The sequence below is a fragment of the Arthrobacter glacialis genome, assembly GCF_002909415.1.
Lineage (GTDB): Bacteria > Actinomycetota > Actinomycetes > Actinomycetales > Micrococcaceae > Specibacter > Specibacter glacialis.
On the sequence record NZ_PPXB01000008.1, the window covers coordinates 1 to 55,291 of the forward strand.

The window sequence follows — 55,291 nt, forward strand, 5'->3', positions numbered from 1 at the left end:
CAATCCCTCACGATTCACCCGCCGACCCATGGCACCCCAGATCGACGCCTACGTCGCCATCAACGACCCCAAACAACGAACTCAACAAAACGTCAATCTCTCTCAAACAGGTTGACAGATACCGCTTACGGGGCACTTTTCCCAAACGCTCGCTCACTTGGTGAGCGAGCGTTTGCGCTTAACGCCCCGCAAATGAGCGAGCGTTTGCGTTGCCGGGGCTAGGAACGCGGGGTGACGCCCAGGTTCATCCCGGCCAAGCCCCGGGGACGCACGGACAGCCCGTGGGCAATGCCCAGCAAAACCTGCGCTGCCGGAGATTCGGGATCGGCCAGCACAATGGGCATTCCCGCATCGCCGCCCTCGCGCAGCGCCACATCCAAGGGGATCTGGCCCAACAACTCCACGCTGGTGTTCACGCTCTGGCTCAGGCGCTTGGCGAGGATCTCCCCGCCGCCGGAACCAAACAATTCCATGGTGCTGCCGTCGGGCAGCGTCAAAAATGACATGTTCTCAATAACCCCGGCGACTTTCTGGCCTGTCTGCACGGCGATGGCTCCGGCCCGCTCGGCCACATCCGCCGCGGCCGCCTGGGGTGTTGTCACCACGAGGATCTCCGCCTTGGGCAGCAGCTGGGCCACCGAAATGGCCACATCTCCTGTACCCGGTGGCAGATCCAGCAGCAAAACATCCAGGTCGCCAAAGTAAACGTCGCCCAGGAACTGCTCCAGGGCCCGGTGCAGCATGGGCCCGCGCCAGGCAACGGGCTGATTTCCGGCCACAAACATACCAATGGAAATGACCTTCACGCCATAGGCAACGGGCGGCAGAATCATCTCATCCACGCGCGTGGGACTCTGGGTGATGCCCATCAAGCCGGGCACGGAGAAGCCGTAAATGTCAGCATCAACGATGCCCACGCGCAGCCCTTTGGCCGCAAGAGCACACGCCAAGTTCACCGTGACCGAGGATTTGCCCACCCCGCCCTTGCCGCTGGCCACCGCATAAATGCGCGTCAGCGACGTTTCGGAGTTGAAGGGAATGCCGCGCTCGGGATTGCTGCCCTTGAGCTTTTCCTTGAGTTCGGCACGCTGTTCTGCCGTCATGACAGTCAGCTCCACGGACACGTGTGTGACGCCGTCGAGGGTCTTCAACGCCTCCGTGGCGTCATGGGTGATGGTTTCGCGCAGTGGACAACCAGCCACCGTGAGCCGGACGACGGCGCGCACCTGGCCGCCGTCGAACGCCTCCACCGACTCGACCATGCCCAGCTCCGTGATGGGGCGGCGCAGCTCCGGGTCGATGACCGTGGCGAGCGCGGCTAGAAGGTCAGGGTGGGACGGGGTGTTCATGCTGGGGTGGCCTTAGGAGTTGGTGGTGGGCTTGGGGGCGGCTGTTTTGGCGGTTTTCGCAGCCTTGGGTGTCTTGACGGTTTTGATGGCGTTGGTGGCAGGATTGCGCTGGCTGTTGCGGGAATCCTTGACGTCATCGTCCTCATCCTGGAGGGCAATGAGTTCCTCCAGAAGGCTGCGCAGCTCGGAGCGGACAAAGTCGCGGGTGGCCACTTCACGCAGGGAAATGCGCAGGGCCGCAACTTCCCGGGTCAGGTACTCGGTGTCGGCAAGGTTGCGCTCGTTGCGGGAACGGTCCTGCTCAATCTGGACCCGGTCCCTGTCATCCTGCCGGTTCTGCGCCAACAGGATCAGGGGTGCGGCGTAGGACGCCTGGGTGGAGAAGAACAGGTTGAGCAAGATGAACGGGTACGGGTCCCACTGCAGCCCGAACAAGCCAATCACATTGAGCGCAATCCAGCAGATGACAAAAACGGTCATGTACAGCAGAAAGTTGGCCGTGCCCATGTAGCGGGCAAAACGCTCGGCGAAACGGCCAAAGAAGTCCGGATCGCTGGTCAGATTGGGCAGAAGCCGGGATTTGAGCTCCATGGGGGTGTCGAGGCCGCCACCCTTGGCATGATGCCGTTCAGCCAATGCGGCCTCCTAATTTCCGGGCGGGAACGCCGTCGTCGTGGTTGCGCCAGTCTTCCGGCAGGAGGTGGTCAAGAAGGTCATCCACCGTCACAGCACCCACCAGGCGGCCCTCCTTGCTGACCACCGGGAGTGAGTTCAAGTTGTAGGAGGCCATGATGTGGCTGACCACACTGATGTCATCCTGGTCGGAGACCGGCTCCAAATTCTTGTCAACGATGGTGCCCAGCTGCTCCGGTGGTGCACTGCGGAGCAGTTGCTGGATGTGAACAACACCCAGGAAGCGGCCCGTGGGGGTCTCCAACGGAGGCCGGCAAATAAAGATCGCCGAGGCCAACGCGGGGGACAAGTCTTCGCTGCGGACATGGGCCAGTGCCTCCGCCACCGTGGCTTCCGGGGGCAGGATCACGGGCACCGGGGTCATGAGAGCGCCCGCTGTGCCTTCGGCGTACTGGAGCAGGCGGCGCACGTCCTTGGCCTCCTCAGGTTCCATCAGGAGCAGCAGCTCTTCGGCTTTAGCCTGGGGGAGATCTGCCAGGAGGTCGGCGGCGTCGTCGGGATCCATTTCCTCCAGCACGTCGGCGGCGCGCTCATTGTCCAAGGCGGAGAGCAGAGTGACCTGGTCGTCCTCGGGGAGCTCTGACATGATGTCGGCCAAGCGCTCATCCTGGAGCTCGCTGGCCACCTCCACGCGACGTTTGTCGCTCATCTCCTGAAGGGCGTCGGCAAAGTCGGAGGGCTTGAGGTCCTCATGGGTGGCCACAAAGAAGGTGGCGCTTTGCGGTTCGGCGACGTCGTCCGTGTGGGCCTCGGACCAGTCGATCAGCATGGTGTGCCCGCGGCGAAGCCCACGCAGCCGTGACGTGGAGGAGCCCCTGCGCACAAAGAGCTTGGTCACGAGCCAGTCACCATTGCGTTGCTTGTCCATGGCGATGTCTTCAATGACGGCGAACCCGGATCCATCGGTCAGCGTCACTTTGCGGTCAAATATCCCACCCACCACCAGCTGTTCAGCGCCGCGTTGTTCAAAACGGCGCAGATTGACCAGTCCCGTGCAGATGATTTGTGACTGGTCCATGGACGTTAGGCGGGTCATGGGGACAAAGACGCGCTTCTTGCCCGGCACTTCCACGACGATGCCCACCGCGTGCGGGGCTGTCGTTTGGCTGCCGCCCAGAACCACCACATCACGCAACTTTCCGAGTCTGTCCCCGAGAGGGTCAAAGACGTCCAAGCCCAGGAGTCGGGCGACAAAGATGCGCGTAGGTTGAGTGCTCACAGATACAGGCTACTTCCCCTGCCCAGTATTGACCCAAACTTTGGCGCCGTTGCCCATTGGCTGCGCCGCTGTTTTGGGGCGCTGGAATGCGGCTCTGCCATGAGTTCATCATTTCACTGCCAGCGATACTCCAGCCAACGTGCAGGAACATGGTGAACAATGGGGAGTATGGCAAACCTCTTTGGACGCACCACACCCTTGGACGAGGCCCGTATTGTCCCTACGGGAGAAACAATCGGTTCTTACACTTCCTACTTGGATGCGCAAAAGGCGGTTGATTACCTGGCAGATGAGAAGTTCCCGGTCCGGCACGTGTCCATTGTGGGCAACGACCTGAAAATGGTTGAACGTGTCACTGGCAAGCTCAGCTACCCCCGCGTTGCCCTCTCAGGCGCCATGACTGGTGCCTGGTTCGGCTTGTTCATTGGGGTCATGCTCTCCTTCTTCGATTCCAGCAGCAACGCCGGCGCTCCCTACATCAACGTGTTTACAGCAGTGTTGATGGGTGCCGCATTCTGGATGTTGTTTGCGATCATTGGATACGCAGCCCAGCGCGGCAAGCGCGACTTCACCTCCACCAACCAGGTGCTGGCCTCCAGTTACGACGTTATTGTCACCTCGGATGTCGCCCAGGATGCGCGCCGCCTCCTGGCCCAGCTGCCCATGAACTCCAACGCCCCGCGTCCGGTCCAAGGACAGGGCTTCCAGGATAAGGGGCAGGGGTACCGCCCGCCGGTGCAGCCGCCCAGCTCTGCCGGACCCGCACCCACGCGCCCCGAGGGCTGGCATGACCCCTATGGTGCATCTGCTTCCCCAGACGATGCAGCGCAGGGCGAAGAAAGCCACGACCGCCCCGGTCAGGCACCCTTGGACGGGCCCCGCCGCGGAGAGTTCCCCGATCTTCCCGATGGCCGCCCGCAGTACGGGATCCGTGTGAACACCCCGGCTCCCGCGCCGGCGGAACCAAACACGCCGACTGCCCCGGAGAACCCGGAAAAGTAGTTCACGGGACAGAAATGCCGCCGTTCCCGCAAATTGCCGCCGATACACCTGCGGCAATTTGCGGGAACGGCGGCATTTTCCGTCTGGCGGGGCGGTGTTGACTTTCCGGTGTGGAAAATGATTGACTTTCCACTATGGAAAACCAATCGACATACGATGCCCGGAATGCTTTGGCCGCCATTGACGATGCACGCTCACATGCTGCCGACCGGCTGGTGACTCCGTGGTGGTACCACCCGGTGCTAGGCCTGCTTGCCGCCGTATTTGTCGTTGCCTACACGATCGGCGGCCCCGTGGCCATGATCAGTGTGGCCGTCGTGTATTTCCTTGGTCTTGGCGTCCTCATGGGGGCCTACAAGGAGAAGACTGGTGTGTGGATCAACGGTCTCAAGGCGGGAAAGGCCAGCTGGTGGACGGTTCCCCTGGTGCTGATCATGATTCTGTGCGCGGGCGGGGCATACTATTTTCATGCTGAGAAGGGGATTGATTGGCCCGCATGGGTGGCCGGGGCAATCGTCTTTGTTGCCGTCAATTTTTTCGGCCGGCGATTCGATGCGGCACTGCGTGCGCAACTGCGGAGCAGGCCGTGACGCCAGGGCTGAACGAGGTCATCCACGCGCCGAACAGGCTGCGCATCTGCGCCTTTCTCAGCACGCTTGACCAGGCAGAATTTGCCACGCTGAGGGACATGTTGGGCGTGGCCGATTCCGTGGCCAGCAAGCAGCTCAAGGTTCTGGAAGACGCGGGCTACGTGAAGTTGAGCAAGCCGACAGGGAAGGGCCGCGTCAAAACGTGGGCTTCCCTCACCCCCGATGGAAAACGAGCCTATGAGGAACACGTGGCGGCGCTCAAGGCGCTGATCGCCGGCTGAGCCAAGTGCCGTCGTCGTCCACTTAAACAACTAGCCCGCAGAAAACGACGAAAAACACCTCCAAAAAGTGTATTCTCGTCGTTTTCTGCGGGCTAGTTGCAGTACGCGGAGGGTTAGCCGGAGAGGCGGGCCATCCAGGCTTCGACGTCATCGGGTGTGCGCGGGAGTGCTGCACTCAAGTTGACGGGGCCGTTGGCGGTGATCAGGATGTCGTCCTCGATGCGCACGCCGTTGCCGCGGTACTCGGCCGGGATGGCCAGGTCCTCGTCCTTGAAATACAGGCCCGGCTCAATGGTGAAGACCATGCCCTCGGTGATGACGCCATCCAGGTAGAGTTCGGCGCGTGCCTGGGCGCAGTCGTGCACATCCAGGCCCAGGTGGTGGCTGGTGCCGTGCGGCATCCACCGGCGGTGCTGCTGGCCCTCGGCGGACAGCGCAACTTCGGCGGTGACCGGCAATAGGCCCCACGCTGCGAGGCGGTCCGCCAAAACCTCCATGGCGGCGTTGTGGACATCGCGGAACTTGCGACCCGGGACGGCGACGGCGAAGGCGGCGTCGGCTGCATCCAACACGGCCTGGTAGATCTTGCGCTGCATCTCGGAGTACTTCCCGTTGACCGGCAGCGTACGGGTGATGTCGGCCGTGTACAGGGATTCGGCCTCGACGCCGGCATCCACCAGGATCATCTGGCCCTCGTTGACCGTTCCGGTGTTCCGGTTCCAGTGCAGCACTGTGGCGTTGTTTCCGCCGGCAGCGATGGTGTCGTAACCGAGCTCGTTGCCGTCTTCACGGGCACGGGCAAAGAAGGCGCCTTCAACAACGCGTTCGCCGCGCTTGTGGGCAACCGCGCGCGGCAGGGCCTTCACAATGTCCTCGAAGCCGGCAATGGTGGCAGCCACGGCCACCTTCATCTGCTCAATCTCCCAGGCATCCTTGACCAGGCGCAGCTCGGAGGCGGCTTCGGCGAGCTTGGCATCCAGATCATCCAGGGCGCCGAAGTCCATGTTGTCGGGATCCTTGGCCGTGTTGTAACGGGCCGTGTCCACCAGTGCGTCAATGTTCTCATCAACCTTGCGCATCAGGCGGATGGACGTGCCGCCAACAGCAGGCTCGCCCACATTTTTGGTGATGGCCACTTCAAGGTCGGAAATATCCGCCGTGGGCAGGCCCAACTGCGCTTGGAACTGTGCCAGGGAGGGGCGGGTGCCAATCCAGAATTCGCCGCTGCGGGAGTCTGCGTAGAACTCCTTGGTGTCCCGGCCGGCCATGGGACGGAAGTACAACGTGGCGCGGTGGTGTCCGCCGTCGTCTCCCTTGCCCTCGGCAACGGGATCCAGCACCAGGACGGCGTCGGGCTCGTGGTCAACGCCCAAGCCGGTCAAGTGTGCGAAGGCGGAGTGCGGGCGGAAGCGGTAGTCGCAGTCGTTGGAGCGGACTTTTAGCGGGCCGGCGGGGAGCACCAGGCGCTCGGTCTTGAACTGCTCGGAGATGGCACGACGGCGGCGCGCGGCATGGTCTGCCACGTCAGCACGGGCGGGGGTCTCCGTGGAGACGGGCGCCCAGCTGGAGGCCATGAAGGCGCGGAAAGCTTCTGAATTGGGGCGGTGCGAACGGTTGTTCACACGCTCCTCAAGCGGCTGATCGCTGGAAGGGTCGGGGTGCACGGAGGATTGCTCAGTCTGGTTCACCCCTCAAGTCTCTCACTGGCCGCGCGGGGGGACAAAGAAATGTGGGCAAAATCCGCTCGTGACAGAACCGGCATGCCATGGCCCAGCACCGTAGCAGCGCACAGCAGGGCCGCAACGGACGTACGCTTGGATCGTGAAGATCGACTTGCACGCCCATTCAAATGTTTCCGATGGCACCCAGAGCCCGGCGGATCTCATGGCTGCCGCTGCGCAGGCCGGTCTTGACGTCATGGCCCTGACAGACCACGACTCCACCGACGGCTGGGCCCCGGCGCTGGACGCGGCCCGGCACCATGGTGTGGGCTTGATTCCGGGCATGGAAGTTTCCTGCAAAACTAGCCGGGGTGTGAGCGTGCACCTGCTCAGCTATCTCCACGACCCGAACCATCCGGGACTGCTGGAGGAAATCACCAAGGCCAAGGACGCCCGCCTGACCCGTGCCGAGCGCATGGTGGAACGCTTGGCGGAGGACTACCCGCTGAACTGGGATGATGTGAGCGCCCATGTGGCCCCCGGGGCCACCATTGGCCGCCCACACATTGCCGACGCCCTGGTGGCCGCCGGCATCGTGGCGGACAGGAATGAGGCGTTTGCCAGCATCCTCACCTCCCATTCGCGGTACTTTGTCACCCACTACGCCCCGGACCCGGTCCTGGCCGTGGAACTGGTCCGTGCCGCCGGCGGCGTGCCCGTGTTTGCCCACCCCGTGGCCAGTGCCCGCGGCCGTGTGGTGGCGCCGGAAATATTCCATGACATGATCGACGCCGGACTCCTGGGTTTGGAGGTGGAGCACCGGGACAACCCGCCCGAGGGGCGGGCCTGGCTGCGAAAACTGGCGCAGCAAACGGGGCTCTTCATGACAGGCTCCTCCGACTATCACGGCGCCGGGAAACCGAATCTGCTCGGCGAAAACCTCACTGGCCAGGAAGCGCTGGAGCGCATGCTTGCCGCCGGAACAGGTTCACAACCCTTCCTGCCGTAGCGGCCAATGGATGCGCCATTGTGACCCTTCGGGGGCAGCGGCAACCATGGAGGATCACGACTACCCTGTTACAGTGACATCAGATGACTGGTTCGAAAAGGCAACTAAAGCTGCCTGCGAACCGTTGTATTCCCGTTGCCGGCTGAACGTCAGCCGTTGATTTTCCGGTAGTGACTGTTCGCCTGGTACGCGAATCACTTTGGGCCGCCTGCGCAGAATTGTCTGCTTGCCTTGGCGGCTGGTCCCGGGCGGGTAAGTGCGCTTGATGGCTCCCTCACCGGACTGCTTCATCCACTATGGCCTGTGGGGCGCGTTGATGATCTTGTTCATCTACCCGTTTGGCAAGCGAATCCGTGCCGTTGCACCCAAGGCACACACCCTGGCCGAGGTCATCTACGCCCGGCACGGCAAATCCAGCCAGCTGATGCTCGCCGGTTCCAACATTGTTGGATCAATGGTCAGCATCACCTCCAACTTCATCGCCGGAGGGGCGCTGATTGCGCTGCTGTCCCCGTTCAGCTTTACCCAGGGCATCCTGTTCATCGGCGGCGGCATCCTGCTGTACTCGCTGTGGTCAGGATTCAGGGCATCGGTGCTGACGGACGCTGCGCAGGTGTTTGCCATGCTCGGTGCCGTGGTGATCATCATTCCGGTGGTGTTCTTTGCCGCCGGCGGATCTGACATGTTCGTTTCGGGCGCTGCCAGGCTGACCCCGCAGCAGTCCAACTTCTTTTCCTCAGAGGCGTTCATGAACCAGGGGGCGCCGTACATTGCTGCGGTCCTGGCCTACGCCATCGGCAACCAGACCATTGCTCAGCGGCTCTTCGCCGTGCGTGAAGACTTGATCAAGAAGACCTTCGTGACAGCCACTGTTGGCTACGGAGCCACCATCATCGGCATCGGCATGATGGGTGTCATGGCCCTGTACGCGGGCGTTGTCCCGCTGGATGGGGACACCAACAACCTGATCCCGCAGATGGCCGCGACCTACCTGAGCCCCGTTCTGTTGGGGATCTTCCTCATCATGATCGTGGGCGCATTGTCCTCCACGGCTGACTCTGATCTCTCCGCCATGTCCTCGATCATGATGGCAGATGTGTACGGCCAGAACATTGCCAAGGAGGGGAAAGCGAACCCCAAGACAATGCTGTTCATTGGCCGCATCACCATGATTGTTGCCACCGGTGCCGGCTTGTACTTTGCCAGCGGGCAGCTGAACATCCTTGACCTGCTGGTCTTTGTCGGGGCCCTGTGGGGTGCCTTGGTGTTCCCTGTCATCGCCAGCTTCTACTGGCAAAAGATCACCAACAAGGCCTTCACCATCTCGGTGATTGTTGCCCTGGCCTGCTTCATCCCCGTGCGGTTCGAAAGGATTTCCATGGGCGGACTCACCGGACTCGTGGTGGATCTGCTCTCCATTGTGGGAATTGGTGTTGTCCTGGGTTTGATGGCGTTTGGCTTCTTTGGCCTGAAGACGGCCAAGATCGTTGCGGCTGTCGCCATGCTCGCGGTTGCGCCGTTCGCCATCGGCGTCCTGCACGACTACGCCGTGCTCTCCGGGTCGCTCGTTGCCTACGCAGTCAGCACCCTGGTCTGCTACTTCATGTGCTTCCGCAACCAGGCGACCTTCGACTTCGCCTCCATCAAGGACCGCATCGGCGACTTCGACAACCGGGAGGAAGCCAACCACAGCACCCCCGGAACCCTTCTCGAGAAGAAAGCATAGGAAATATCCATGACAGCATTTTTTCTCACCCTGTATGTGCTGATCTGGCCGGTGATAGTTGCCGGCGTGCTCTACGTGCTGGGCAAGGCATTCATCCAGGAGATCCGCGACGCCAGGCGTGAAGGCCGGCCGTTGATCTAGCCGCACCAACGAAACTGACCCGCAGAAAACGCCGAAAATCACGGTAAAACCGTGAATTTTGGGCGTTTTCTGCGGGTCAGTTGTAAAAGTGGGGTTACTCGCCGGACTCCGGCTTGGCCACTACTTCACCGTTGCGTCGACGTGTGCGGGTGCGCGGACGCGTGGCACCCTCAACGGGGGCAGCGCCGTCGGCCGAAGAGGCGGAGGCAGCAGCTGAGGAGGAGGGACGACGGCGGCTGCGGCCTGACTCGCGCTTCTCGCCTGCGCTGTTGGAAGCCGTGCTGGTGGAAGCCGCACCGTTGGAGTCACGGGCTGAGTCGCGGCCAGCGCCACGGCCGGAGTCGCGCTTCTCACCATGGCGGGCACCTGAGTGGTTTCCGCCGCGGTTGCCACCATGGCTACCGCCTCGAGCAGTGTCAGCCTTGGGGGAGTTGCGCTTGCCCGTCTCGCCAAGGTCTTCCAAAACCTCGGCATCAATGCCGGCGTGCGTGCGCATGTTGCGCGGCAGGCGGCCCTTGGTGCCAACGGGGATGTCAAGATCGCTGTACAGATGAGGGGAGGAGGAGTAGGTCTCGATCGGCTCGGGAACGCTCAGACCCAGTGCCTTGTTGATGAGAGCCCAGCGGGGCATGTCATCCCAGTCAACGAAGGTCACGGCGGTGCCCTTGTTGCCGGCGCGGCCCGTACGGCCAACACGGTGCAGGTAAATCTTCTCGTCCTCAACGCACTGGTAGTTGACCACGTGTGTCACATCATCAACGTCGATGCCGCGAGCGGCAACGTCAGTGGCAACCAGAACATCAACCTTGTTGTTGCGGAAGGCGCGCAGTGCCTGCTCGCGGGCGCCCTGGCCCAAGTCGCCGTGGATGGCCGCTGCGGCGAAGCCGCGGTCAACCAATTCCTCGGCAACCTTGGCAGCGGTGCGCTTGGTCTTGGTGAAGATGATGCTGCGGCCGCGATCCTTGGCCTGCAGGATCCGGGCCAGGACCTCAATCTTGTCCATGCTGTGGGCACGGTAGATGAGCTGGCGAATGTCGCGCTTGGTCAGACCCTCATCATCAGGATCAGCGGCACGGATGTGCGTGGGCTGGGTCATGTAGCGGCGGGCCATGGCAACAACCGGGCCGGGCATGGTGGCTGAGAACAACAGTGTTTGACGAACCGGGGGAGTGCCGGCAATCAGGGTCTCAACGTCGGGCAGGAAGCCCAGATCCAGCATTTCATCGGCCTCATCGAGGATCACCATGCGAACGTGCTTGACGTTCAGGTGAAGCTGCTTGAGCAGGTCGATCAAACGGCCGGGGGTTCCAACAATCAGTTCAACACCCTTTTGCAGGGCTTCAACCTGGGGCTCGTACGCACGGCCGCCATAAATGGTGGCGATGCGGATGCCACGGTGTTTGGAGGCAACGGCAAGGTCGCCGGCAACCTGGACAGCCAGTTCACGGGTGGGCACAATAACCATTGCCTGGGGTGCGCCCGGGGCCGCGAGCTTCTCAAAGCCCTCATCCTTGGGGGCAACAATGCGGTTCAGGGCGGGGATGCCGAAACCGAGCGTTTTGCCCGTTCCGGTCTTGGCCTGGCCAATGATGTCGTGACCTGTCAACGCGATGGGCAGCGTCATGGCCTGGATGGGGAAGGGGTGGAGGATGCCAGCTTCGGTCAACGAAGAAACGATCTCGTGGTGCACGCCAAAGCTGGCGAACGTTTCCTTTTCTTCCTTGTGCGGGGGCTCATGGGTGACCAAGGATCCGTCAATTTCGACGATTTCGTTGCTGTCTTCTGCCTGCAAGAGGGAGTCTGCTTCAATGCTCAAATGCTTACCGTTCAATTCGTCTATACAAGGTGCCGCCTACAGGGCTCAACGCGGGCGCGGAAGGCCTCACGGAACCGCAGAACAGCGGCACAATCTTAGGGAAGCCGATCGCGGGCTAACAAAAACTTAGCCCTCCCGCCGTCGTAAATGACGGGTGCGGGAGGAGCTGAAAAGACGCGCGTAGGGGCGGGTTTGCTGAATCAAAAACTATCAATCAACGACCGGGCATCCATGTCTACCCCTTTAGTCTAGCGGCACACCCTAAATTTGCGAGGATTGCACAAACTTCACACTTCGTTTGGCAATGTCCACGGAAGTCAGCGTCACCCGCACCACAGTTCCGGCCTCCAGATCACCATCGCAGTACCCCGTCACGGCCGGCACAGAAATCTGGATGAAACTGCGCGCAGCGGAGGCCTTGGAATTGTGGCCGTTCCGCTTTGGCCCTGCCAGTACGACGGCGTCAAACTCGCCTCCCACTTGGTGGCTGAGCAGGGCGGCCTCAATGGTGTCGATGGCTGCCTTGTCCACTTTGTTGGCCAGCTGGTTGGAGGCGCTCATGATCTCCGGTAGCAGGTCCAAGGCCTCAATGGCCCAGGTGGGGACCGGTTCCTTGGCACACAGGGCCGCGCAAATGGCAAGCACAAACCTGTCCACCAGGCGGCGCAAGGGTGCGGTGGTGTGGGCGTACGGTGCCGCCACTGCCGCCTGCATGACTTCTGCCGGGACGCTGCCATTAAAAGGGGTGTAGCTGGCGCCCCTGAACAGGGTGCTGGCAGCGTGCATCAACGCCAAATGTTTGGGGTCGGCGGTGTTCAAGGTGCGCAGATAGGCACCATACGCCATCTCCGGGTCCCAAGGATTGCCCAGCGCCTGAGTTTGCAGGCGGTAAGCCGCAATGGCCTCGGCATCGGGGGCGGGCATGGTGCGCAGGATGCCCACTTTCCCATCGATCATCACCTGGGCGGCTGCCATTCCTGTCAGCAGGGAAATCTGGGCGTTCCAGTCCTCAATGGGCAGGTTGGGGCGGAATTCCAGGACGTAGCGGCCGTCCACGAACTCCACCTCTTGTGCCGGCACATTGAGGCTGGCACCGCCGCGGGCGCGCTCCAAGTCGATGCGCTTGGTCCCAATCTCGGCCAACAGCGCCAAGGTTTCGGCAAAAGCGGCCGGTGAGTTCCCGGCGTCGTACATCTTTTGGGCTTCTTCATAACCCAGTTTGGCAATACTGCGGACGGTGGCCCGGCGGACCAGGGCCGAGGTCTGGGTGCCGTCCGCCGCCAAATGAATTTCCCAGACGTAAGCGGAGCGGGGATCGTTGGCAAACAAGCTCGCAGCACCCTCACTCAGGGAGGTGGGGTGGAGGGGAATGCGTTGGCCGGGCGTGTAGATGGTCTGGCCACGGCGGCGGGTCTCGGCATCCAGTGGACCGCCGGCGGGAACAAAGGAGGGGACATCGGCAATGGCGTAGTGCACCACGTAGCCGTCGCCTTCGCGCTCCAAGAACATGGCCTGATCCAGATCCTGGGACGTGGGCGGATCGATGGTGATGAAGGGCAGCGCCGTCAGATCAGGTGCGGGCAGCGAATGGCCGGCAATGACCGCATCCACCTCCGCCAGTACCTCCGGGGAAAACCCGTCGGGCAGCTTGAACTCGGTGCCCAGGGCAGCCAAGGCTTGGGCAAGGGACTGCTGCGCGGCGCTTTGACTGACGCCAATGTGAGAGTACGGCACGGTTTCAGCGTAAACGATTCGCGGCAGGGAACAAGTGTGGCGCGGCACGGACTACCCTAGAGCGTATGAGTATTCCAGCCTCCGACGCCGATGATTCCGTTTCCGCAGGCGAACTGAGCGCCCGCTACGACACCTTTGTTGTTGATTTGCTGGGCAGCATTGCCTATGGGGAACTGTCCGCGTTTGAGCGTTTGGCGATCGACGCGCGGCACTCGCCGTCGCTGGGCGACAGGGCCGTCCTGGGTAAAATGGCGGTGTCCGAGTTTGGCCACTATGAAGCCATCTGTGCCCGGCTCAACGCGATGGGCATGGACCCGGAACTGGCCATGGCGCCGTTTGTGCGCATGGTGGATTCCTTCCACGAGCGCACCCGCCCCGCTGACTGGCACGAATCTCTCATGAAGGCGTACGTGGTGGAGACCATCACGGAAGAGTTTTACGCTGCCATTGCCGAACACCTCGACGACGCCACCCGGGAAGCCATTGCCGGGGTACACACCAGCGATGAACAAATTGAGACGTTGACGTCCCTGCTGAAAACTATGCTGGCCGAGGATCCCCGGCTTTCCTCACGCCTGGCCTTGTGGGGTCGGCGGATGGTGGGGGAGGCCCTGACACAGGTGCAACGCATTGGTGCCAAGCACAGTTTCCTGGTGGGCCTGCGGCCCGATGCCACCCAGGAACAGGCTGCGGCGGAAGTTCAAACCATCCTGAGCGCCCTGACACGCAACCATTCCAAGCGCATGAGCAAGCTGGGGCTCACTGCCTAGCTTGTGCTAGAGGGAATCCGCGGGGGAGCGGACGTCCTGCAGGATTCGGGCAACGGTTTCTTCCAAGGTCTCCTCTGCCGTGATCCGCCGTTCGGTGATGCCGTGGAGCGGATCCCAGCCGTGATACCAGCCGCGCATGGAGTGTTCATCAAAGTCGGCCTGCTTTTGCGGGCGTGTGGTGTGCCTGTGCAGTGTCTCCTCGAGGGTGAGGTCGTAGGCGTAAAACAGGCTTGGTCCGAGATGTCCGGCACCCAGTGCCGCGAATGTCTCACTATAGATGCTTGCGTTAAACACCCCGTCGGCAATAACTGTGCGGCCGTGGCGGAGCGCCAGTGCCGCCGATTGCGCAATCAGCTCCACGGAGAGCGGCGAGTAGTTTCCGCGCTCACCCAGGATCGTTCGGCGGAAATAATCCTGCTCGATCCAAACTCCACCCAGATCCTTTTGCAGCGCACGGGCAACCGTGCTCTTTCCGGAGCCGGAGCTGCCACGCAACACTATAAGAACGGCCATGTCCCCATCCAAGCACTCTTGCTCCCTTTACTTGGCAGGGAACTTAAACAGCGGGGCCCGGAGGCGCAACGCGTGCGCCTCCGGGCCCCGCAATGTAGCTGTGATTTTGTGGCTAGGCCGGAATGACGGCCACCGCGTCAATCTCCACGAGGAAGTCACCCAGGAACGAGCCCACAGTGGTTCGTGCGGGGTAGGGGGCCTTGACGAATTCCTCGTAGACCGCGTTGAACCCGGCAAAGTCCCGGGCTGGCTCCTGCAGGTGGACGGTGGCCTTGACCACGTGGGAGAAATCCAGGCCGTGGGCGGCCAGCACTGCGGCTAGGTTCTCCATGGCCGCCCGGGTCTGCTCACCGATGGTCTCGCCCACAGTGTCCTCGGTGACCCGGTGGTGCGGGGTCGCACCGGCGGTGAAGAGGAAACCGTTGGCGGCAATGGCCTGGGAATACGGGCCGGCCGGGACAGGTGCCAAGGTGGTGCTGATGTGGGTGCGGAGCATGGTGCTTTTCCTTTTCTTCTGGCTGCCTGATAGCGGCCAAGGGGATTGTTGCAAAGAGGTGTTTGGGTCTTAGTCGGCAGTGGATTGTCTTAGCCGACAGTGGATTAGAGGACCTTGGAGAGGAACGCCTTGGTGCGCTCGTGTTTGGGTGCCACAAGCACTTCCGACGGCGGGCCGCTTTCCACCACCACGCCCATGTCCATGAAAACCACCTGGTCGGCGACCTGCTTGGCGAAGGCGAGCTCATGGGTGACCACCACCATGGTCATGCCCTCTGCGGCCAGGTCCTTCATGACCTCGAGCACTTCGCCAACGTTCTCGGGGTCAAGGGCGGAGGTTGGCTCGTCGAACAGCATGAGCTTGGGCTTCATGGCCAGGGCCCGGGCAATGGCAATGCGCTGCTGCTGCCCGCCGGAGAGGTCCTGCGGGTAGGAGTGCCCGCGGTCGCCCAAGCCAACCCGGTCCAACAGGACTTGGGCTTCGGCAATGACTTCCTTCTTGGGCCGGCCCAGCACGTGGACGGGGGCCTCAATCACGTTTTCCATGACTGTCATGTGCGGGAAGAGGTTGAAGCGCTGGAACACCATTCCTGCGGTGAGGCGGGACTTGGCAGTCTGGCTTTCCTTCTTTTCGTACAGGCGTCCGTTGCGTTCGGTGTAGCCCACAAGCTGCTGGTCCACGTACAGGCGTCCGGCGTCGATCTTCTCCAGGTGGTTGATGCAGCGCAGGAACGTTGTCTTGCCGGAACCGGACGGGCCGATCAGGCAGGTCACCGTGCCCTGTTCGATCGTCAGGTCAATGCCCTTGAGAATTTCAATGGCCGCGAAGTTCTTGCGCACCCCTTGGGCTTCCACCATTGTTGTGCTCATGATGCTTTCCTTCTCTTGGGCCGGCGAACCAGGCGGGTTGCAGTGTCAAAGCCGCGACCGTAACGCCGCTCAAGCTTGTTTTGGAAGAAGCTCAGGACAGTGGTCATGAGCAGGTACCAGATGCTGGCCACAATGAGCAGTGGGATGGTCTGATAGTTGAACGAGTAGATGATCTGGGCCGAGTACAGCAGGTCGGAGATCGCCAGCACGCTGACAAGGGAAGTCCCCTTGAGCATGGAGATGACCTGATTGCCCGTGGGCGGCAGCACCACACGCATGGCCTGCGGCAGGATGACACGCATCATCAACTTGCTGCGGTTCATGCCCAGCGCCCGGGCGGCATCGTGCTGGCCCTTGTCCACGGAGCTGATGCCGCTGCGGATGATCTCCGCCATGTAGGCGGCTTCATTCAAGGCCAATCCGAGCAGGGCTGCACCCAGCGGGGAGATGAGTACGTTGGCTGAGCCGATCACTAGGGAGGGTCCGCCGAAGGGCAGTCCCAGCGCAATTACCGGGTATAGGGCCGCAATGTTGTACCAAAAGATCAACTGGACCAGCAGCGGCGTGCCGCGGAAGAACCAAATGTAGGCCCGGCTGACGGTGTGCAGAATCGGATTGGTGGACAGGCGCATGATTGCCAGGACCGTCCCCAAGGCGATGCCGACAGTCATCGAAACAACCGTGAGGACCAGTGTCAGCCCGGCACCTGTCAGGATTTCCGGGGAGAACAGGTACTCGGCCACAACGTCCCAGTGGTAGCGCTCGTTAGTGGCCACGTCCAAGGCTGCGCTCGCAGCGATGAGAATCAGGACCAGTGCCAAGGCGTTGCGGACAGGATGGCGCAGGGGCACCACCGGGACAGAATCACCCGTTGCTGCGGGGGGAACTTGTTGGGACGTGGCTGGTGTTGCTGATTGTTGGTGCTGCATGGTGTTCACCTCCTATTGGGCGAAGTTGACGCGGGGATCGGTGATGGCGCTGCTTTCCAGGCCGTACTTTTTCAAAACCTGTTTGTACGAATCGCTTTTGAGGACCTCCGCCATGGCCGCGGACACGGACGTGAGAAGGCCGGATTCGATGGGCAGCCCCACCCCGACAGGGGTGAAGTCATACTGGGAGGAAATTTCAATGTCCGGATTGGCCTTGGCAGCGAAATTCAGGATGGGCGAGTCGGCCAGCACGGCGTCCAGGCGGCCGCTGGTCAGCCCGGAGATGGCCTGGCGGGTGTCCTGGAATTCGCTGGTCTGGATCGGCGCCTTGCCCTCCGCCTGGCATTTCTCGTCGGCGGCCGGCACATTTGCTGTGAGCTGGTAGGAGCCGATCAACAGGCCCACCTTCTTCCCACACAGGGCTGCCTCCTCCGTGATGCCTTGAGGATTGCCCGTGCCCACGGCAATGGAGTTGCCCATCTGCAGATAATCCACAAAGTCCAGAACCTTCATCCGATTTTCGGTGGGTGTCATGGAGGACACCGTCATGTTGTACCGGCCGCCGGCCATGCCCGGAATGATGGAGTCAAAGTTGGCGACCTTGATGTCAACCTTCACCCCCAGGGCCTGGCCAATCAGCCGGGCGACATCCGGATTGGTCCCCGTCATCTCCCTGGTGCCCTCGCGGTAAAACTGGGTGGGCGGTTCGTTCGTGGGGATGGCCACAGTTAGTACCTTGGAAGCCTTGATGGCGTCCGGCAGTTGCGCCGCTGCAGCCTGGTTGAAGGCCATGGCGGGGATCCCGGCGCCGAGCTCGGCAACGCCGTCGGACGCCGTCGAACTTGCACACGCCGCCAGTGAGAACATCAGCGCTGCCGAGACGGCGACGGCGGCAGCAGCGCGGACACGCCTGCGGGCGGCGGACGGGGCACTCATCAGGGAGTTCCCAACTCTGCCAGCGACCGCTGCGAATCAAGGTCTGATGCGGCAGCGACGCGGACAAATGTTTCGCTGTGGTGGCGGATAAGCTCGCGGCCGCCTTCCTTCAGTTCGGCGATGGTGGTGACACCCAGCAGGGCCATGGTGCGGCACATTTCAGCCTTGAAGAGTTTGAGCACGTGGCTCACGCCAGCTTCACCGGCAGCGGCGAGGCCGTACAGGTAGGGGCGGCCAATGGCGCAGGCATCGGCGCCCAGGGCCAGTGCCTTGATGACGTCGGAGCCGCGGCGGATGCCACCGTCCACAATGATTTCCATGCGACCGGCCGTGGCCTCACCCATCTCCGGGAGTACATCCATGGGGGAGACCATGTGGTCCAGCTGGCGGCCGCCATGGTTGCTGACCTGGATGGCGTCGAATCCCATGCTGGCCGCAATGGCGGCATCCTTCGGGTTCACGCAGCCCTTCAGGATGAGGGGGCCGTTCCAGCGGGTGCGGATGTCTTCAAGATCGCTCCAGTCGGTGGGCTCGTAGGAGCCGGCCAGCAGGGTGCGCCACATGTCAGGAGTGCTGGAGAGGGGTCCCTGCGGGATCTCGGCGTCGAGGTTGGGGAAGGCGATGGCGTCGCTGGCCAGGAAGCCCAGTGCCCAGCGGGGGCGCAACGCACCCTCGAACACCGTCTTGGGCTTGATGGACGGCGGAGCCGTGAAGCCATTGTGGTAGTCGCGTTCACGGTGCCCTACGTCGCGGCAGTCGATGTTGACAATGAGGGCCTCGTAGCCGGCATTGGAAACACGGTCCAGAACAGCCTGCAGCATGACTTTGTCGTTGGTGGGTTCAAGGTTGAACCAGCGACGCAGGCCGGGGGTTGCCTCGGCCACGTGTTCCATGGGCGTGGTGCTCAGATGGGCCAGTCCGTAGGGGACGCCCGCGGCCAGTGCGGCACGGGCTGCGGCGATCTCGCCCTGCGGGTGAAACAGCCGGGTGCCGCCGGTGGGGGAGAGCATCAGGGGCATGGCCGACGGGCCGCCGAGGATGGTGGTGGCCAGGCTCAGGTTTTCCACCGAGCCCCACTTGGGCATGAAGGACCAGTCGTTGAAGGAGGCGATGTTCCGACGCATGGATGCCTCATCTTCGCCGCCGCCTTCAATGTAGTCAAAGATGCTCTTGGGCAGGGCCTTCGCTGCCATTTTCTGCATGTCGCCAATGCTGTAGCAGCGGCGGTCCAAGCGTTCGGCCGTGGATCGTGCCGGGCCCTGAATCGATGCCAGTGCCCTGATGTCCTTGAATTTCATGTGGTGACCTCTAACTCCTGGTGGGAAAAACTATTTACTCCCTCTGCATCAATGGTGACGTGGATCTCATCGGAACTACATGTGAGTTCTTACAAAAATCCTCTAATCGACTTGTGATAACGTCCAGGTCATGGTGCGTGGAATGAAAGACTCCGTGGATGGCCGCGGACAGGGAGATGCTGTACGCCTTGCCGATTGCATTGCGCTGATGCAGGCGGACCTGGTGCACGCAGGTCCTGACGCGCACAAACTCATGCACCGCGTTTCCGACATACTGATGTTTGACCCCATGGACGAATGGGTTCCGGTGGGGGACCGCATCATTTTGGCTGTTGGGCTCAGGTGCGAATCCGCTGATTTTGACCAACTGTTGGAACGGGCATCGGCCGGGAATGCTGCGGCAGTCATCGTCAAGGCGTACGGGGCGCCCATGGAACGGCTGCGTGCGGCGGCCGGCCGCCACGGCGTGGCACTGCTGGTTGCCCCCGATTCCATTGACTGGACACGGCTGGTCACGCTTGCCCGAGCATCAGTGGTTGGTGCGGCGGCAGACTTTGTCTCCGGCATCCGCCTGGGCGACCTGTACGCGTTCGCCAACGCCGCGGCATCCATCACCAACGGGGCTGTGAGCATAGTGGATCCGCTGGGCCGGGTGCTGGGCTATTCCACGCTGCCCGGCCAGCCCATTGACGAGCTCCGCCGCGTCACAACACTGTCGCTGGAGGAAATTCAGGCGCCGGCCTTCGACACTGATTTCAAGGCCGTCTATGACTCGCCCGTGGCGGTGCACATCCCGGCCACGCAGGAGGAAATGGCTAGGCTGGCGCTCGCCGTCAGGGCTGGGGGTGAGCTCCTTGGCTCCATCTGGATCATCGATCCCGGTGAAGAACGGCGCGAAGCGGCGCTTTCGGCATTGGACAAGATGGCGCCCCTGGCCGGCCTGCACCTGCTGCATGCGCGCTCCGCCTTCGATGTTGGCGAGCGCAGGAACGGTGACCTGATCCGCACGCTCATGGGCGACCCCGACCATGCTTCCTTTGCTGCTGCCCAGCTGGGCCTGGACGCGGCGAAAGGTTTGGCGGTGGCGGCCTTTTCCATTGTCCGCCCGCAAACCGGGAGCCTGGAGGCAATCCAAGAGATCCAGAAGCTGCTGTATCTGGTCACCACGGTGTGCAATGTTCAGTTCAAAAGCAGCCACAGTGCGCTGATTGATTCGGTGGTCTATGCGCTCCTGCCATGCGAGGGCAACGACCCCAGGGCTGCGCATCGGCGGGTGGTTGCGGAAATCGGGTCATACGCCCAAACAATCAGCCGGTTCCCGCTCATTGCTGCTGTGGGTGAGGTTGCCTTGGCCGTGGAAGACCTGCCCCGTTCCAGGGGCGAAGCGCTGGAAACCCTCGAGTTCCTGCTCCGTGGACGGGCCGCGGCGGGCGAGGCCGGCGGATCCGCCGTGGCCCTGTACGAGGACTACAGGGTTCCCTTGAACCTGGTGAAGATTGGGGCGTTCATTGAGGAGCAAGGCATGGCACAGCAGGACGACATTGCCATGATCCAGGGCCGTGACGCCGAGCAGCAAAGTGAGTACCTGCAAACATTGCGCGCCTACTTCCAGTGCAACGGCAGCATTTCCGACATGGCCGCGCACCTCCATGTCCACAACAACACCGTCCGATACCGGCTGACGCGCCTGGAGAAGGATTTCGGCATTGACTTCGACGATCCGCAAAAACGCCTGTGGCTGTGGCTGCGCCTGGCCGCCATGGACCTCACTGCCTAGCGCCCGCTGGTCTCACGGGCCGCCCATTTCGCCACTGCTGACCGTGGCCGCGAGATGCTTGGCTGCAGGCGGCGTTCTGCGGCCAAGGTCAGCAGTCGATGCCAGCCACCGCCACCACAAGACGCTCCGCGAATTTCGGGGCCCTGCGGGAAGTACGCTTATCCGGTGGGAATGAGACTTGCAACACCGGCCGGCAGTAGTTCCTTTAGCCGCGCCCTTGCGCTTCTGGTTGCCGGAACCTATTTCATGGAAATCCTGGACGGCACCATCATCTCCACTGCTGCTCCAGCCATCGCCGCGGATCTGCACGTGCGGGCGGTGGACATTAACTTGGCCATGACGGCCTACCTGATCACGCTGGCGGTGGGCATCCCCATCAGTGGTTGGCTGGCCGAACGCTTTGGTGCACGGCGGGTGTTCACGGCCGCGATTGCCGTTTTTACCATCGCGTCGCTGTTGTGTGCGCTCAGCCCCAACCTTGCTTTTCTCTGCGTGGCCCGCATGCTGCAGGGCCTGGGCGGGGCCATGATGGTTCCCGTGGGCCGGCTGGTGGTCCTGCGTGATGCTGACAGGAAAGAGTTTCTGGAGGCCATCGCCTACCTGACCTGGCCGGCACTCATAGCCCCCGTGCTGGCCCCGGTGGTGGGTGGACTGTTGGTCAGCTATGCGAGTTGGCACTGGATCTTCCTCATCAATGTCCCCCTGGGTATTGTTGCGTTCATTGTCGCCACCCGCGTGGTCCCGGATATCCGCGCGCGGAAGGTGCCCCCGCCCGACTGGGTCGGGTTTGGGCTTTGCGGCGTTGCCTTGGCCGCCTTGGTGATTGGCATGGAACTTATCGGTTCGGCACCCACGCCGTGGGCCGCCGTCGTACTCTGCCTGTTGGCGTCCTTGGCTGGCGTGGCGGGGGCGCTGTGGTGGTTCAGGCGGGCCCTGCACCCGCTGCTGGATCTGCGCGCGTTGCGCATCCACACGTTCCGGGTGGGCAACGGCGGAGGGGCCCTGTACCGGATGGTCATCAACGCCGTGCCGTTCCTATTGCCGTTGATGTTCATGCTCGGATTTGGCTGGACTGCTTTTGAGGCGGGCCTGATGACCATGGCGGTGTTTGCCGGCAATGTGCTCATCAAGCCAGCCACCTCGCCGTTGATCCGGCGTTTTGGTTTCCGCAACGTGCTGCTGCTGAGCAACATTGGTGGCGCGTTGGTGTTGGTGGCCTGTGCCCTGATGAATCCGGAGACCCCGCTGGCCGTGATTGCCGTGGTGCTGTTCGCCAGTGGCGTGCTGCGTTCCATCGGGTTCAGCGCATACAACACCTTGCAGTTTGTGGACGTGCCTAAGGCTGGCATGGTGGACGCCAACACCCTATCCTCCACAATTGCCCAGATCGCCACCGGCCTGGGCATTGCCGTGGGGGCACTGTTACTGCGCGGTGCCCAGTCCCTGCTGGCCTCGGACCTGCCAGCCGTGGCCAGCTACCAGGTGACGTTCGCGGCGCTCGCGGTCATCATGCTGGTCCCGGTGGTGGAGGCCCTGTTCATGCACCGGGCCGCGGGTGATCTGGTGCGTGCGAGGTAGCTGCCGGAAGAAGTGCCACGGCAAGCCCGGCGGCCAGGGCGGCCAGGACCCCCAGCGCTCCGGCCATGACGCCCCAGCCAAACCGTTGGAACACCAGGCCTGCACTCCAGCCAATGAGGCTGGAACCAGCGTAGTAGCTGAGGTTGTACAGTGAGGCGGCCTGGGCCCGGCCCGACGTGGCCAACGAGCCCGTCCAGCCCGAGGCGATGCTGTGGGCGCCGAAGAATCCAGCGGTGAACAGTATCAGGCCCGCCAGAATCGCGGTCACCGGTGCGGCCAGCGTCATCGCCAGGCCAGCAACCATGGCGCCGGTGGATGCCAACAGTACGTTCCGCCTGCCCCAGCGGTTGGCTATACCCGCCACCAGCCGTGAGGTCACGGTGCCCGCCAGATAGGCCAGAAAAAGCAGTGCCACTGCTGACGCCGGAAAAAGGTATGGCGGCGCCTCCAGCCGGAAACCGAGAAAGTTGTAGACACTGACAAAGGCGCCCATCAACAGGAATGCCTGGGCGTACAACGCCAGCAGCTGGGCGTTGCGCAGCGGCGGAAGCAGTTTGCCAAGGACCGCCCCGAAGCCATCCGTGCGCGCCGGCACAAAACCCCGTGGGCGCGGGGCCAGCAGGAGGAAGCCCGCGGCCGCGGCGGCGGCGCAAAGGGACACGGCCAGGGTTCCCATGCGCCACCCCGCCATGTCCGCCACAGGCCCGGCAAGCAGCCGCCCGAATAGCCCGCCCAGCGTGGTGCCGGCCACGTAGGCGCCCGCAGCTGCGCTGGCGTGGCGTGGGCTGACCTCCTCCGTGAGGTAGGCGATGGCCAATGCCGGGATGCCGCCCAGCGCAGCCCCTTCCAGAGCCCGCAGGACCAGCAGACCCTCAAAGCTGGGCGCCAGGGGCACCAGTAGGCCCAAGATAGTTGCCAAGATGACGGCCAGTCCCATGATCCGCACCCGCCCCCAGCGGTCTGCTGCAAATGACCAGGGCAATACGGCGACGGCCAGCCCAACAGTGGCGACGGAAACCGTCAGTGAGGCCTGGGCGGCCGTCACCTGCAGATCGCGCGAGACCATTGGCAGTAACCCCTGAAGGGAGTAAAGCTGGGCAAATGTAGCTACCCCGGCGCAGGCCAGGGCGGCCAGCACCCTGCGGTACCCGGCACTGCCCTGCCGGTGGCCTGCCCATGGTGACGCGGCTTCTGGGCTTTGGCAATCCAAGCGGTTGGTGTCAATCACAAGATCAACCGTAGGACGAGGAAATCAATGCGTCTAATGCATGAATATGCCTTCAATAATCCAAATATGGATGACTCAGTGGCTGTATCCGTGGTTCCATGAATCATGGAAAAAGACGATCAGGACCTGGCCCGGCTGCTTCCGGTGCTGCCCATTCTGGTTGAACTGGGTAACAGCGGCCATGTGACAGCAACGGCAGAGGCCCTGGGAATTCCGCAGTCCACCGTGAGCCGGGCGCTTTCTCGTGCCGCTGCCGTGGTTGGCACTGCGCTGGTGCTGCCCAAGGGGCGGGGCGTGGAGCTGACCCCGGCGGCATTGGCGCTCATCCCTGCGGCCGCCGAGGCATTGGATCAGGTGCGCCTGGGCTTGGCGCTGGCCCGGCAGGAATCCGGAAAACAATTTGGCCGGATTCAAGTGGCTTTTCAACACACCTTTGGCGAGGCCACCCTCCCGCTGTTGATCAGGGCATTTGCCCGGGAGAATCCGGCTGTCACTTTTGACCTGCAGCAGGGGAGCCGCTCCTTTTGCCTGGATTTGCTGGCGGGCGGAACTGCTGATCTGGCGCTCGTGGCACCACCTCCGGCTCCGAGCAGCACCATCGGCGCCCAGGCGCTCTATTCGGAGCCACTGAAATTAGTGGTTCCCGCTGGCCACCGCCTTGACGGTTCCACCGGTATTCGGCTCGACGCGGTGCGAGATGAGCCGTTCGTCATGCTGGAACCGGGCTATGGCATGCGGTCCATTGTGGAGACGCTCTGCCGCAGCGCCGGTTTCCGTCCGCGCGTGGCCTTTCAGGGCCAGGACCTGCACACTGTCCGCGGGTTGGTGTCGGCCGGACTGGGTGTGGCGGTGGCGCCGGCCCAGCGCTCCGGCAGTCAGGCTCCGAGTCGGGGGGCCTTGGGCTGGTGTGAAGTGGACATCACGTGGCCTCAGGCGCGCCGGGACATCGGGCTGGTGTGGCGCAATCGCCCCGACGGCTCGCCGCAGGCGGCCCGGTTCAAGGACATGGTCCTGGCGCAGGGCAGCGACTTGCTCGCGGCCGCTCGGCTCTGAGCTGCCCAACTGCCATGCAGCCTGATGCGGTGGTACGCTTGAAGTTCGAATCTTTGTACTAGGCGGTGATGGCGTGTTTGGTATGGATCTGCCTTCCCCCAAGACGCCCAACACCGATCCGACGGGGTTCGCCTCGCCCGCCCGCGACTACTTCCACGGCGGCATCGACCTCAACAAGCACCTGATCAGGGACAGAACCTGCACGTTCATCATGCGCGTTTCCGGGGATTCCATGGCGGGCGCCGGCATCGCCGACGGTGACGAGATTATTGTGGACAGGTCCCTCACCCCGCGCGACGGCTCGGTGGTGGTTGCCGTGGTGGACGGCGAACTGCTGATCCGCCGGCTAGCCATGCATGACGGCGTGACCTCCTTGGCGACGCAACCCGCCGATGCGCAGTCCCCGGCTTCTGGCGCGCTCGCCGCTTTGGTGGGGAAGCTGACGGTCTGGGGTGTCGTCACCCGGTGCCTGCATCATGTCTAAACAGGCACAAGTGCGGCAGATGCAGGGTTACGCAGTGCTGCGGCCAGCCCCTGGAACAAAAAATGCCACACTGAATAACTCCAGTCATCGTCACCACAAGGGGCTCTAAATGAAGCCAAAGAAAAAACACGACGAAAACGCCGAACTGCCCGTCGCCGTTCGAGCCAGTGCCTCCTGGAAGCGGCGGGCCCAGTGGCCCAAGACCCGCTATCGGAGCATCCAGTACGATGCGCGATTCGCTGATGGGCGGGAGGAGCAGGGAGTGAAGATCGACGAGGTACTTCAAGGGTGGCGCTACCCCGCCGACGCGTGGTGCGTGCGTGGCGGCGCCGAGAAGGAGTGTCCGGAGGAAGGGGCCGGGCTATGGGTGGACTATCCCTATGGCAGGCCGCTTTAAGGCCGAAGAGTCGGTGGTCGAAGCGGCCTCTCGGGAGGCCCGCGAGGAACTTGGTGTTGTCCTTGCCGCAAAAGATCTGGTCGCGGTCACCACCATGCGCCGCTCCCAGCAGACTTCCCTGGCCATTTAGACGCCATGCACAAATAGTTTAGAGAATATAAAGCTGTCTAAAACGGTAATCGTGGACATGGAGCCCGGTCAGACACAGCATCGCCTGTATACAGAGAACTGGGAAACTTTAAACTTGCCGGAAGGAGTGCTCGTGAAGAATCCGTTCAAGCCGACGGCCGGCGCCCGCCCGCAACTGCTTCTGGAACGGAACGACATCCGCCAAGACTTCGCCGAGAGCATCGAAAACGGTCCGGGTCGGCACCATCGGCGAACCAAATGACCGTGAACCGCATCGCCCTGGTGGACGTCAACAACTTCTATGTCTCCTGCGAGCGGGTCTTTGACCCGAAGCTGGAAGGCCGCCCCGTCGTCGTACTCTCCAACAACGACGGCTGCGTGGTGGCACGCTCGGCGGAAGCCAAGGCGCTGGGCATCGCCACTGGCGCCCCGTGGTTCCAGCTGCAAGCCCAGGCCAAGGCGTGGGGCTTGGTGGCACGCTCCAGCAACTACGAACTGTATGGGGACCTGAGTGCCAAGGTCATGGAAGTGGTGGGCCGTTTTGGTACCTGGCAAGAGGTGTACTCCATCGACGAATCGTTCATCGGTCTGATGGGGGATTCGGCGCAACTGCACGCCACAGGCGCTGAGGTCCGGGCGGCTGTGATGCGCCACGTGGGTGTACCCGTCTGCGTCGGCGTGGCTGCCACCAAGACGTTGGCGAAGTTTGCCAATAGGATCGCCAAGCAAAACCCGGCACTGGCTGGTGTTTGTGCGCTGGACGCCATGCCGGAGGGGCATGTTGTGCGCATCCAGGAACGGGTGCCCGCATCAGGGCTGTGGGGCGTTGGCGGCAAGACCTCCAGCAAGCTGAAAATGATGGGCATTGAAAGCATCGCCGACCTCAAGGCCGCCGACCCGGCAATGATTCGCAAGAAGTTCTCGGTGGTACTGCAACGCACCGTCATGGAGCTCAACGGCACCGAATGCATTCCCCACACCGAGGAACACGTGGACAAGCAGCAAATCATGTTTTCCCGCAGCTTCTCCACCCCCGTCACCACCGTTGCGGGCATGGAGGAGGTCATGGCCATCTATGCCCAACGCGGTGCCGCCCGCCTGAACCAGGAAGGCCTGCGCGCCTCCACCATGACGGTCACGGCGGGAACCAGCCGTTTTGCCGGCGGGGAAGGCAGCTTCCCGGCCGTCACCAGCCGATTCATGACGCCCACCCAGGACCCCATTGTGCTGATCCGCGCCGCCGTGGCAGCCATTGGCCAAAGCGCGGTCCCCGGGGCGGCATACCTGCGCGCCGGTGTCATGTTCAACGGACTTGAACCGGCCTCCGGGACGGGAATGCTGGATGTTTTTGGCCCTGCGGCGGAGCAAGCCGATGTGGGCGATGTGCTGGGGGAGGTGCGCAACAAATTTGGCAGCATGGCCATTGGCATCGGGGTGGGCGGCTTGGCCCAGGCCCCGGCGTGGTCCATGAAGCGTGAGTATTCCTCGCCCCGGTACACCACCGAGTGGAAGGAACTGCCGGTGGTGCGGGCTTAGCCAAGCTGTTGGGGCACCGCGGTTAGACTCGAGCCCATGGCTTTGCTAAAAACCCCCAAGTCCCGGCGCCTTGCGCTCTTCATTGCCGCAACCGATGTGGCCGTTCTTGGGCTGGCGCTGCACTTCCTGGTGCCAGGAGACCTTGCCTCCCTGATCACCGATGCCCTGTTCACGGTGCTCGTGTACCTGCTGCTGGCGCTCATTCTTCCCACCGCCAAGCGCCACTGGCTGGCATTGAGCGCCTTCGCCATCAGTGCCTTCATTGAGATTGCACAGCTGACGGGTGTTCCCGCGCAACTGGCCGAGAGCTTCCCGCCGTCGCGCCTGGTCTTTGGCACCACCTTCTCCGCGCTGGACCTGGTGGCCTACGCCGTGGGTGCCGGGGCCGTCTACTACGCGGACAAGGTGCTCTCGCAGCGCGGGCGCATATGGCTTAGGACACAAACGGAATAGCTGCGCCACAGACCCGGTTCCACCACTAAAAGGAGGCAAAAATGCTGGACGTGGTGGTTATCGGAGCAGGCCAGGCGGGACTGTCGGCAGCGTATTACTTGGCGCGGCAGGGGCTTTCACCCGAGACAGATTTTGTGGTTCTCGACGCCAACCCCGCGCCCGGCGGTGCCTGGCTGCACCGCTGGCCCTCACTGACGCTTGGCGCAGCCCACGCCGTTCACGACCTCCCCGGCATGAAACTTCCCCCGGCCGATCCCGCCGAACCTGCATCGCAGGTGGTGGGCCGGTATTACGGCAACTATGAAAAGACGTTCTCGCTGCCCATTCGCCGGCCCGTGAAGGTGCATGCGGTGCGTTCGCTGCCCATGGACGACGGCGCACCCTCCGACACTGCCACGGCACCCCTAGTGGTGGAGACTGATGCGGGCGTTTTCACCACCCGGCTGGTCATCAACGCCACCGGCACCTGGGACAAGCCGCACTGGCCGCACTACCCGGGGGTGGAAACATTCGCGGGGCGCCAGCTGCACACCCACGATTTCTCCTCCGTGGCCGAGTTCGCCGGGCAGAAAGTATTGGTGGTGGGCGGCGGAACATCGGCGGTGCAATTCCTGCTCCAACTTGCCGATGCCGGCGTTGACACGGCCTGGTCCACGCGCCGTGCGCCCGAATTCACCACACGCGAGTTCAACCCCGATTGGGGTCGGGATGTGGAAGCCCGCGTCAATGCCCGCACCGCTGCCGGCCTGCCACCGCTAAGCGTGGTGGGCGTAACGGGGCTGCCCATGACCGAGCAATACCAGAACGGCATTTCCGCCGGAACGTTGGTTTCCCGTGGGCCCCTGCAACGGCTCACTCCGGACGGGGCGGTGTTTGAGGATGGCACCACTTTTGCCGCAGACGCCATCTTGTGGGCCACCGGATTCCGCGCAGCCATGGACCATCTGGCGCCGCTGAAGCTGCGCGAACCAGGCGGCGGCATAGTCATGGACGGGGTGAAAGTGTCCCGGGAACCGCGCCTGTTGATGGTGGGCTATGGCGCCTCCGCCTCAACACTGGGCGCCAACCGGGCAGGTCGTGCAGCGGCGGTGGCTGCCCTTGATCGGCTGAACGTTCCCGTGGGAGTGTGAACAGGCAGACGTGAGAGAGGCCACGGGAGGAAATATCCGGGCGGGTTTGGGGGTTGGCGCTAGTGAAACCACTTCGAAAGGCAGCACCCATGACGCTCCCCATTTCCATCCTTGACCTAGCCCATGTTGGCCAGGACGGCATTGCAGCCAGCTTGCGCGCGTCCGTGGACTTGGCGCAGAAGGCGGAGGAGTGGGGGTACAAGCGCATTTGGTACGCCGAGCACCACAACATGCCCTCGATTGCCTCCTCCGCCACGAGCGTTTTGATTGCCCACGTGGCAGCCCACACCAAAACCATCCGGCTCGGCGCCGGCGGCATCATGCTGCCCAACCATTCCCCGCTGCAGATTGCCGAGCAGTTCGGCACCTTGGAAACCCTGCACCCGGGACGCATTGACCTGGGGCTGGGCCGGGCGCCTGGCAGCGACCAAAACACCATGCGTGCCCTTCGCCGCGACCCGCAGGCAGCCGACACCTTCCCCTCCGACGTGCAGGAACTGCAGGCCTACTTTGATGGGGCGAGCCGCATTTCCGGGGTCAACGCCTACCCGGGCAAGGACACTGCTGTGCCGCTGTACATCCTGGGCTCCTCACTGTTTGGGGCGCGATTGGCTGCCGCACTGGGGCTGCCGTACTCCTTTGCGTCGCACTTTGCCCCGCAGGCACTCGAGGACGCCGTGCGGATTTACCGCCGCGAATTCAAGCCCTCTGCCGCGCTGGCCGAGCCCTATGTGATTGCCGGCGTCAACGCCATCGTGGCAGACACCCAGGAGGAAGCAGATGTCCTGTCCCTGAAGGCCAGGCGCCGCATGGTGGGTGCGCTGGTGGGCGGCGGGCGCACCTTCACCGACCCCGAGGCCGACATGCTGCTGGAATCCCCGGCAGGCCAGCAGGTGGTGAACATGTTCCGCTACGCAGCCGTGGGCACGCCGTCCGTGGCGCGCGCCTACCTGGACGAGTTCGCTGTGTTGGCCGACGCCGACGAGCTGATTGTAGCCTCCCAGGTCACCGACAAGGCGGCCTGGATCCGCAGCTTTGAGCTGTTGGCGCAGGCCATGGAACTGCGTCCGGCCCAACTGCCAGTCTAGGCAGGCTGGCTGCTTTGGGCCCTGCGCAGGTCCAGGCATGCCGGGGTGATGGCCGCGATGATGATGCTTGCGTGTTGCTCAAGCACCTCTTTGGGGTGTGTGCCCTCCACACAAATAGCAATCATCCCGGCGGCCGCCACGGCGCCAAGTCCTGGGACCGAGTCCTCAAACGCAGCCACCTTGTCCATGTGCTCCAGTCCCAGGGTGCGTGCTGCGCGCAGGAATCCCTCGGGATTCGGCTTACCCTCCGCAACGTCGTCGTCCGTCACCACCACGCCAAACAATTCCAGCAGGCCCGCCCGCTCCAGCGCGGGGATGACCTGTAGTCGGCTGGCGCCGGTCACCACGCCCAGCTTCAGTCCGGCCGCATGCAAAGCGTGGACAAGTTCGCGGGTGGCTGGCCGGATCAGGCTTTCACGTGCCACCCGGGCCTTGTATTCGGTGTCGATCATGGGCAGAAAGGCCTCCACGCCGCGTGGCTCATCCGGAGCCAGGGCCAGGATGTCCGTCATGATCTCGCGATCGCTGCGGCCGGCCAGCTCTTCTTGATACTGGCGCGCGGTGATGGCCACACCGCATTCAGTGGCGGCCAGGTCGATGAAGAGATCCCGCAAGACTCCCTCGTCGTCGGAGAGGGTGCCGTTGAAATCAAACAACACCCCGTCCAGCTCCAACAGGGTCGAGTTCGACAGGGTCGAGGAGGTGCTCGCGGTGACTGCGCCCATGGAGAAAAATCCGTTCTGTACTCAGTGCAAATCTGTGGGCAAAGGCTTGACGCCCGGCCTGAATCGCCACGGTGTCCCGCCGGAGCCTAGCGCGCCCAAGTGAACGCCCGGAAACGGGCCGGGAAACATCTCAGTGTGGGTTGGGGCGTGACTGGCTGGTCTGTTGCCTGGTGGAGTGTCCCTCTTTTGTCCGCGTTGTCTGGCCCGTTGAATCGGTGGCTTCACTGCTTGTCACGAGTCGCCACTAATGGTCACTGAGTCTCCACTTCGCGCCGGGGAAGAGACCCACGGCGTGGTGCATCGAATAAATCCGCATCCTGGGATGGTGTTGCGGTGCAGTTCACGTCAGACCCACCCGCTGGACCTTCGGGCTTCACTTGAAACAGCAGCTAATGCGGGTGTGCCGGTCCGTCCTGGTTCCAAACAGCAGCTGATGCGGGTGCCGGGCCTTCACACCCGCATCTGCTGCTGTTTGGAATCCGAAAAGCCATCAACGGGCCCGCATGCCGAGAGTTTGGCGGGTGCAGGTGGCATCGCGCGGAACATGGCAAGAATCCACCCCAGGTAGCCCGCGGGTGCAGCGGCCGCGACCCAGTCAACCCATGAAACAAAACTGAGACACACCGCTAGCTGCGACGCGTGGCTCCGGTCGCGGCCGGCAGGTGGTGCGAGTCTGAACGGGAAATACTGACGGCCGCCACGAGAAGGCCGAGAACCACTCCCACCAAGGTGTCAGCCACACGGTTCATGGCGGCGTCCGGGCCCAAATGGGTGCCCAGTCCCGTCATGATCAAGGCCATGGGTGTCACGGCAATGGTGGTGAGCGTGTAGTTCCGCAGCACCAGCAGCTCCGCCGCGAATTGCAGCAGCACCACTATGGCTGCCGAGGGCCAAAAGCCCAGCGACAAGGACAGCAGGGCCACGGCCACCAGTGCACCGAGAACGTTGCCCACCAGCCGTTGGATGCCTCGCTGGACACTGATGCTGTAGTTCAAGCCCTGCAACGTGGCCACCGCACCCATGGATGCCCACAACGGATGACCCAGGCCGAGAGCCACGGCAACCCAGCCGGCCAGGGCAGAGGCCACTGCCATCCGCAACGCCTGGTGCAGGCTGGCCCTTGAAACCAGGCCTGCCCGCCCGACCGCGCGGAGCGTCGTGGCTGGTGTTGCAGCCCTGGGATCCCCAGCGGTGCCCGCCGCGAACTCCGGTGCGCGGCGGAACGTGCGCAGGGCCGCCTCGTGGCGGGCGAGGTTGGCCAGTGCGGCAGCGAAGGCGTCTGTGCCCAAGGCGGCCAGTGCTGCGTCCGCCTCATCCATCAGTGCTGACAGCTGGTTGGCCTGGCGCAGCACGGCGGCTGTCCGCGCGGACTGCCCAGACCGCGCCCGGATACTCAGGGCAATGGTTGTCCGGGCGTTCGCGATGGCGGCCTTGGCGGCGGCACTGTTGCTCCCGTCGTCGTGCATGGCAATCCCGTCCTTGCGAAGGCGCCCGACGGCGGCAATGGCGCGGGCAGTTGCCAACCGGGCAGGCCCCAGCGGAAACACCAGCACGGGAGCCACCGCCACCACCCAACCCACCAGCGAGCCGATGCCCACGGCCGCGATAACGTGGGCTATCTCTGTTGGTGAGTGGGCGTAACCAGCGCCTGCCGAGGCGGCAAAGACTAAAATCACCGGGCCCGGTCCGGTGATGCCCAACGCCGTGAACAGGTGGGCGGCGCCCCCTGCGATGAGGGACAGCACCGCAATTTGAAGCCACAGCGGAGTGCCCACGGTGCCCAGAAGCGCGCCGACACCGGCCGCCATCAAGAGCCCCGCGGCCACCACCGCCAGCTGGCGTCCCAGCCGCCCATAGGACTGATAGCGGCCGAACGCCGACGTCAACGCTCCGAGCGCAGCCATGGCCGCGAGTTGATGATGGCCCAGCAAGCCCCCTGTCACGAGCACCAGCGTGGCCGCAATGCCCACCTTGATGGCCGGGGCAAGCAAGGCATCAGCCGGGCGCAGGCGCATCGAATTACGCCATGCTGACGGCGAAAAGGGGTGTACCAGGGCGGTGCCCAAGTGATGCAGTCGAACTGAAGTGGTCATCCATCAAGACTACAATCTATTTTACTAGTAAAATAGATATGAACTATGTGAGTGTTGTCTCTAGACTGGTGACCATGGAAAATTTCGCGGCACCCGGGGACTTTGTTGATGCTGCCCGGCAGGGTTGGGCGAAGGCCCGGCCCGAGCTTGATGTCTCCAGCATTGAGGTCATGGGCAGGATCACCCGCATCGGGGCGTTGGTGACACAGCGTGTGGAGCATGACCTGGCGCCGGAAGACATTACCCGGGCCGAATTCGACCTGCTGTGCACCCTGGCGCGCAGTGGCAGGCCCCTGCGCGCCAGCGAAGTGACGGTTGCCACCATGCTCAGTGGCGCGTCCACCACCAAGAATGCCGACAGGCTGGCCCGGCGCGGCCTCATCGAGCGCCTGCCCTCCGAGCGGGATGGGCGTGTGGTACTTCTGCAACTGACCGCGGACGGCCATGCCTTGGTGGACAGGACGTTCCCCAATTTTCTGGCGCGGGATCAGGAACTATTGTCCGGATTGACTGCCCGCGAGCAGGCCGCCCTGGCGGAATTGCTGCGCAAGGTGGCCATGAACCTCGAGGTCCGGCACTAGGCCCGATCCCGCCACCACTGGACTGTGGCCCGCGCCGCCGTGCCCAGCGGGGTGGGTTCCAATCCCAGCGCCGCTTGGCTGGCCTTTGAATCCATGACGAAGGGTTCCTGAAACTGGTACAGGGTCTCGGCCAGCTCGCGCATGTCGGTGGAAACGATCCCTGCTGCCCTGATGACCCACCCCGGAACGGCGCTGACCTTGGGGGTGGCTACTTCGGCGGCCGCGGCAAACGCTTCGGCAAGGTCACGTTGGGACAGTGCGGGGTTGCTAGGTGCGTGAAGCACCGTGTTCCAGACCGACGGCGTGGCTGCCGCCCGGATCATGGCGGCAGCCAGGTCCGGAACATAAGTGAACGAGTGGGGCGCGTTGGCGCTGCCCACCACCTGCAGGCGCTTGCCGGACAGTATCCGTGGCACCATGCGGTCGCCGGCGTGGGCCATGAGCACCTGCGGCCCAAAGAAGTCCGACGCCACAACACTGACAGTTGGTGTATCTGAGGCCGCGCGGGCTTGCAGCAGGGCCGTCCTGACACCGCGTTTGCCGCCGGTTGCTTCCTTGGTGCTGCGCTCAGTCATTGGCTCTTTGGGGTGGCTGTAGGAGTACAAGCTCTCCGGGAAAACCACCACGGCGCCCACCTCACCGGCGGTGTTGAGCACCACCCGTTCAGCCTCCGGCAACTCCCGCTCCCACACCCGAGCGTTGTACTTGGAGCCATGGATGCAGTGGAAAACGGTGTCCACCTCCGTCATGGCGGCCCGGAGCTGATGTGCCTGGCCTACGTCTGCGCGTTGCTTTTGGATCAGTGGGTGCTCGGGTCCTGACCCTGAGCGGGTGAGGATGCGAACCCTGTGCCCGGCGTTGGCCAGCTGCGTGGCAATAGTCCAGCCGACCGGGCCGGCGCCGGTGACCAATTTGACGGCCGGGGAGGGTGCCGGGTTGATGAAATCGTGGACTGTATGGCTGGTATTCATGACATGGTCCTTTGTGTGAGAAAAAACGAGAGCGATGCTCTCGCTTTAACTATCTCGCCCCGGGCTTGTCCCTGTCAAGAGCAGTGCTCACTTAAGTTGACGGTGGTCTCCATAGTGCGCAGTATGGTGTCATGACACAAACACCCCGGGAACGTGCGCGGCTACAAACCATGTCAGAGATTGTCAGCATTGGACGCCAGCATCTGGCGGTTCATGGTGCGGCGGGGCTGTCGCTGCGGGCCGTGGCGCGGGATCTTGGCGTGGTTTCCTCGGCGGTCTACAGATACGTCAAGAGCCGGGACGAGCTCCTGACCTTGTTGCTTGTGGATGGGTACAACGCCCTGGGTGACGCCGTGGACCACGCCGTGAATCAGGTCCCAGCCGATGATTTTGCGGCGCAATTCCGGGCGCTTGGCGGGGCCGTCAGGGAGTGGGCGGTGGCCGAACCTGCACGCTATGGACTGCTTTTTGGCTCACCCGTGCCAGGATATGAGGCCCCCTCCGAGCAGACCACTGGGCCCGGCACACGCGTCATTGTCCAGCTGGTGCGGATCATCGAGGGAGCCCACCGGGCTGGCGCACTGCGGGAGGTGGCGCGGGCCCCTGTGCCGGACCCCCGCCTCGCTGCCGACTTCGCAGCCATCCGCGAAGAGATGGGGTTGAGCGTCCCTGACGACGTCCTGGCCCGGGGGGTCCTGGTGTGGGCTGCTGTGTTCGGCGCCGTCAACTTTGAGGTTTTCGGCCAGTACGGGCACGCAACCTTCAGCGACCCAGCAGCACTTTTTGAGTTGCACCTGGCGGCCTTGGCTGAGACGGCTGGCCTCAGCTAGCTCGACAGCCAGCCAGGGCGTGCCAAACGGGTGTGGGCCCATGAAATTTCATGCGCCGTCACCCGTCTGGCACGCCGCCAGCTTCAGCGTCGCGAAAGCTACCCCAGCGCGGGCAGCCGGGACAGCAACTCCTGCGCGGCCGCCGTCGGATCTTCAGCCTGCGTGATGGCCCGCACCACCACAATCCGTGAGGCTCCAGCCGCCACCACCTGGTCAACGTTGGAAAGATCTACCCCACCAATGGCAAACCACGGCTTGGACGTGCCCAGCGAGGCTGCGTGTTCCAGCATGGACAGGCCGACGGCGGCCCGGCCGGGCTTGGTGGGGGTGGCCCACAGCGGCCCCACACAGAAGTAGTCGGCGTTGGCGTTTGCGGCGGCAGCTGAAATTTGGGCAGGATCGTGACTGGACAACCCCATCGACACGGAGCCGCCCAGCAGGGACCGCGCGGCCGGCAGGGGCAGATCCTTTTGGCCCACATGGAACACCGGCGCACCGCTGAGCATGGCAATGTCTGCCCTGTCATTGACAGCCCATAATTTGCCGCATTCTTCGGCCACAGAGCGCAACACGCTCAACAATTCCAGCTCTTCGCCGGCCTCAATGGATTTGTCGCGGAGCTGAATGATGTCCACCCCGCCGGCATAGGCGGCACGCAAAAAATCGGCAAAATCGCCTTGTTCCTTCCGCGCATCCGTGCACAAATACAGCCGGGCGGTGGCCAATGTGGGGGTGGATGGTGCGGGTGTGGGGTCATAAGTGATGGAAGGGCTGCTCATATCTCATAGACTAATGCAGTACCGCGGGAGCCAGGGATGCTGGCTGAGAGGGCGCCGACTGCGCCGACCGAAATGCGTCCGCAAGGACGTGGAACCTGATCCGGCTCATACCGGCGTAGGGAAGGAGCCTCTAGTGCTGCACACCGTGCCGCAAATTATCACCACCGATGTAGCCATCATTGGCGGCGGAATTGTGGGCCTCGGCATTGCCGCAGAAGCCCAACGCGCAGGCCATGCCGTCACCATCATTGACCCGGCGCCGGCCACGGGTGCCACCTTTGCCGCCGCCGGAATGCTGGCGCCCGTCAGTGAACTTCACTACCAAGAAGAAGACCTGCTGGAGCTGACGCTGGCCGCCTCAGCGCGGTGGCCCGAGTTCCTGGCAGCCCTGCCCGCCGGCAGCAAGACCGGATTCAGTGCAGCCCCAACACTTGTTTTGGGTGCCGACCCGGCAGACCGGAAGTCGCTGTCAGATCTGCGCGATGTCCAGGAACGGCACGGCTTGAGCGTCACTGCCTTGACCATCCGCGAGGCCCGCGCCCAGGAACCCATGGTGGGTCCGCACATATCCTGCGCCTACACGGTGGATGCGGACCACAGCGTTGATCCCCGGGCGCTGGCCGAAACCCTGCGCCGCCAACTCCTGCAGACGGCTGCGGCGCACGGCCGCCCAGCCGCGGAGGACACCTTTGTGGCCCAATCCGCTGTGGGCCTGATGCACCAAGACCCCGGCAACAGCCACTCCGCCGTGACAGGTGTTGCCCTGGCCGATGGCAGGGAGGTGCGCGCAATGGAGGTCATCGTCGCCAACGCCCTCGGCGCCCCAAAACTGGACGGGCTGCCGGAAGGACTGAAGCTTCCTGTGCGCGCAGTCTACGGGGACATTCTTCGGCTGAAGGTTCCACAACATTTGCGGCCGCTGACCACCGCCACCATTCGAGGATTGGTACGCGGGCTGCCCGTGTACATTGTGCCGCGCGAGGACGGCACAGTGGTGATTGGTGCCAGCAGCCGGGAAGACGGCTCGCCCGGAGTTAGTGCCGGGGGAGTGCACCAGCTCCTGCGCGACGCCCAGGTGCTGGTGCCGGCAGTGGCAGAACTGGAATTGCTGGAAACCACTGCACGGGCCAGGCCAGGCACCCCCGACAACGCACCCTTGCTGGGCCGCGTTGCCGGCGCCGACGGGAAGGACATCCAGGGGCTCATCATTGCCACAGGGTTTTTCCGCCACGGTGTGCTGCTCACGCCCATGGCGGCACTCATTGCCCGGCAACTGCTGGGTGGGATCACGGATCTGGCGTGGACACGCTTCCGCCCGGACAGGTTCTCACCCGCCCTGCAGCCAGCCCACCACGAGCCACCCCCAAACAGCCATCAGGAGACACCATGAGCACCATCCAACTCAACGGCAGCGCCCACCCGTACGTTGCCGGCACCACTGTTGCCGAGCTGGTAACAGCCATGACGGGCCGGGTCCTGTTGGCCTCAGGTCAGGCGGCCGACGGCGGCCGGCTGGGCGTCGCTGTGGCCCGCAACTCAGGCATTGTGCCGCGCAGCCAATGGGCAGCCACACCCCTTGAGCTCCATGATGAGCTTGAGATCGTCACAGCCGTTCAAGGCGGCTAGGGCATTTTTTGGCGGCCCCAGCATCCTCCCTCAATCTTGAAAGTGAAGTGTCATGACTGAAACCCTTACCCGCAACGACGCGCTGATCATTGACGGCGTGGCCCTGAACTCCCGGCTCATCATGGGAACCGGCGGCGCGCCGAGCTTGTCCGGGCTGGGAGCGGCCCTCATTGCCTCGGGCACGGAGCTGACAACGGTTGCCATGCGCCGGTATTCCGTGGACGGGACTGCGGGCGCAAACACCAACCTGTTTGGCCTGTTGCTGGAAAACAACATCCGTGTCCTGCCCAACACGGCCGGCTGTTTTACTGCACGGGAGGCTGTCATGACGGCCGAACTGGCGCGTGAGGCGTTGGAAACGGATTGGATTAAACTCGAGGTCATCGCCGACGAGCACACTTTGCTGCCCGATGCTCTGGAGCTGGTGGAGGCTACGGAGCAGCTGGTCAACCGCGGCTTCAAGGTCTTCGCCTACACCAACGACGATCCCGTCCTTGCCCTGCGCCTGCAGCACCTGGGGGCGGCCGCTGTCATGCCACTGGGTGCGCCCATTGGTACGGGCCTTGGAATCTTGAACCCGCACAACATTGAACTGATCGTTTCCCGTGCTGGCATTCCCGTGGTGCTCGACGCCGGAATCGGCACAGCCTCGGACGCCGCCCTGGCGATGGAGCTCGGTTGTGACGCCGTGTTGCTGGCAACGGCCGTGACCCGCGCGCAAGATCCGGTTCTTATGGCGCAGGCCTTCAAACACGCTGTAATCGGTGGCAGACTGGCAGCACAGGGTGGCCGCATTCCCAAGCGCCAGCACGCGTTGGCGTCCTCGGCGATGGACGGCCGTCCCGATCTGTAGGCGTCTACTGTAAGGATCGTGCCATGGCTGCCCCGGACGATGTGCTGACCAAGACCCAGATCGACACCGAACTCTCAACACTGCCCCACTGGCGCTTCACAGGTGAGCTGCGCACTGTGCTGAAATGTCCGACGTCGGCCATCGCCTTGGACTTGTTCGCCGCCATTGGGGAGGCGGCCCAGAAGGCCAATCACCACCCGGATGTTGACTGGCGCTACGACACCTTGTTCATTTCCACCTGCTCGCACGACGCCGGGGGGCAGGTGACCGCGCGCGACGTCGCCTTGGCGCGGCGTATTTCCCTGGCTGCCACGGCGGCAGGGGCTGTGGCCAAGCCGGAGCTGATCCGCGGCGGGTAGGGGAGAGGCTCGCGGCTTTTACTTCTGAATGGGGTGCTCGCCGCTCAAACTGATGGTCTGATTGGCCTGCAGTTCACCGCTTGGATGGTCTGTGTAGGCAAACCATGCCGGGGTGCTGTTGTCGAGGGGGCGGTTGGCGTGGAGCAGCTGCACTATTTCAAGATTGAAGCGGGCGGCAACTTGGCTGTCAATATCCCCTGCCGCTGTGGTGTAGCTCAGGGGGACGTCGTTGCTGTCCGCGGTGAAGGGTCCTTGCGCGCCACGGATCGTGAGCTCATTGGGCATCAACGCGATCTTGGTGCCTGCGGGGATGGTTGAGCCTTGGGGCAGGAAGCGGTTGTAGCGCAACAAGGCTTCAGTGCTTATCCGGAACTGGTAGCCCAAACTGTCAAAAGTGTCGCCGTCGACCGTGGTGTAGAAGATCGGCGCACCTTCATGGTTTTTGACGGTGGGACCGGTCCCCGAGTTGATATCGACAGGCTTGACCTGGAGGGCAACGACGTCGTCCAGGTGCAGGAAATAGTTCACACCCACCGTGTGCACTCCAGAAACCTTGTTGGCCTTGGCCAAGTGCTGTGCACTGATGCCAAAGCGCAATTGAATGCCCTCAGTCGTATCGTCCTGAACCACTGTGTAGTTCTCCGGGACGCCACTGGCATCCAACGTGACTTGACCCATGGCGCCGGGAATCGGAGGCGACGGGCTGGGTTTCATGTCCAACGCCGCAGGAAGTGCGCCGCCCGAAGGAGCCAGACTGCCCGGTAGCGCTGCACTTTTCAAGGATGCGGTGCTGGAAGCCGATGTGCTTGGTCCCGGCTCATCCATCGCGACGGTATACGAGGTGGTCGTGAACGCAATCAGTACTGCGCTGAGAACCACAACCGAACGACGCATCAAATTTCCCCCAATGGAAATCTCTCGAGGTGAGAGTTAGTGCATCTGCAAAATTGCCGTGGTCCTTGCCACCTGCGCGGAATGGCGGGCGCGTCCCACCAAACCGGCAGTGGCCCAGGCAGCGGCACCGCCAACGGCAATGGAAAGGACCCATGGGATCCAGGCGGTGGCGCTGTCATTGCCCAAACCAAGGGCCATGGTGATGATCCAGACAAGAAGGGACGAGGCAATGGCGGCACCTGCTGGAAGTGCTGCGCCAAAAGTGGAGCGGTACTGATCCACGGCCCACGCTATGGCGCCCAGAGCGCCAGTAGTTAGGGCAATAATGATCAAAGCAACCATGAAAATTCCGTCTCTATCTATCTGGATTTTGCGTCTTGTGGGGTGCTTAGAGCGCGCCGAAGCCTACGCTGCGAGCCTTCTCGCCACCCAATTCAACGTACCCCAGGCTGTTGCCGGGAACAATGACAAGCCGGCCCTTTTCGTCTTTAAGACGCAGATCGGTGCCTTTGGTCATTGCCTCGGAAACCAGAGCAGCGACGTCGTCCGCGCTTTGCTCGGATTCAAGGACGATTTCACGGCTGATGTGTTGGATGCCGATCTTGATTTCCACAGATGTCTCCTGGTGCAAACTAAAGGCCTAATAGATGTACCCACCACTCTAGGGGCAGGTGCCTAGGATTCCTTGGGGAAGCGGCTAATTCCGCGCCAAGCTAAACGGTAGACCAGATCGCTGGCCACATCGATGTCCAAGTCGCCGTTGGCTTCAAGCCAGTACCGGGCGCTTACCTGGGCCATGCCGGCCAGGGCGCGGCCCAAAAGCGTCGCTTCCACGGGGGGCAGCTTGGTGTCCTCGGCAATGACCTGTCCAATGGCGTCGGAGTAGTTCGCGTTGAATTTCTCCAGCCGGGCTGCCACTTCGGGGTCGTTGACAAGGTCCGATTCAAAGACAAGCCGGTGCGCCTGGTCGTCATTGGCCATGAAGAGGAAGTAGGCCTTCATGGTGGCCTGGACGCGCAGTTTGTTGTCGGTGGTGGAACTCAAGGCGGCGACCAGCATCTTGGTCAAGGATTCCAAATGGCTGTCCAGCAACGCCAAGTACAGGTCCCGCTTGCTGGGGAAGTGTTGATAAAGCACCGGCTTGCTGACTTTGGCCGTCTCCGCGATTTCATCCATGGCCGCCCCGTGATAGCCGTGGTTGACAAACACTTCCAAGGCGGAGGCCAGCAGCTGTGCCCGGCGTTCATCCCGGGGCAGCCGCGCCGGTGTGGTGCGCGGGGCGGGTGCGTCCTTGGCGGAGGATTCTAAAGTCATGATGGCAGCCTTTCTCTCCGTCACCCCATGGTTGTCCGCAGGGGTCCGGTCGAACTCATTGTACCCGCGGGTAATGCGTAGCCTGCTGCAAGCAGGACTAGATTAAAGGGTATGGTTTCCTTGATCCAACGCAATGCCTCCGCCCCCACTGTTGCCCTGGCCCCCTTGGTGGAGCCTGGCCCGCCCCTTGCTGCGCAGGAATTGGAACGGTATTCGCGCCACGCCCTCATTCCCGAGATCGGCTTGGAGGGACAGCGGCGGCTGCGAAACTCCCGTGTTCTGGTCATTGGTGCAGGCGGCCTAGGCTCCCCGGCCCTGCTGTATTTGGCCGCCGCGGGTGTGGGCACGCTGGGCATCGTGGACGACGACACTGTGGAGTTGAGCAACCTCCAACGCCAGGTCATTCACGGCGTGGGGGACATTGGCCGCACCAAGCTGGAATCGGCCAAGGACTCCATCGAATCCATCAATCCCGGTGTGAAGGTGGTGCTGCACCCGGTCCGCCTAGATGCTTCAAATGCACTGGAAATTTTTGCCGACTATGACGTAATTCTGGACGGCGCCGACAACTTCGCCACGCGCTACCTTGTCAACGACGCTGCGGCGCTGCTGGGCAAACCGTATGTATGGGGATCAATCCTGCGCTTTGATGGCCAGGTCAGCGTCTTTTGGGACAAGTTTGGGCCCAATTACCGCGATCTGTACCCCGAACCTCCCGCCCCCGGAACGGTGCCCTCCTGCGCGGAAGGCGGAGTATTCGGGATGTTGTGTGCTTCCATTGGCGCCATGATGGTCACTGAGGCCGTCAAACTCATCACAGGCATTGGCCAAACGCTGCTGGGCCGGCTCTTGATCTTTGACGCACTCACCGCCCGCTGGCGGGAAATCCGGATCGCCAAGGACCCCGAGGCTGCGCCCATCACCGAACTCATCGACTACGACTACTTTTGCGGCATCCTCGCGCCGGAGAAGAACGACGGCGATCTCATCTCAGCAGCCCAGCTCGCCAACCGACTGGCTCAGCGTGCTGCGGGAAGTACGGACTTTGTCTTGATTGATGTGCGCCAACCTGTGGAATTTGAGATCGGGCGAATTCCCGGCTCCGTGTTGATTCCCTTGGCCGGAATTAAGGATGGTTCCGCGCTGGATGCGGTGCCGCGAGGAGTGCCGCTGGTGCTGCATTGCAAGGCCGGCAGCCGCTCGGCCCAGGCATTGGCAAGCCTGCGCGAGGCAGGATATGAGGACGTGGTGCACTTGGAAGGCGGCATGGATGCGTGGCTGGCTAGCGACAAACGCGGCGCACAGGAGTAAATTGCGCTCAAGGAGTTAGATCAGAAAAGGTCCGTTCGTTGGATCAGGGCCAGCACTCAAGGAAGAGGCACGCCATGAGCCGTGTGGAAAAATTGCACACACCACAAGATCCCATCCGTTCCGGCTTTGGCCATGACAGCACAGCCGCAGCGGTGCTGGAGGGCATGGATCTATCCGGCTGCACGGCAGTGGTCACTGGTGGCTACTCAGGTCTGGGGTTGGAGACTGTCCGTGCCCTGGCAGGTGCCGGTGTGCAGGTAACTGTGCCGGCACGCCGGGCAGGTCATGCACGTGAGGTCCTGGCAGCGGCCGATCTTGGTGGCGTCAAGGTCTACGCCATGGATCTGGGGGACCAGAAAAGCGTCAAGAATTTCGCCAAGGAGTATTTGAAATCCGGGGCCGGGCTGGACATCTTGATTAACAACGCAGCCATCATGGCCTGCCCCGAAACACGTGTTGGGCCGGGTTGGGAGGCGCAGTTTGCCACCAATCATCTGGGCCATTTCACCCTGAGCAACGAGCTGTGGCCGCTGTTGGCCGATGGCGGTGCACGGGTGGTGTCGCTGACCTCCACGGGTCACAAAATTTCCGGCATCCACTTTGACGATCCCCAATTCACCACAGACTACGACAAATGGCAGGCGTATGGCCAAGCAAAGACAGCCAATAGCCTCTTTGCCGTTGAACTGGACAAGCGCGGCGCTGACCACGGCGTGCGGGCATTTGCGGTGCACCCGGGCGGGATCATGACTGAACTGCAACGCCACCTCACCCGCGAGGAGATGGTGGCCGCCGGCTGGATGAATGATGAAGGCGTTGTCCGGGAGGGTTTCAAGACGCCGGAGCAAGGTGCCGCAACGTCCATTTGGGCGGCCACCTCCCCGCTGCTGGACGGCAAGGGCGGAGTGTATTGCGAGGACTGCGACATTGCCCGGCCCACGGATCCGGAATCGCCGCTGGCCCGTTTTGTTGGGGTGGACGCGCACGCCGTCGACCCGGACAGCGCAGCCAGGCTGTGGGAACTCTCAGCAGAGCTGACAGGCGTGAACGCGCTCCCATAGCCGGGATGGGCGACCTGCGGCACGCAAGCTTGTGCGTCAAAGGTAAGCCGTGCCGTTGCTGCCGCTCCGCTCTGCTTGACCCGAGGTTAGCTGCGTGTGGCGCGATCGTGGATAGTGACTGTGTACCCGTCGGGATCCTGGAAAACGAATGTCATGCCAAACGGACCCTCGAAGGGTTCCCGAAGGATTCTCACACCAGCATCCGCGACAGTTCGGTGCAGGGTGACGGCCTCAGGATCATGCAGCCAGAGCGCAACGCCAAGGCCCAATGGGCCGGATTCGAGATCCAATCCGGGTTCGGGGTCACGAACCGCAAAGGTCGGCTGGGTGTCGAAGACGACGGCGTGTGGAGGCGAGAAAGGTGCCCTAGTCAGACCAACGGTGTTCTCGTAAAACGCCGCGGCCTTCTCGAGGTCGCGTACCTGCAGGGCAATGAAGTCGGGACCGGTGACGGCCATAGTAATTCTCCTTGTATGTCAGTTTTCTTACATTGAGAGACTATGTCAGAATTCTTACATGAGCAACCAGCAACAACAGGTCGGGTACGTGGTGAAGCAGGCGCAATCGTTGCTGCGCCTTCGAATGGAGGAGGCGCTGCACCCTTACGCCCTCACTGTTTCCCAGTACTCGTGTCTTCACCGCCTACTTCGTGATCCTGGTATCTCCGCTGCGGCGCTGGCCCGCGCCACGTTCATGACGCGCCAGTCTATGAACTCGATGCTGCAGCAATTGCTCGAACGTGGACTGGTGGATCGCCCTGCCCGCCCCGAGAGCGGTCGTGCCTTACCCACGGCACTCACGGCAGCGGGTGCTGATCTCCTCGCCGCCGCACAGGCTGACGTGGACGGAGTCGAAGAGCGGATGCTGTCGGGACTTAGCCCATCCGAGCTCATCTCGCTCACCCATGGACTCAACGCTTGTGTGAAGGCGCTGGGAGGGTGAGCTTGCCAGAAGCGCCGCCTACGGTATCGACCGCCCGTTAGCGGTTCCCTCAGGGAGGATGCCCATGCCGCAGCCCAAGATAACTTTGGTTATGCGCGTTGCTGGCATCTGGCGCTGCGCCCGTGACACAGCTGCGCCTAGCTGGCTGCCAGCCCAGCGCATAGCCAAAGACGGCGTGCTCCGAATTGGGTTTATGCGCCACGCTCGTGTCTGGGACTACGCATAAGTCTGGGCGGCCGTTGGTCACGGTGCTGCGTCTTACCATCGTTGGCAACAAAAGTGAATTGCCAGGGACCAAGCAGAGTATTCGCTTGTCACGGCTGCGGCGAAACCGCTCCAGCTACTGCGGCTCAGAGTCCAACAGGACGACGGCGTGCCAAACGGGTGAGGAGGCATGAAATTTCTTGCGCCCTCGCCCGTTTGGCACGGCGTCGAGTGCTGGCGCTAGGCGGAGACGGCGTCGGGGGCTGCTTTGGGGTCCGGGTCCCCGTCGAGGCGGTCGGCTAGGGTTGCGCCCAATGCTGCTGGTTCAATCTTGAGGCCGTACAGGACTTCCAGGGCGGCCAGGTAACTTTCGGCGTCCCCGGCTGCAGCCAGTTCCTTGGCGCGCACCGTGGGCACATGAAGCAGCTGCTTGACCATGCGGCGCATGGCAAAGGCCACCTCGTCGGTGGCGGCCGTGCAGCCGTGCTGTTTGCGGACCTTGGCGATCTCGTCGTCCAGCACACTCATGGTGTGCCGGCGAAGGGCCACAATGGCGTGGTCCAGGGAGCGGGAGTTTTGGGCCTGGGCAAAGCTTTGCGTGGCTGTGGAGACCATGGTGGCTGCCTGTGCCAGGGTGGATTCCTGTTCGGCGGGGGCTGCCTGCCGGACGGTTTCCAAGGTCAACAAGTCCACCCCGTCAAGGGTGGCAATGTCAGGGGCGAAATCGTGGGTTAAGGCCAAATCGATGACCGTGAGTTGCTGCGAATCAGTGGTGCGCAACCGGGCCAAATCATCCCGAGTGAGCTGCTGGTCCGAACCGCTGCAGCCCACCAGCAACGATGCTGAGGCCAACGCCTGCGGCAGGGAATCATCGTCCAGCGCCGTGCCGCCGCGTGAGGCCACAAACGTCTCAGCCCGGCCCGAGGATGAATATACCGAAATGTCTGTGCAACCACGCTGGATCAACTGGGCCATGGCAGCGCCGGCGTAGGCGCCCGTGCCGAACAAGACAGCGGATTTGCCGGTCAGTGACCGCGTTTCGGTGGGTTGATCGGCCAGCTCCGCGGCCAGGTCCAAGGCCACTGAAACTATCGACATTCCACGGCGGCCCAAGGCAGTTTGGGCGCCAACATCTTTGGCGGTTTTTGCTGCAGCCTGAAAGAGCCGTACCAAGGAAGGTGTTGTTACGCCCTGGGATTGGGCCTCGCTGAGCGCGCGGCGCACCTGGCCGGCAATTTCGCGTTCGCCCACCACTGCCGATTCCAAACCAGTACTTACGGCAAAAAGATGCCGGGGGACGGCGTCGCCTTCCTGGGTGGTGAGCGCCTGAGAGACCTGCGTTTCCGCCAGCCCGGAATGCTTGCTGACGGTAGCAATGACCGAACTGCGGGCAGACTCCAGATCTTGGGCACTTTGGGCGTGAACGTAGAGCTCATAACGATTGCACGTTGCCAGTGTGACCATGCCGGCAACGGCGTTTTCCTCTTGGGTCAGCTCAGCACTGACGGCCGCGGCCCCGGCGCTAAGGCGGGCAACGGTTTCCAAGTCAATGGTGGTGTGCGAGGCAACGAGAGAAAAAAGAACCACAATGGCAATATCGTAGACCTTTAAACTGGGTGTTTATACACAGGATGCCCTGAACCGTCAGCAAAAAACTGTGAGACTGCTTACGTGAGCTGCTGGTGGTGTGCTCTACTACGGTGACAGTTTGTGCACAAAATATGCCCAGATTGGCTCTGTAGGGTGGTGCCATGACACTGAGCCCGAACCACCCGTTGATGGATGGCCGCACCGCCAATTCCCCGCTGATCACCGCCTACCGTGGTGGAAAGCCCAGCCGCCGGCCTGTCTGGTTCATGCGCCAGGCTGGGCGTTCGCTGCCTGAATACCGCGAGCTGCGCGTGGGCACCACCATGCTGGATTCCTGCCTCAAGCCGGCCATGGCAGCTGAAATCACCCTCCAGCCCGTGCGCCGCCACGACGTTGACGCCGCCATCTTCTTCTCCGACATTGTGATCCCGTTGAAGCTCGCCGGTGTGGGCGTGGACATTGTGCCCGGTGTGGGCCCCGTCCTGGAGAAGCCCATTCGCACCGCCGAAGATGTGGCCAACCTGCCCGAGCTCACCGAAGAGGCGCTGGCCCCCATCCGCGAAGCCGTCGCCTTGACGGTTGCCGAACTGGGCAGCACCCCGCTCATCGGCTTCGCCGGGGCGCCGTTCACGGTGGCCGCCTACATGGTGGAAGGCCGTCCCTCCCGCGACCACCTGGGCCCGCGCACCATGATGCACGCCCAGCCCGAGGTGTGGGCTGCACTCATGAACTGGGCAGCCGACGCCTCCGGAAAGTTCCTGCGCGCCCAAATCGAAGCCGGTGCCAGCGCCGGACAGCTCTTCGACTCCTGGGCAGGGTCGCTGGGACTTGCCGACTACACCGAACACGTGGCCCCGGCGTCGTCCCGTGCCTTGGACCATGTGCGCGACCTTGGTGTGCCGCTGATCCACTTTGGCACCGGCACCAGTGAACTCCTCGGCGCCATGCTTGAGGTGGGCGTGGACGTGATTGGTGTTGACTACAGGCTGCCGCTGGATGAGGCCAACCGCCGGCTCGGTGGCAAAGTGCCGCTGCAGGGCAACATTGACCCGGCTCTGCTGAACGCTCCCTGGGAGGTATTGGAGGCACATGTGCGCGAGGTGGTCGCGGCGGGCGCCTCCGCGCCCGGACATGTGGTGAACTTGGGTCATGGGGTGCCGCCGGAGACTGATCCGGCCATTCTGACCCGGCTCGTTGAGCTCATTCACTCCATTTAGCGCCAGATTTAGCACCAGCCATTGAGGGGACACCATGGAAAACCGAAAACTCGCCGCTAAAGCCCACAGGCCGCAGCAACACCCTGCCCCCAATAGTGCAGTGGTGGTGGGCGGTGGCATCTCGGGGTTGCTGGCTGCCATGGATCTCCAAAAAGCCGGATTCCAGGTGAGTATCTTCGACGCGGCAGCCTCCTGGGGCGGCTGTGTGGGAAGCCATGAGGTGGCCGGTGTGGTGCTGGACAGTGGCGCAGAGTCGTTCGCCACCCGCAACAGTGCCGTGGCCGATTTGGCTGCCGAACTGGGGCTTGCAGAGAAGATTGTGACCCCCAATCCAGCAGGAGCCTGGGTGTGGCTGCCCGAGGGGCCCGTGCCCCTGCCCAAGACAGGCATTTTGGGTATCCCGTCGGACCTTTCAGCTCCCGAGGTGCGTGCCGCCCTGGGCGCTTCCGGCGTGTTGCGGGCAGCCCTGGATGCCAAGATGCCTGTTGCGGTGGGCACCAGCGAGCCTGTCTCCAGTGTGGCCGATCTTGTCAGGGCGCGCATGGGCAAGCGGGTGCTGGAGCGGTTGGTGGCGCCCGTGGTTGCCGGCGTGCATTCGGCCGACGCCGAACTCCTGGACGTGGACATGGTGGCGCCGGGCCTGCGGGCAGGCATTCGTGAACACGGTTCCCTCGCTGCCGCGGTGGCGGCGCAGCGGGCGGCCGGCACCAAGCCCGGATCCGCCGTGGCCGGGCTCTCCGGGGGCATGCACACGCTGGTGGCGGCCCTGGTGGGATCGCTGCGTACCGGCGGTGTTGCCATGCATTCAGAGCACCAGGTCAAGGCCATTTATCGCGGCGACACGGAGCCCTTGAATGCCCCCTCCGCCGAGTCAACTGCTGTGCCGGCCAGGAAGTACGACGGCGGCGCCCCCAAGCGCTGGATTGTGGAGTGGGAGCGGGGTGCGGAGCGCGGATTTGCTGCCGCCAACGTTTTGGTGGTGGCCACCGACGGCCCCACGGCTGTGAAACTTTTGGGCCAGGAGCTACCCGAGCTGCTGCCGTTCGCCCCCGCCCCGGGGCCGGATATTCGCCTAGTGACACTTGTGGTGGACGTACCCGAGCTTGATTCGGCGCCGCGCGGCACGGGTGTCTTGGTGGCGCCCGGAGTTGATGGCATCGCGGCCAAGGCGCTCACCCACGCCACGGCCAAATGGGACTGGCTGGCCGCCGAGACCGGCCCCGGCACCCATGTGCTGCGGCTCTCCTATGGCCGCGCCGGGGTCAAGGCGGCCGACGCCGTCAGGCTCACGGCACGCACCCCGAACGACTCCGATCTCGTTGCCACAGCCCTTGCCGACGCGTCAGCACTGCTGGGTGTGCCGGTGGGCGAGGCGGACCTCCTGGGTGCCGACATTGTCCGCTGGCGGGGCGCCTTGCCGTTTGCCGCCGTCGGGCATCAGGGGAAGATGGCGCAGGTCCATGCCCTGGTTCAAGCCGTTCCGGGCCTGGCTTTGACCGGCGCATGGATGAGCGGCAACGGTCTGGCGGCGGTTGTGGGCAGCACCAGGCGGCAAATTCGGGCAACCGTTGACGCCGCCCTAAAGCAGTGACCTTCCTCACTTTCTACGTCATGTAGAGAAGTTCGGTTTTAGCTTTCGGGGTGCTTGGGTGCAAACTTGAACACATGAGCCACACAAACGCAGAATCTGTCACCAAAACTCCTGACGCGACACCGTTCACCCTGTGGACCGTGTTCAAGCGGACGGGCTCCTTCGCCGGCGCAGAAGCTGCCGTTGCAGAGTTTGATGAACTGGTGGCCGCCCTGGCCGCGGAAAGCATCACGCTGCGCGGCGCCTATGACGTCTCCGCCATGCGCAACGACGCAGACATCATGGTGTGGCTGGTTGGCGCCGTTCCGGAAGACCTGCAGAAGGCCATTCGCGCCATCCGCCGCACCGAACTTTTTGCCAACACCGAGATTGCATGGTCAGCCATGGGTGTGCACCGCGAGGCCGAATTCGCCAAGAGCCACGCCCCCAGTTACATGGGCCCCCACGAGCCCAAAGGCTGGGTCTGCGTCTACCCGTTCGTGCGCTCCTACGACTGGTACATCCTGCCCGCCGAAGACCGCAGCCGCATGCTCCGCGAGCACGGCATGCTGGGCCGGGAATTCCCGCAGATTCTAGCCAACACAGTCTCCGCCTTCGCCTTGGGCGACTGGGAGTGGCTGCTGGGCCTGGAAGCTGACGAGCTCACAGACTTGGTGGACATGATGCGCCACCTGCGCTATTCCGACGCCCGTCTGCACGTCCGCGAAGAAGTGCCCTTCTACACGGGCCGCCGCATCTCCTCCACCGAGATTGCCGAGGTTCTGCGATGAACGCGCCTGTTTCGACCCCCATTGCCGCGCCGGCCCAGTATGATGCCATCTTGCTTGCCTCTTTTGGCGGGCCCGAAGGCCAGGATGACGTGATCCCCTTCCTGCGCAACGTCACGCGTGGGCGCGGGATCCCGGACGAGCGCCTGGAAGAGGTCAGCCACCACTACCGCAAGAATGGCGGCATCAGCCCCATTAACGCCCAGAACCGCGCCTTGAAGGCCGCCCTGGAAGCCGAGCTGGCCGCCCGAAACATCGCCTTGCCGGTGTTGTGGGGCAACCGCAACTGGGACCCGTACATTCCCGCAGTTTTGCAGGACGCGTACGACGCCGGCCACCGCCGACTCCTGATGGTCACCACCAGCGCCTACTCCTCATACTCGGGCTGCCGCCAGTACCGCGAGGACATTGGCATGGCGCTGACGGAAACCGAACTCGACGGCAAGCTTGCCGTGGACAAGGTGCGCCAGTACTTTGACCACCCCGGCTTTGTGGAGCCCTTCATTGAGGGAACCGCCGCATCCCTGGCCAAGGTGCGCGCGGCGCTGGCCGCCGACGGCAAGTCCGCCGATTCCGTGCACGTCATGTTTGCCACGCACTCCATCCCCACCCGGGACGCCGAGGCTTCCGGCAGCTCCGAACTCGAGCTGCGCGAATTTGCCGAAAACTCAGCCTATGTGGCCCAGCACCTGGCCGCGGCTGAAGCCATCATGGCCAAGGTTGACCCCAGCCAGGAGTGGTCGCTGGTCTACCAGTCCCGTTCCGGCGCCCCGCATGTGCCGTGGCTGGAGCCCGACATCAACGATGCTCTCGCTGACTTGGCTGCTGCCGGCACACAGGGCGTTGTAGTGGTGCCGCTGGGCTTTGTCAGCGACCACATGGAGGTCCTCTGGGACCTGGACACCGAAGCGGCAGAGACGTGCGCAGAACTTGGCCTGACCTTTGACCGTGCTCCCACTCCGGGAACGCACCAAAAGTTTGTCAGCGGCCTCGTGGACTTGATCTGTGAACGAACCATTGAAAACCACATCGAGGAACGCCCCGCCATGACCAAGCTGGGTCCCTGGTTTGATGTGTGCAACCCCGGCTGCTGCGCCAACTTCCGTGGCACCAAGCCAGTCATCTCCGAAGTGGGCAGCACCGTGGGCTTGGTGGCCGCCGGCAGCGGGAATAGCCGCTAGCCGCGGCGGCAGGGATAATAAATACTGTGAAAATTGGAACCCGCGGAAGCAAACTGGCGCTGAGCCAGACCCAACAAATTACCGATCAACTCAGTGCCGTTGGCGGCTTTGAAGCAGAGATTGTACCCATCAAGACCGACGGCGACGTCCTCACGGGCCCGCTGTCACAAATGGGCGGAACCGGCGTCTTCGCCGTTGAATTGCGGACTGCTGTCCTGGATTCACGTGTGGACGTTGCCGTGCATTCCTTGAAGGACTTGCCCACGGCTGCTGTTCCGGGCCTGACCCTGGCTGCCGTGCCACAGCGGGTGGACGCCCGCGACGCCCTGTGCGCCCGCGACGGACTGAAACTGGCGGAGCTGCCTCACGGCGCCACAGTGGGCACCGGCTCACCCCGGCGCGCCGCGCAGCTGTTGGCTGCACGCCCGGATCTGGCCATCGTGGACATCCGCGGCAACGTGGACACCCGCCTGGCCCGGGTTCCAGGGCTGCCCGGCAACCCTGTCACCGACCTTGTGCCCGGCAAAACCGGCGACCTCGACGCTGTGGTTCTGGCCGCGGCCGGGCTGACCCGCATTGGCCGCCTGGACACCGTCACCGAGTTCCTCTCCTCCGAGGTGATGCTCCCGGCCCCCGGCCAAGGCGCACTCGCCCTGGAATGCCGGACCGCCGACGCTTCCCTCACCGGCATCCTGGGACAATCCCTGGCAGCCGTTGACCATCAGGACACGCGCCTGGCCATCACGGCAGAACGCGCACTCCTTGCCCGCCTTGAGGCAGGCTGCAGCGCCCCTGTCGGAGCCTTCGCCTACCGCAAGGGCTCCATGCTCTACCTCGAAGCAGTTGTTGCCTCCCTCGACGGCGCGCGCACCATGCGCGTCAAAAAGGCTACCGACGGACTCAGCAACGTTGGTGCCACACTCCTTGGCATTGAACTGGCCGAAGAGCTGCTCGCGGACGGTGCAGGGGACTTGGCAGATCTGGCCGGCTCGGCACAGTGACTGACGCCGTGCCGGTTGCTTCAGCTGCCGAGGCCGCCAGTCCGCTTGCCGGGTTGAGGGTTGCCGTTACGCGCAGCGCGGACCGGGCTGGGGCTTTTGCTGATGCACTTGCTGCGGCCGGGGCAGAGCCGGTGTTGGTGCCCGTCATCGACTTTGAAATCTCGGATAATGAGATCTTGGGGGCTGCGCTGGGCCGGCTGGCGGCGGGGGAGTACCGCTGGCTGGTGGTCAGCTCCATCACCACTGTGCGGGCCCTGAAGCAATGGTGTGAGACAGCTGGGACGTCGCTGGCTGACCTCATTCCTGCAACAACGTCAGTGGCAACCATTGGGCCCACCTCTGTTGCTGTCTTGGCGGCTGAGGGCATCCACGCCGCACTGGCTCCCACGGATCTGCAATCCGCGGCCGGGCTGGTTGAGCTGTGGCCACAAGCGCACGACGGCGGCGGGCGAGTCCTGCTGCCTCAGTCGGACCTGGCCGAACCCAGACTGGTGGAAGGCCTGAACACCAAGGGCTGGGACACCGACGTTGTCACGGCTTATCACACGGTGGACTACCCGGCCCAGGACGGCAGCCGGTTGACGGCAAGCTTGGCCCATTCAACTCGTGCAACCTCTCCACCTGTCAACTCCAGCTACGCTCTGCTCACCCCGGCCCAAGCGGCACAGGAGGTGCAGGCGGGGGTGATCCACGCCGTCGTACTGGCTTCCGGAAGTGCAGCGCGGCGGGTTGCCTCAACCATGGCTCCGCTACCGGACGGCTGCCTGGTGGTAGCCATTGGGCAGCCAACCCGGGACGAGGCCCTGCGGCTGGGCCTGCGGGTTGTGGCCACGGCCACGCACCCCACACCGGCGGGAATTGTTGCCGCACTGGCAGCAGCCCACAAGAATTTTCACACCAAGTAATTTACGGAGAATCCACAGTGAGCTTCCCCCAGCACCGTCCGCGCCGCCTGCGCACCACCGCCGCCATGCGCAACCTGGTGAGTGAGTACCGGCTGGCGCCGTCGGACTTGATTTTGCCTGTCTTCATTCGCGAGGACCTCAGCGAACCCAAACCCATCAGCTCCATGCCCGGCGTTGTGCAGCACACCACGGCCTCCCTGGTGGCGGCCGCGCGCGAGGCGCTGGCGCTGGGGCTCGGCGGCATCATGATCTTCGGCATCCCCGCCGAACGTGACGCCACAGGTTCCGCTGGGCTGGACCCGTTCGGCGTGCTGAACAAGGCCATCCGGGATGTGCGCGCGGTGGTTGGCGATGATTTGGTGGTCATGAGTGACCTTTGCCTGGACGAGTTCACCGACCACGGGCACTGTGGTCTGCTGAACGCCGCCGGCGGGGTGGACAACGACGCAACCTTGGCCATCTACGCCAAAATGGCCGTGGCCCAGGCGGCCGCCGGGGCGCACGTGGTGGCGCCGTCGGGGATGATGGACGGCCAGGTTGCAGTCATCCGCGAGTCGCTGGACGCGGCAGGCCATGCCGATGTTTCCGTGCTGGCCTACGCGGCCAAATACGCCTCGGCGTTTTACGGCCCGTTCCGTGAGGCCGTGGATTCACAGCTTGACGGCGACCGCCGCAGCTACCAGATGGATCCGGGCAACCGCCGCGAAGCCCTGCACGAGGTTGAACTGGATTTGGCCGAAGGCGCGGACATTGTCATGGTCAAACCGGCCATGAGCTACCTGGACATTCTGGCCGACGTGGCAGCCATGAGCCCGGTCCCCGTAGCGGCATACCAAATCTCCGGCGAGTACGCCATGATTGAGGCCGCAGCAGCGAACGGCTGGATCAACCGCCGCGCAGCCATTGAAGAATCAGTGCTGAGCATCAAGCGGGCCGGCGCCAACATGATCCTGACGTACTGGGCGGCCGAGCTGGCCGGCTGGATGCGCACCAACTAACTTCCAGCAGCCTCCGGTTCACCACTACTTATTCGAAGGACATTTCATGACCAGCTCGCAAGAACTCTTTGACCGCGCCAAGACTCTCATGCCCGGCGGGGTGAACTCGCCTGTGCGCGCCTTTGGTTCGGTGGGCGGCACTCCGCGCTTCATGGTCAATGCCAAGGGTGCCTACCTCACCGACGCCGACGGCCGCGACTACGTTGACTTGGTGTGCTCATGGGGTCCGGCACTGCTGGGCCACGCCCATCCTGACGTGCTGGCGGCAGTCCACACAGCCGTGGATCACGGCCTGAGCTTCGGCGCCTCCACCCCGGCCGAAAGCGAACTGGCCGCCTTGGTGCAGGGCCGCGTGTCCGGCGTCGAACGCCTGCGCATGGTGTCCACCGGGACCGAGGCCACCATGACGGCCGTGCGCCTGGCCCGCGGCTTCACCGGCCGTGACCTGATCATTAAGTTCGCCGGCTGCTACCACGGCCACCTGGATTCCCTGCTGGCCGCGGCCGGATCAGGCCTGGCCACCCTCGCCCTGCCCGGCTCTGCTGGCGTCACGGCGGCAACCGCTGCCGAGACCCTGGTGCTGCCGTACAACGACCTGGCCGCCGTTGAAGCAGCATTTGCCGCTCACGGGGACAAGATTGCCGCCGTCATCACTGAAGCAGCGCCCGCCAACATGGGCGTTGTCACGCCGGGGGAGGGGTTCAATGCCGGACTCTCACGCATCACTTCGGCCAATGGAGCCCTCCTGATCCTGGACGAGGTCCTGACCGGATTCCGGGTTGGTGCGGCTGGCTACTGGGGCCTGACCGGTGCTTCCGAGGGCTGGACCCCTGACCTGTTCACCTTTGGCAAGGTCATTGGCGGCGGACTTCCGACGGCGGCGCTCGGTGGCCGCGCCGACGTCATGGACTATCTGGCTCCGTTGGGCCCGGTCTACCAAGCGGGCACGTTGTCCGGCAACCCCGTAGCGATGGCTGCCGGTGTTGCCACCCTGACGGCTGCTACCGCTGCTGTTTACGCCACTGTTGATGCGCGTTCCCTGGAACTGTCCACGGCCTTGTCTTTGGCTTTGGCTGCCGAGGGCGTGGATCACTCCATCCAGCGGGCCGGGAACTTGTTCTCGGTGGCCTTCGGCACTGCTGCAAACGGCGTGCACAATTATGCTGACGCGCAGGCCCAGGAAGCGTTCCGCTACGCGCCGTTCTTCCACTCCATGCTGGATTCGGGCGTATACCTGCCGCCAAGCGTGTTCGAGGCCTGGTTCCTCTCCGCCGCTCACGACGACGCCGCCATGAACCGCATTTTCGCCGCACTGCCGGCAGCGGCCAAGGCAGCAGCCGCCGCGGCGGCCTAGACCCGCAATTAAGCAACTGACCCGCAGAAGTGGTCGGAAAACGTCGCGAAATCGCGTTTTTTCGACCACTACTGCGGGTCAGTTCGTTGGGCTGTGTGCCTAAACGTGCCGCGTGAACACGGTTGCGCATGTGGCCACCTGGGCGAGAAGATCGTCGTCGTGCTTCCGGAAGTACCACACGAGCTGCTGGAGCGCGTTTAAACAACTGACCCGCAGAAAACGCCGAAAATTCACGATTTTGACGTGATTTTCGGCGTTT

58 protein-coding genes are annotated in these 55,291 nt (G+C 63.3%); 35 read left to right on the forward strand and 23 right to left on the reverse strand.

The window, feature by feature from the left end:
* Nucleotides 1-218 precede the first annotated feature (218 nt).
* The 3 genes from CVS28_RS10950 to CVS28_RS10960 are packed head-to-tail and all read right to left on the reverse strand — an operon-like array spanning nt 219 to nt 3,261.
* Nucleotides 219-1,349 (reverse strand): Mrp/NBP35 family ATP-binding protein, encoded by a 1,131-nt coding sequence (locus CVS28_RS10950; protein WP_103481535.1) that lies wholly within the window; start codon nt 1,347-1,349, stop codon nt 219-221.
* Nucleotides 1,350-1,361: 12 nt separating this feature from the next.
* Entirely contained in the window at nt 1,362-1,940 is a 579-nt protein-coding gene (locus CVS28_RS10955; RefSeq protein ID WP_103466987.1) for a DUF1003 domain-containing protein, read from the reverse strand.
* A gap of 37 nt (nt 1,941-1,977) precedes the next feature.
* Nucleotides 1,978-3,261: a magnesium transporter MgtE N-terminal domain-containing protein gene (locus tag CVS28_RS10960; protein ID WP_103466918.1), complete on the reverse strand. Its 1,284-nt coding sequence runs from the start codon at nt 3,259-3,261 to the stop codon at nt 1,978-1,980.
* 168 nt (nt 3,262-3,429) lie between these two features.
* Between CVS28_RS10960 and CVS28_RS10965 the strand changes: the two genes are divergently transcribed.
* The 3 genes from CVS28_RS10965 (at nt 3,430) to CVS28_RS10975 (ending at nt 5,134) form a co-directional block, all read left to right on the forward strand.
* A complete protein-coding gene (locus CVS28_RS10965) occupies nt 3,430-4,263 on the forward strand; it encodes a YflT domain-containing protein (RefSeq protein WP_103466919.1) in 834 nt (277 codons plus the stop codon).
* 134 nt (nt 4,264-4,397) lie between these two features.
* The gene (locus CVS28_RS10970) at nt 4,398-4,853 is read left to right on the forward strand and encodes a hypothetical protein (RefSeq protein ID WP_103481536.1); all 456 of its coding nucleotides are present in this window, start codon (nt 4,398-4,400) and stop codon (nt 4,851-4,853) included.
* Entirely contained in the window at nt 4,850-5,134 is a 285-nt protein-coding gene (locus tag CVS28_RS10975; protein WP_103466921.1) for a transcriptional regulator, read from the forward strand. The genes CVS28_RS10970 and CVS28_RS10975 overlap by 4 nt, the downstream gene beginning before the upstream one ends.
* Before the next feature lie 113 nt (nt 5,135-5,247).
* On the opposite strand, the gene CVS28_RS10980 is transcribed toward CVS28_RS10975, so the two are convergent.
* Nucleotides 5,248-6,822 (reverse strand): aminopeptidase P family protein, encoded by a 1,575-nt coding sequence (locus CVS28_RS10980; protein ID WP_243399838.1) that lies wholly within the window; start codon nt 6,820-6,822, stop codon nt 5,248-5,250.
* Between the two features lie 133 nt (nt 6,823-6,955).
* Here CVS28_RS10980 and CVS28_RS10985 point away from each other — a divergent pair, with 133 nt between their 5' ends.
* From CVS28_RS10985 to CVS28_RS20145, 3 genes are all read left to right on the forward strand, one after another.
* Entirely contained in the window at nt 6,956-7,804 is an 849-nt protein-coding gene (locus tag CVS28_RS10985; protein WP_103466922.1) for a PHP domain-containing protein, read from the forward strand.
* Between the two features lie 265 nt (nt 7,805-8,069).
* On the forward strand, nt 8,070-9,530 hold the full coding sequence (locus tag CVS28_RS10990; protein ID WP_103481537.1) for a sodium:solute symporter family transporter: 1,461 nt from the start codon (nt 8,070-8,072) through the stop codon (nt 9,528-9,530).
* A gap of 9 nt (nt 9,531-9,539) precedes the next feature.
* Nucleotides 9,540-9,671 (forward strand): putative transporter small subunit, encoded by a 132-nt coding sequence (locus tag CVS28_RS20145; RefSeq protein ID WP_243399839.1) that lies wholly within the window; start codon nt 9,540-9,542, stop codon nt 9,669-9,671.
* A gap of 94 nt (nt 9,672-9,765) precedes the next feature.
* Here the strand turns inward: CVS28_RS20145 and CVS28_RS10995 are convergent, their stop codons facing one another.
* Nucleotides 9,766-11,487: a DEAD/DEAH box helicase gene (locus CVS28_RS10995; protein ID WP_103481538.1), complete on the reverse strand. Its 1,722-nt coding sequence runs from the start codon at nt 11,485-11,487 to the stop codon at nt 9,766-9,768.
* A gap of 261 nt (nt 11,488-11,748) precedes the next feature.
* Nucleotides 11,749-13,221, reverse strand: a complete 1,473-nt coding sequence (locus tag CVS28_RS11000; RefSeq protein WP_103466989.1) for an RNB domain-containing ribonuclease — start codon at nt 13,219-13,221, stop codon at nt 11,749-11,751.
* A 65-nt stretch (nt 13,222-13,286) separates the two neighbouring features.
* Here CVS28_RS11000 and CVS28_RS11005 point away from each other — a divergent pair, with 65 nt between their 5' ends.
* Complete coding sequence (locus CVS28_RS11005; protein WP_103466925.1) at nt 13,287-13,991, forward strand: ferritin-like fold-containing protein; 705 nt, start codon at nt 13,287-13,289, stop codon at nt 13,989-13,991.
* 6 nt (nt 13,992-13,997) lie between these two features.
* Here the strand turns inward: CVS28_RS11005 and CVS28_RS11010 are convergent, their stop codons facing one another.
* The 6 genes from CVS28_RS11010 to CVS28_RS11035 form a co-directional block, all read right to left on the reverse strand.
* Nucleotides 13,998-14,504 (reverse strand): AAA family ATPase, encoded by a 507-nt coding sequence (locus CVS28_RS11010; RefSeq protein WP_103466926.1) that lies wholly within the window; start codon nt 14,502-14,504, stop codon nt 13,998-14,000.
* Nucleotides 14,505-14,616: 112 nt separating this feature from the next.
* Nucleotides 14,617-15,000: a RidA family protein gene (locus CVS28_RS11015; RefSeq protein ID WP_103481539.1), complete on the reverse strand. Its 384-nt coding sequence runs from the start codon at nt 14,998-15,000 to the stop codon at nt 14,617-14,619.
* 104 nt (nt 15,001-15,104) lie between these two features.
* Nucleotides 15,105-15,869: an amino acid ABC transporter ATP-binding protein gene (locus tag CVS28_RS11020; protein WP_103466928.1), complete on the reverse strand. Its 765-nt coding sequence runs from the start codon at nt 15,867-15,869 to the stop codon at nt 15,105-15,107.
* Complete coding sequence (locus CVS28_RS11025) at nt 15,866-16,798, reverse strand: amino acid ABC transporter permease (RefSeq protein WP_103481540.1); 933 nt, start codon at nt 16,796-16,798, stop codon at nt 15,866-15,868. Before CVS28_RS11025 ends, CVS28_RS11020 begins: the two co-directional genes overlap by 4 nt.
* Before the next feature lie 12 nt (nt 16,799-16,810).
* On the reverse strand, nt 16,811-17,734 hold the full coding sequence (locus CVS28_RS11030) for a transporter substrate-binding domain-containing protein (RefSeq protein WP_103481541.1): 924 nt from the start codon (nt 17,732-17,734) through the stop codon (nt 16,811-16,813).
* Nucleotides 17,734-19,032, reverse strand: coding sequence for an alpha-hydroxy acid oxidase (locus CVS28_RS11035; RefSeq protein WP_207797196.1), 1,299 nt, complete (start codon nt 19,030-19,032; stop codon nt 17,734-17,736). Before CVS28_RS11035 ends, CVS28_RS11030 begins: the two co-directional genes overlap by 1 nt.
* Before the next feature lie 142 nt (nt 19,033-19,174).
* Between CVS28_RS11035 and CVS28_RS11040 the strand changes: the two genes are divergently transcribed.
* The gene (locus tag CVS28_RS11040) at nt 19,175-20,809 is read left to right on the forward strand and encodes a PucR family transcriptional regulator (protein ID WP_243399840.1); all 1,635 of its coding nucleotides are present in this window, start codon (nt 19,175-19,177) and stop codon (nt 20,807-20,809) included.
* Between the two features lie 171 nt (nt 20,810-20,980).
* A complete protein-coding gene (locus CVS28_RS11045; RefSeq protein WP_103481543.1) occupies nt 20,981-22,387 on the forward strand; it encodes an MFS transporter in 1,407 nt (468 codons plus the stop codon).
* Here CVS28_RS11045 and CVS28_RS11050 read toward each other — a convergent pair.
* The gene (locus CVS28_RS11050) at nt 22,347-23,615 is read right to left on the reverse strand and encodes an MFS transporter (protein ID WP_243399841.1); all 1,269 of its coding nucleotides are present in this window, start codon (nt 23,613-23,615) and stop codon (nt 22,347-22,349) included. The genes CVS28_RS11045 and CVS28_RS11050 overlap by 41 nt on opposite strands.
* A gap of 105 nt (nt 23,616-23,720) precedes the next feature.
* On the opposite strand from CVS28_RS11050, the gene CVS28_RS11055 reads away from it, so the two are divergent.
* The 9 genes from CVS28_RS11055 to CVS28_RS11085 all read left to right on the forward strand — a co-directional run bounded on the left by CVS28_RS11055 (nt 23,721) and on the right by CVS28_RS11085 (nt 29,885).
* Nucleotides 23,721-24,668 carry a LysR family transcriptional regulator gene (locus tag CVS28_RS11055; RefSeq protein ID WP_103466933.1) on the forward strand — a complete coding sequence of 316 codons (948 nt, stop codon included), beginning with the start codon at nt 23,721-23,723 and terminating at the stop codon, nt 24,666-24,668.
* A gap of 82 nt (nt 24,669-24,750) precedes the next feature.
* Nucleotides 24,751-25,152, forward strand: coding sequence for a LexA family protein (locus tag CVS28_RS11060; protein ID WP_103481544.1), 402 nt, complete (start codon nt 24,751-24,753; stop codon nt 25,150-25,152).
* Nucleotides 25,153-25,261: 109 nt separating this feature from the next.
* Entirely contained in the window at nt 25,262-25,549 is a 288-nt protein-coding gene (locus CVS28_RS19705) for a hypothetical protein (protein WP_165788133.1), read from the forward strand.
* The gene (locus tag CVS28_RS11065) at nt 25,533-25,679 is read left to right on the forward strand and encodes an NUDIX domain-containing protein (protein WP_243399842.1); all 147 of its coding nucleotides are present in this window, start codon (nt 25,533-25,535) and stop codon (nt 25,677-25,679) included. The genes CVS28_RS19705 and CVS28_RS11065 overlap by 17 nt, the downstream gene beginning before the upstream one ends.
* Nucleotides 25,680-25,811: 132 nt before the next feature.
* Entirely contained in the window at nt 25,812-25,940 is a 129-nt protein-coding gene (locus CVS28_RS20310; RefSeq protein WP_279325069.1) for a hypothetical protein, read from the forward strand.
* Nucleotides 25,937-27,214, forward strand: coding sequence for a Y-family DNA polymerase (locus CVS28_RS11070; protein WP_103481546.1), 1,278 nt, complete (start codon nt 25,937-25,939; stop codon nt 27,212-27,214). The genes CVS28_RS20310 and CVS28_RS11070 overlap by 4 nt, the downstream gene beginning before the upstream one ends.
* Nucleotides 27,215-27,250: 36 nt before the next feature.
* Nucleotides 27,251-27,667 carry a ribosomal maturation YjgA family protein gene (locus tag CVS28_RS11075; protein ID WP_103466937.1) on the forward strand — a complete coding sequence of 139 codons (417 nt, stop codon included), beginning with the start codon at nt 27,251-27,253 and terminating at the stop codon, nt 27,665-27,667.
* A gap of 41 nt (nt 27,668-27,708) precedes the next feature.
* Complete coding sequence (locus tag CVS28_RS11080; RefSeq protein WP_103481547.1) at nt 27,709-28,797, forward strand: FAD-dependent oxidoreductase; 1,089 nt, start codon at nt 27,709-27,711, stop codon at nt 28,795-28,797.
* Between the two features lie 89 nt (nt 28,798-28,886).
* A complete protein-coding gene (locus CVS28_RS11085) occupies nt 28,887-29,885 on the forward strand; it encodes an LLM class flavin-dependent oxidoreductase (protein WP_103481548.1) in 999 nt (332 codons plus the stop codon).
* Here CVS28_RS11085 and CVS28_RS11090 read toward each other — a convergent pair.
* On the reverse strand, nt 29,882-30,610 hold the full coding sequence (locus CVS28_RS11090; protein ID WP_103481549.1) for an HAD family hydrolase: 729 nt from the start codon (nt 30,608-30,610) through the stop codon (nt 29,882-29,884). The genes CVS28_RS11085 and CVS28_RS11090 overlap by 4 nt on opposite strands.
* Nucleotides 30,611-31,236: 626 nt before the next feature.
* A complete protein-coding gene (locus CVS28_RS11095; RefSeq protein WP_103481550.1) occupies nt 31,237-32,703 on the reverse strand; it encodes an FUSC family protein in 1,467 nt (488 codons plus the stop codon).
* A gap of 74 nt (nt 32,704-32,777) precedes the next feature.
* On the opposite strand from CVS28_RS11095, the gene CVS28_RS11100 reads away from it, so the two are divergent.
* Complete coding sequence (locus CVS28_RS11100; RefSeq protein WP_103481628.1) at nt 32,778-33,284, forward strand: MarR family winged helix-turn-helix transcriptional regulator; 507 nt, start codon at nt 32,778-32,780, stop codon at nt 33,282-33,284.
* Here the strand turns inward: CVS28_RS11100 and CVS28_RS11105 are convergent.
* Nucleotides 33,281-34,255: an NAD-dependent epimerase/dehydratase family protein gene (locus CVS28_RS11105; protein ID WP_103481551.1), complete on the reverse strand. Its 975-nt coding sequence runs from the start codon at nt 34,253-34,255 to the stop codon at nt 33,281-33,283. The genes CVS28_RS11100 and CVS28_RS11105 overlap by 4 nt on opposite strands.
* 131 nt (nt 34,256-34,386) lie before the next feature.
* On the opposite strand from CVS28_RS11105, the gene CVS28_RS11110 reads away from it, so the two are divergent.
* Nucleotides 34,387-35,085, forward strand: a complete 699-nt coding sequence (locus CVS28_RS11110; RefSeq protein ID WP_103481552.1) for a TetR/AcrR family transcriptional regulator — start codon at nt 34,387-34,389, stop codon at nt 35,083-35,085.
* A gap of 98 nt (nt 35,086-35,183) precedes the next feature.
* Here CVS28_RS11110 and thiE read toward each other — a convergent pair whose 3' ends face one another.
* Nucleotides 35,184-35,864 (reverse strand): thiamine phosphate synthase, encoded by a 681-nt coding sequence (thiE, locus tag CVS28_RS11115; protein WP_103481553.1) that lies wholly within the window; start codon nt 35,862-35,864, stop codon nt 35,184-35,186.
* Between the two features lie 133 nt (nt 35,865-35,997).
* Between thiE and thiO the strand changes: the two genes are divergently transcribed.
* Genes thiO through CVS28_RS11135 form a run of 4 tightly spaced genes read left to right on the forward strand, consistent with a single transcriptional unit; the run spans nt 35,998 to nt 38,702 of the window.
* A complete protein-coding gene (thiO, locus tag CVS28_RS11120) occupies nt 35,998-37,254 on the forward strand; it encodes a glycine oxidase ThiO (RefSeq protein WP_103481554.1) in 1,257 nt (418 codons plus the stop codon).
* The gene (gene thiS / locus CVS28_RS11125) at nt 37,251-37,490 is read left to right on the forward strand and encodes a sulfur carrier protein ThiS (RefSeq protein WP_103466945.1); all 240 of its coding nucleotides are present in this window, start codon (nt 37,251-37,253) and stop codon (nt 37,488-37,490) included. The genes thiO and thiS overlap by 4 nt, the downstream gene beginning before the upstream one ends.
* 52 nt (nt 37,491-37,542) lie before the next feature.
* A complete protein-coding gene (locus tag CVS28_RS11130; RefSeq protein ID WP_103481555.1) occupies nt 37,543-38,343 on the forward strand; it encodes a thiazole synthase in 801 nt (266 codons plus the stop codon).
* A 23-nt stretch (nt 38,344-38,366) separates the two neighbouring features.
* Nucleotides 38,367-38,702 (forward strand): 4a-hydroxytetrahydrobiopterin dehydratase, encoded by a 336-nt coding sequence (locus CVS28_RS11135; protein WP_103466947.1) that lies wholly within the window; start codon nt 38,367-38,369, stop codon nt 38,700-38,702.
* Nucleotides 38,703-38,720: 18 nt separating this feature from the next.
* Here the strand turns inward: CVS28_RS11135 and CVS28_RS11140 are convergent, their stop codons facing one another.
* From CVS28_RS11140 to CVS28_RS11160, 4 genes are all read right to left on the reverse strand, one after another.
* Nucleotides 38,721-39,596 carry a lytic transglycosylase gene (locus CVS28_RS11140; RefSeq protein WP_133159111.1) on the reverse strand — a complete coding sequence of 292 codons (876 nt, stop codon included), beginning with the start codon at nt 39,594-39,596 and terminating at the stop codon, nt 38,721-38,723.
* A gap of 36 nt (nt 39,597-39,632) precedes the next feature.
* Nucleotides 39,633-39,938 (reverse strand): hypothetical protein, encoded by a 306-nt coding sequence (locus tag CVS28_RS11150; RefSeq protein ID WP_103466950.1) that lies wholly within the window; start codon nt 39,936-39,938, stop codon nt 39,633-39,635.
* A 46-nt stretch (nt 39,939-39,984) separates the two neighbouring features.
* Nucleotides 39,985-40,209 carry a DUF3107 domain-containing protein gene (locus tag CVS28_RS11155; protein WP_103466951.1) on the reverse strand — a complete coding sequence of 75 codons (225 nt, stop codon included), beginning with the start codon at nt 40,207-40,209 and terminating at the stop codon, nt 39,985-39,987.
* 62 nt (nt 40,210-40,271) lie between these two features.
* Nucleotides 40,272-40,910, reverse strand: coding sequence for a TetR/AcrR family transcriptional regulator (locus tag CVS28_RS11160; protein WP_103466993.1), 639 nt, complete (start codon nt 40,908-40,910; stop codon nt 40,272-40,274).
* 111 nt (nt 40,911-41,021) lie between these two features.
* On the opposite strand from CVS28_RS11160, the gene moeB reads away from it, so the two are divergent.
* Nucleotides 41,022-42,221, forward strand: a complete 1,200-nt coding sequence (gene moeB / locus CVS28_RS11165; RefSeq protein WP_103481558.1) for a molybdopterin-synthase adenylyltransferase MoeB — start codon at nt 41,022-41,024, stop codon at nt 42,219-42,221.
* 74 nt (nt 42,222-42,295) lie between these two features.
* On the forward strand, nt 42,296-43,282 hold the full coding sequence (locus CVS28_RS11170; RefSeq protein WP_103466953.1) for an SDR family NAD(P)-dependent oxidoreductase: 987 nt from the start codon (nt 42,296-42,298) through the stop codon (nt 43,280-43,282).
* Nucleotides 43,283-43,368: 86 nt separating this feature from the next.
* Here CVS28_RS11170 and CVS28_RS11175 read toward each other — a convergent pair whose 3' ends face one another.
* The gene (locus CVS28_RS11175) at nt 43,369-43,740 is read right to left on the reverse strand and encodes a VOC family protein (RefSeq protein ID WP_103481559.1); all 372 of its coding nucleotides are present in this window, start codon (nt 43,738-43,740) and stop codon (nt 43,369-43,371) included.
* A 58-nt stretch (nt 43,741-43,798) separates the two neighbouring features.
* Here CVS28_RS11175 and CVS28_RS11180 point away from each other — a divergent pair, with 58 nt between their 5' ends.
* The gene (locus CVS28_RS11180; protein WP_103481560.1) at nt 43,799-44,224 is read left to right on the forward strand and encodes a MarR family winged helix-turn-helix transcriptional regulator; all 426 of its coding nucleotides are present in this window, start codon (nt 43,799-43,801) and stop codon (nt 44,222-44,224) included.
* 444 nt (nt 44,225-44,668) lie between these two features.
* On the opposite strand, the gene CVS28_RS11185 is transcribed toward CVS28_RS11180, so the two are convergent.
* A complete protein-coding gene (locus tag CVS28_RS11185; protein ID WP_103466956.1) occupies nt 44,669-46,015 on the reverse strand; it encodes a glutamyl-tRNA reductase in 1,347 nt (448 codons plus the stop codon).
* A 164-nt stretch (nt 46,016-46,179) separates the two neighbouring features.
* Here CVS28_RS11185 and hemE point away from each other — a divergent pair, with 164 nt between their 5' ends.
* The 8 genes from hemE to hemL all read left to right on the forward strand — a co-directional run bounded on the left by hemE (nt 46,180) and on the right by hemL (nt 55,032).
* Nucleotides 46,180-47,235, forward strand: coding sequence for a uroporphyrinogen decarboxylase (gene hemE / locus CVS28_RS11190; RefSeq protein WP_103466957.1), 1,056 nt, complete (start codon nt 46,180-46,182; stop codon nt 47,233-47,235).
* Nucleotides 47,236-47,269: 34 nt separating this feature from the next.
* Nucleotides 47,270-48,826 carry a protoporphyrinogen/coproporphyrinogen oxidase gene (locus tag CVS28_RS11195; protein WP_103481561.1) on the forward strand — a complete coding sequence of 519 codons (1,557 nt, stop codon included), beginning with the start codon at nt 47,270-47,272 and terminating at the stop codon, nt 48,824-48,826.
* Between the two features lie 74 nt (nt 48,827-48,900).
* Complete coding sequence (gene hemQ, locus CVS28_RS11200; RefSeq protein ID WP_103466959.1) at nt 48,901-49,596, forward strand: hydrogen peroxide-dependent heme synthase; 696 nt, start codon at nt 48,901-48,903, stop codon at nt 49,594-49,596.
* The gene (locus CVS28_RS11205) at nt 49,593-50,774 is read left to right on the forward strand and encodes a ferrochelatase (protein ID WP_103466960.1); all 1,182 of its coding nucleotides are present in this window, start codon (nt 49,593-49,595) and stop codon (nt 50,772-50,774) included. The genes hemQ and CVS28_RS11205 overlap by 4 nt, the downstream gene beginning before the upstream one ends.
* 17 nt (nt 50,775-50,791) lie before the next feature.
* Nucleotides 50,792-51,775: a hydroxymethylbilane synthase gene (gene hemC / locus CVS28_RS11210; RefSeq protein WP_243399859.1), complete on the forward strand. Its 984-nt coding sequence runs from the start codon at nt 50,792-50,794 to the stop codon at nt 51,773-51,775.
* Nucleotides 51,772-52,680, forward strand: coding sequence for a uroporphyrinogen-III synthase (locus tag CVS28_RS11215; RefSeq protein WP_243399843.1), 909 nt, complete (start codon nt 51,772-51,774; stop codon nt 52,678-52,680). Before hemC ends, CVS28_RS11215 begins: the two co-directional genes overlap by 4 nt.
* A 17-nt stretch (nt 52,681-52,697) precedes the next feature.
* Nucleotides 52,698-53,678 (forward strand): porphobilinogen synthase, encoded by a 981-nt coding sequence (gene hemB / locus CVS28_RS11220; protein WP_103481562.1) that lies wholly within the window; start codon nt 52,698-52,700, stop codon nt 53,676-53,678.
* A gap of 46 nt (nt 53,679-53,724) precedes the next feature.
* A complete protein-coding gene (hemL, locus tag CVS28_RS11225; protein ID WP_103466963.1) occupies nt 53,725-55,032 on the forward strand; it encodes a glutamate-1-semialdehyde 2,1-aminomutase in 1,308 nt (435 codons plus the stop codon).
* Nucleotides 55,033-55,291 lie beyond the last annotated feature (259 nt).

Excerpts from the sequence above, each read along its gene's own strand:
- CVS28_RS10950 (WP_103481535.1), bottom strand. The coding sequence starts at position 1,349 with ATGAACACCCCGTCCCACCCTGACCTTCTAGCCGCGCTCGCCACGGTC.
- CVS28_RS10955 (WP_103466987.1), bottom strand. The coding sequence starts at position 1,940 with ATGGAGCTCAAATCCCGGCTTCTGCCCAATCTGACCAGCGATCCGGAC.
- CVS28_RS10965 (WP_103466919.1), top strand. The coding sequence starts at position 3,430 with ATGGCAAACCTCTTTGGACGCACCACACCCTTGGACGAGGCCCGTATT.
- CVS28_RS10970 (WP_103481536.1), top strand. The coding sequence starts at position 4,398 with ATGGAAAACCAATCGACATACGATGCCCGGAATGCTTTGGCCGCCATT.
- CVS28_RS10990 (WP_103481537.1), top strand. The coding sequence starts at position 8,070 with ATGGCTCCCTCACCGGACTGCTTCATCCACTATGGCCTGTGGGGCGCG.
- CVS28_RS20145 (WP_243399839.1), top strand. The coding sequence starts at position 9,540 with ATGACAGCATTTTTTCTCACCCTGTATGTGCTGATCTGGCCGGTGATA.
- CVS28_RS11005 (WP_103466925.1), top strand. The coding sequence starts at position 13,287 with ATGAGTATTCCAGCCTCCGACGCCGATGATTCCGTTTCCGCAGGCGAA.
- CVS28_RS11010 (WP_103466926.1), bottom strand. The coding sequence starts at position 14,504 with ATGGCCGTTCTTATAGTGTTGCGTGGCAGCTCCGGCTCCGGAAAGAGC.
- CVS28_RS11015 (WP_103481539.1), bottom strand. The coding sequence starts at position 15,000 with ATGCTCCGCACCCACATCAGCACCACCTTGGCACCTGTCCCGGCCGGC.
- CVS28_RS11020 (WP_103466928.1), bottom strand. The coding sequence starts at position 15,869 with ATGAGCACAACAATGGTGGAAGCCCAAGGGGTGCGCAAGAACTTCGCG.
- CVS28_RS11025 (WP_103481540.1), bottom strand. The coding sequence starts at position 16,798 with ATGCAGCACCAACAATCAGCAACACCAGCCACGTCCCAACAAGTTCCC.
- CVS28_RS11030 (WP_103481541.1), bottom strand. The coding sequence starts at position 17,734 with ATGAGTGCCCCGTCCGCCGCCCGCAGGCGTGTCCGCGCTGCTGCCGCC.
- CVS28_RS11035 (WP_207797196.1), bottom strand. The coding sequence starts at position 19,032 with ATGAAATTCAAGGACATCAGGGCACTGGCATCGATTCAGGGCCCGGCA.
- CVS28_RS11040 (WP_243399840.1), top strand. The coding sequence starts at position 19,175 with ATGAAAGACTCCGTGGATGGCCGCGGACAGGGAGATGCTGTACGCCTT.
- CVS28_RS11045 (WP_103481543.1), top strand. The coding sequence starts at position 20,981 with ATGAGACTTGCAACACCGGCCGGCAGTAGTTCCTTTAGCCGCGCCCTT.
- CVS28_RS11055 (WP_103466933.1), top strand. The coding sequence starts at position 23,721 with ATGGAAAAAGACGATCAGGACCTGGCCCGGCTGCTTCCGGTGCTGCCC.
- CVS28_RS11060 (WP_103481544.1), top strand. The coding sequence starts at position 24,751 with ATGGATCTGCCTTCCCCCAAGACGCCCAACACCGATCCGACGGGGTTC.
- CVS28_RS19705 (WP_165788133.1), top strand. The coding sequence starts at position 25,262 with ATGAAGCCAAAGAAAAAACACGACGAAAACGCCGAACTGCCCGTCGCC.
- CVS28_RS11065 (WP_243399842.1), top strand. The coding sequence starts at position 25,533 with ATGGCAGGCCGCTTTAAGGCCGAAGAGTCGGTGGTCGAAGCGGCCTCT.
- CVS28_RS11070 (WP_103481546.1), top strand. The coding sequence starts at position 25,937 with ATGACCGTGAACCGCATCGCCCTGGTGGACGTCAACAACTTCTATGTC.
- CVS28_RS11075 (WP_103466937.1), top strand. The coding sequence starts at position 27,251 with ATGGCTTTGCTAAAAACCCCCAAGTCCCGGCGCCTTGCGCTCTTCATT.
- CVS28_RS11080 (WP_103481547.1), top strand. The coding sequence starts at position 27,709 with ATGCTGGACGTGGTGGTTATCGGAGCAGGCCAGGCGGGACTGTCGGCA.
- CVS28_RS11085 (WP_103481548.1), top strand. The coding sequence starts at position 28,887 with ATGACGCTCCCCATTTCCATCCTTGACCTAGCCCATGTTGGCCAGGAC.
- CVS28_RS11090 (WP_103481549.1), bottom strand. The coding sequence starts at position 30,610 with ATGGGCGCAGTCACCGCGAGCACCTCCTCGACCCTGTCGAACTCGACC.
- CVS28_RS11095 (WP_103481550.1), bottom strand. The coding sequence starts at position 32,703 with ATGACCACTTCAGTTCGACTGCATCACTTGGGCACCGCCCTGGTACAC.
- CVS28_RS11100 (WP_103481628.1), top strand. The coding sequence starts at position 32,778 with ATGGAAAATTTCGCGGCACCCGGGGACTTTGTTGATGCTGCCCGGCAG.
- CVS28_RS11105 (WP_103481551.1), bottom strand. The coding sequence starts at position 34,255 with ATGAATACCAGCCATACAGTCCACGATTTCATCAACCCGGCACCCTCC.
- CVS28_RS11110 (WP_103481552.1), top strand. The coding sequence starts at position 34,387 with ATGACACAAACACCCCGGGAACGTGCGCGGCTACAAACCATGTCAGAG.
- thiE (WP_103481553.1), bottom strand. The coding sequence starts at position 35,864 with ATGAGCAGCCCTTCCATCACTTATGACCCCACACCCGCACCATCCACC.
- thiS (WP_103466945.1), top strand. The coding sequence starts at position 37,251 with ATGAGCACCATCCAACTCAACGGCAGCGCCCACCCGTACGTTGCCGGC.
- CVS28_RS11130 (WP_103481555.1), top strand. The coding sequence starts at position 37,543 with ATGACTGAAACCCTTACCCGCAACGACGCGCTGATCATTGACGGCGTG.
- CVS28_RS11135 (WP_103466947.1), top strand. The coding sequence starts at position 38,367 with ATGGCTGCCCCGGACGATGTGCTGACCAAGACCCAGATCGACACCGAA.
- CVS28_RS11140 (WP_133159111.1), bottom strand. The coding sequence starts at position 39,596 with ATGCGTCGTTCGGTTGTGGTTCTCAGCGCAGTACTGATTGCGTTCACG.
- CVS28_RS11150 (WP_103466950.1), bottom strand. The coding sequence starts at position 39,938 with ATGGTTGCTTTGATCATTATTGCCCTAACTACTGGCGCTCTGGGCGCC.
- CVS28_RS11160 (WP_103466993.1), bottom strand. The coding sequence starts at position 40,910 with ATGACTTTAGAATCCTCCGCCAAGGACGCACCCGCCCCGCGCACCACA.
- moeB (WP_103481558.1), top strand. The coding sequence starts at position 41,022 with ATGGTTTCCTTGATCCAACGCAATGCCTCCGCCCCCACTGTTGCCCTG.
- CVS28_RS11170 (WP_103466953.1), top strand. The coding sequence starts at position 42,296 with ATGAGCCGTGTGGAAAAATTGCACACACCACAAGATCCCATCCGTTCC.
- CVS28_RS11175 (WP_103481559.1), bottom strand. The coding sequence starts at position 43,740 with ATGGCCGTCACCGGTCCCGACTTCATTGCCCTGCAGGTACGCGACCTC.
- CVS28_RS11180 (WP_103481560.1), top strand. The coding sequence starts at position 43,799 with ATGAGCAACCAGCAACAACAGGTCGGGTACGTGGTGAAGCAGGCGCAA.
- hemE (WP_103466957.1), top strand. The coding sequence starts at position 46,180 with ATGACACTGAGCCCGAACCACCCGTTGATGGATGGCCGCACCGCCAAT.
- CVS28_RS11195 (WP_103481561.1), top strand. The coding sequence starts at position 47,270 with ATGGAAAACCGAAAACTCGCCGCTAAAGCCCACAGGCCGCAGCAACAC.
- hemQ (WP_103466959.1), top strand. The coding sequence starts at position 48,901 with ATGAGCCACACAAACGCAGAATCTGTCACCAAAACTCCTGACGCGACA.
- CVS28_RS11205 (WP_103466960.1), top strand. The coding sequence starts at position 49,593 with ATGAACGCGCCTGTTTCGACCCCCATTGCCGCGCCGGCCCAGTATGAT.
- hemL (WP_103466963.1), top strand. The coding sequence starts at position 53,725 with ATGACCAGCTCGCAAGAACTCTTTGACCGCGCCAAGACTCTCATGCCC.